Here is a 57671-nt window from a genome sequence, read left to right as displayed (position 1 = left end):
TGAAGTCGAGTCCACGGGTTGGCTGGCGCCCTTGCTGGGCCTGGCCGCCGTGGGCGGCGCGGTGGCGATTGCCAGCCATCACGGCGGTGGCGGTAGCAGTTCCGATGCGGCGAGTGCCGATCAGGGGCTGACCACACCGTCGACGCCGAGCGTACTGTTCAACAACATGCATGGCCTGACCGGCAAGGCTGATGCCGGGGCGACCATTTCCCTGACCCTGGCCGACGGTTCCGTCGTCACGACGGTGGCCGATGATACCGGGCTCTGGCATTTCAATCCCAACCCGCTGGCCGATGGCGAGCAGGGCACGCTGCAAGCAAGCCTGAATGGCGTGCAAAGCGCCGCTATCGGCTCCGGCGTGGCCGATGTCACCGCGCCCGCCGAGCCGGTAGTGACCCAGAACAACCAGGATGTCCTGGCCGGTACTGCGGAGCCGGGCAGCACCATTACCGTCAGTCTTGCCGATGGCAGTACCGTCATTGCAACCGTGGGGGCAGACGGTCAGTGGAGTGTCACCCCGAACCCGCTGACCCCAGGCGTTAGCGGATCGATCGTCGTCACCGATGCCGCTGGTAACTCCAGTGCGAGCGTCGACACTGGAATCATCAATTCCACGCAACCATTACCTCCCACCGTTGACCAGAACAACGCCGATGGCCTGAGTGGCATGGGCGAACCAGGCAGCACCGTAGTGGTTGAACTGCCGGATGGCAGCACTGTGACCACCATTATCGATGCAGACGGCAACTGGGAGATCGTGCCGAATCCAGTACCAGAGGGCGAGCAGGGCTCGGTCACCGTCATCGATCCGGAGGGCAACCCCAGCGAGGCAGTAAACACCGGTACCAGCGACCAGACTCCACCGGCGGCGCCGACCATTGACCAGAACAATGCCAATGGCATCAGCGGCACCGGCGAACCAGGTAGCACCGTAGTGGTTGAACTGCCGGATGGCAGCACTGTGACCACCGTTATCGATGCAGACGGCAACTGGGAGATCGTGCCGAATCCAGTGCCAGAGGGCGAGCAGGGCTCGGTCACCGTTATCGATCCGGCGGGCAACACCAGCGAAGCGGTGAACACCGGTTCCAGTGAAAAGGCGCCACTACCAGCCCCCGTTGATCAAGATCCTCCTGCGGCTCCCACTATCGACCAGAACAATGCCAATGGCATCAGCGGCACCGGCGAGCCGGGCAGCACCGTGGTCGTCGAACTGCCGGATGGCAGCACTGTGACCACCATTATCGATGCAGACGGCAACTGGGAGATCGTGCCGAATCCAGTACCAGAGGGCGAGCAGGGCTCGGTCACTGTTATCGACCCAGCGGGCAACACCAGCGAAGCGGTGAACACTGGTACCAGCGACCAGACTCCACCTGCAGCGCCGACCATTGACCAGAACAATGCCAATGGCATCAGCGGCACCGGCGAACCAGGTAGCACCGTAGTGGTTGAACTGCCAGATGGCAGCACTGTGACCACCATTATCGATGCAGACGGCAACTGGGAGATCGTGCCGAATCCAGTGCCAGAGGGCGAGCAGGGCTCGATCACCGTCATCGATCCGGCGGGCAACACCAGCGAGGCAGTGAGCACCGGTACCAGCGACCAGGCTCCACCTGCAGCGCCGACCATTGACCAGAACAATGCCAATGGCATCAGCGGCACCGGTGAGCCGGGCAGCACCGTGGTCGTCGAACTGCCGGATGGCAGCACTGTGACCACCGTTATCGATGCAGACGGCAACTGGGAGATCGTGCCGAATCCAGTACCAGAGGGCGAGCAGGGCTCGGTCACTGTTACCGACCCAGCAGGCAACACCAGCGAAGCGGTGAACACCGGTACCAGCGACCAGACTCCACCGGCGGCGCCGACTATTGACCAGAACAATGCTTCAGGTATTAGCGGCACTGGCGAACCAGGTAGCACCGTAGTGGTTGAACTGCCAGATGGCAGCACTGTGACCACCGTTATCGATGCAGACGGCAACTGGGAGATCGTGCCGAATCCAGTACCAGAGGGCGAGCAGGGCTCGGTCACTGTTATCGACCCAGCGGGCAACACCAGCGAAGCAGTAAACACCGGTACCAGCGACCAGACTCCACCGGCGGCTCCGACCGTTGACCAGAATAATGGCGCGGGCCTGAGCGGTACTGGTGAAGCCGGCGGGACTGTGACCGTTGAACTGCCAGATGGCAGCACCGTGACCACCGTTATCGATGCAGACGACAACTGGTCGTTCAAGCCGAATCCAGTACCAGAGGGCGAGCAGGGCTCGATCACCGTCACGGATGCGGCTGGCAATATCAGCGAGGCCACGCAGACCGCTCCAAGCGATCAGACTGCGCCGGTCATCGAAGAAGGCTCGCTGGATCTGGTGGATAACGTCGGCACAATTACCGGCACTATCGCCCGTGGCGATGTCACCGATGATGCACAGCCGGAGTTCAAGGGCTCGTTCGCGCCTGGCGATGCGACCCTGGTCAAGATCTATGACAACGGTGTGCTGATCGGCAGCGCTGCCGTGGATGCTTCCGGTAACTGGAGTTTCGTACCGACATTGCCACTGACCGCCGGTGAGCACAGTTTCGTCGCCGAGGCGATGGACGCTGCCGGTAACGTCAGCGACAAGACTGCGGCCTGGGGCTTCACCCTGGCAGGGGACGCTCCGGCGGCACCGGCCATCATTCAAGTGCTGGATGATGTCGGTACTGTCACCGGTGCCTTGCAGAAAGGTGACACCAGCGACGATAACGCCTTGACCATCACCGGTACCGGCGCTGCCGAGACTCTGGTCACTGTGTTCGTCAACGGTGCCGTTGTTGGCTCTGTGGTGGTCGACGCCAGTGGCAACTGGAGCCTGACCACTGCGGATCTGGGCGCGGATGGCGTGAAAAACATCACCGCGCAGGCCTCCGATGCGGCCGGGCAGTTGAGCCCGATGACCGGCGAGTATTCGGTCACTCTGGACACCCAGGCACCGACTCAACCTGTCCGGGTCGTCGCGACCGACGATCAAGGCGCACAAGTAGGCCCGATCGCCCAGAACGGCGTAACCGACGACGCTACCCCGACCTTCAGTGGCAGTGGTGCCGAGAGCGGTGCGCTGGTCAAGCTCTACGACAACGGTGTCGTCATTGGTTCGACCACGGTCGATGCCAGCGGTAACTGGAGTTACACCGCATCCACCGCGTTGGCCGGTGGCACCCATGCCATCACGGCGACCCTCACGGACAAGGCGGGTAATACCAGCGTTGCCAGCGAGGCACTCAGCTTCAGCGTCGAAACCGGTGAAGTGGTGGTCAGCATCGTCAAGGCCATCGACAACGTCGGCAGCATCCAGGGTGATGTCGCCAGCCGTGGCCTGACCGACGACGCCACGCCGACCCTGGTCGGTACTGCGACCGCCGGTGCTCTGGTCACTGTCAGCGAGGCTGGCAAGGTCCTGGGCAGCGTGACGGCCGATGCTTCCGGCAACTGGAGCCTGGAACTGCCGACGCAGACCGAAGGCCTGCACACCTTTACCGCTGTAGCGCGTAATGGCGCCGGTACCGAAGGCTCGGCCGATTTCATGCTGGACATCGACCTGACCGCGCCATCGGCACCCGGGGTATCCGGTGCGTTCGATGACGTGGGCGTGTACCAGGGGCAACTGGCGCAGAACGGTTTCACCGATGACACCACCCCGACCCTGACGGGCAGCGGCAATGCCGGCGACACGATCAAGGTCTACGACAATGGCACCTTGCTGGGCAGTGTGACGGTGTCCGCCGAGGGCGCCTGGAGCTTCACCCCATCGACGCCGCTGGCTCAGGGCGTTCATAGCCTGACCGCCACCCAGTCCGATGCGGCCGGTAATGAAAGCGCGGCCAGCACTGCGGTTTCGTTCACTGTCGATACGACGGCGCCAACCGCCATCGTGCAGATCACGGCCATCGACCAGGACACCGACGTGCCGGGTGATTTCATCACCTCCGACACTTCCCTGACCCTGTTCGGCACGCTGTCCACGGCGCTGGGCGCCAACGAGAAGGTGCAGATCAGCCTCAACGACGGTAGCACCTGGTTCGATGTGGTCGTGAGCGATCTCAACTGGCGTTATGACGATGCCCGGGTGCTGACCGATGGCCTGCACAACTATCAGGTACGGGTCATTGATGCGGCTGGCAACGTCGGCTCGCAAGCCTCGCAAGCGGTGGTCATCGATACCGGTATCGGCATCGGCCTGAACATCACCGACATCACTCCGGATTCGGGTGTGTTGGGTGACTTCATCACCAGCGCCGCCAGCATTGCCGTCAAGGGTACGCTGAGCCAGGAATTGCCAAGCGGTGCACGGGTACAAGTGTCCAGCGACGGCGGTCTGACCTGGGCCAATGCAGCCACCACAGGTACCAGCTGGATTTTCGAAGATCCGACCGTACACGGCGATTCCGTTGTGGTTTATCAGGCGCGTGTGGTTGCAGCCGGCGGCGAGGTGGTCGATAGCGCCAGCCAGGAAGTCACTTTCGACACCACGGCGCCTGCGGCTTCGGCTCTGATCGAATCGATCACCGAAGACCGCGGTGCGAGTCCGAGCGACTTCATCACCAACGATAATCGCCTAGTGATCAACGGTTCCCTGAGCGATGCCGCCGAGGCTACCGATCGTGTCGAAGTCAGCCTCAACGGTGGCAACACCTGGGAAATGGCTGCTTTCGAAGACGGAAAGTGGAGCTTGGACATGACTGCTCGCGAGTTGGCCGATGGCACATACATCGTCCAGGCGCGTGTAGTGGATGCGGCGGGTAACCGTGGCACCATCAGCAGTCAGGTTCTGGTGATCGATACTGTCGGCCTGGGCGCCAACGGCATGACCTCGAGCTTCACCGTCGCCACCGACACCGCTGTCGGTATCAGCAACGGTCACAGCACCGCCGAAACGGCGACCAACAGCGACATGATCACCCGTGATACCACAGTCACTGTATCTGGCACGCTGAACACCTCGCTGCAAACGGCGCAGCATCTGCAGATCTCGTTCGACGACGGTCAGAGCTGGGTCACCGTGTTGTCCTCCAGCGGTTCGCTGTGGACCTACACGCTGCCTGAGTTCGCCCAAAGCCAGACGCTGAACGTGAAGATGCAGCTGGTCGACACCGCCGGTAACGTCGCCACGGGCACCAGTTTCAACGACTACACCGTGGTCGTGGACCTGGATGCACCGGAACCCGTCACTGTCGCTCCGGTCGTGGCTGCGGCTGTGACCACTGGTGCCTCGTTGTCGTTCGCTAGCGATGTCCATGGTCGCGTCGAGTCTGGCGCGCTTATTGCGCTGGTCGAAGACAGCAATAACGACGGTGTCTATAGCGAAGGCCTCGACAAGATCCTGGGCTACGCAACGGCGGATGCCCAGGGCGACTGGCGCATTGATGCCTCGTTGAGTAAGGGCAACCATTCGATCGGCTTCGTGGTCTGGGATGCGGCGGGTAACCGCTCCAATCTCAGCGATCTGGTTCAGGTAACCGCCAGCGATGCCACAACTGCCGGTAGCCGAGTGCTGCAGACGACCTGGGGCGGTACCGCCAGCGGTTCGCAGTATGGTTTGAACGCCGCCGCCGTGACGGTCAACGAAGACGGTACCTGGTCGTTCTTCCAGAGTTCGATGTCGCAGAGCAACGGGGCAGCGGCTAACGCCGGTTATGTCTACAGTGCTGACGACAATCAAAACTACACGGCCACGTACCTGGCAGAACCGACCGGGGTCAGCAATCACGACTTTGGCGGGGTCATCAGCCAGGCTGTCTTTGCGGACTACAACCGTGATGGCTTGCAGGACGTGATCAGCCAGACCAGCAGCAGTACCCGCAATACCGCCCTATGGACCAAAAACAGCGATGGTACCTATACGGGCACATCGCTGGCCCTTGGTTGGGGGGGCGTCCTGGGGGTGGGTGCCAATGGTACTGAAACCCACGTTGGCGGTGTCGTTGCGTACGATGCTCAAGGTGACGGCTACCTGGACTTCGCATTCGCCGGCTCCAACGACAGTGCCTACGTCAAGGTCACCAACGACAAGGGGACGCTGAGCTACACGATGGAAAATGGCGGCACCAATTTCGCCCATGAAATCAGCGCGGTCGACGTCAACAACAACGGTACGGTGGAGCTGGCCGGTCACTCTGGCTACGACTGGACCAAGGGTTTGTCGGTCCAGCTGAGCAACGCGGACGGCAGCATCGCCTCCACCTATAACCAGGGTGGGGTGTTCCGTCGGGACAGCTCGGTCGACCACAGTAACCTGCCGATCTCCATGACTTGGGCGGACTTCAACGGTGACGGTTATCTGGACCTGTTCATCAGCCGCAGCCTGGGTGACGACCGTAAAACCGATACTGACGAAAGCCGTATCTACCTCAACCTTGGCAACGATGCCAACGGTAACTGGTTGGGGATGAGCCAGAACGAGCAGTCGTTGAAGTTTGGCGACAGCATGGACGGCGGTGCTTCGTTCGCCGTGGACTGGAACCACGACGGGCAGATGGACGTTATCGAGGTGCCACGTCGCAATGCGACTGATAGCGCTGCCCAGACAGGTTCGCCTACGGTGTACCTGAACGAGGGCAACAACGTCTGGAACGGTACCGGGCAGTCCCTCAGTGGTATCACGACCTACGACAACATCACCGGTGCAACGGCAGTGGACTATGACTGGGACGGCGCTGTCGACCTGATCATGTACCGTGCCGGCAGCACCAGTGCCGGCCTGGATGCGGATACCGCCACCTCGATCCTGATCAGGAACGAAAACGTGGTGGCCGACGGCACCAGCCTGCATGTCCGTATCCTGGACAAGAATGGTCTGAACGTGTTCTACGGCAACACTGTCAAGCTGTACAACTCGGCAGGGGACCTGGTGGCGACGCAGATCATCAACCCGCAGTCCTCGGCATCGAGCAACAGCCAGGGCCTGGTGAACTTCTACGGCCTGGATGCCAGCGAGACGTACTCGGTGCAGCTGTTGCGCACCGAAAACAGCACCATCAACCATGTGGGGGCCTCGACCTATCAGCAGAACTATGTCAACGGCACGGTGAACCTGAACTGGGGCGGGCTGACGACCGGTGCAGCGCACGATGCTTATGTGCTGACGGCGGAGTCGACCGCGGCGGTCAACGACACCATCGGCGAGTCGGGGATGGTCGGGACCGGCTACAACGACACCTTCTTCGGTACCGAAGGCAACGACACCATCAACGGCGGTGGGGGCTGGAACACCGCCATGGACGGCACCCAGACCTGGAGCGCGACCCAGGGCATGGACGTGGTCGACTACAGTCGTGCCACCCTGGCCATGCAGATCAACCTGGAGTCGGGTGTGGCGATCGGCATGGGGACCGACACCCTGATCAGCATCGAAGGCATCATCGGCAGTGCGTACGCTGACAGCATCACCGACAGTTCGGCCAACAACCGGATCGAAGGCGGCGCCGGCAACGATGTGATCTACCTCAGCAATGGCGGTAATGACACGCTGCTGTACAAGGTGTTGGACGCCAGCAATGCCACCGGTGGCAATGGCAGCGATAAGGTCTACAGCTTCCACGTAGGCAATGTGCTGAGCGACGGCAATGCCGATGTTATCGATGTCAGCGAACTGCTGGGCTACAAAGGCACGGCGGGGCTGTATCAGGACCAGGGCGTGACCAAGCTGGACAGTGCCTCTACCGGGTTGGAGGACTACCTGAAGGTGCAGGTCGTGGGTAACGACACGGTCATCAGCGTTGACCGTGACGGTACTGGGGCCGAGTTCGGCTTCAGCTCCATCGCCACGCTGGTCGATGTCAAGACCGACCTGTTGACCCTGCTGCAAAACCACCAACTGGTGGTGTGATGTAAAGACCCTTTCCCGGCCGACGGATCGGCCGGGAAAGGTTTGGCATGAGAAAAACGCAGACAATCGTCTGCGTTTTTTTGTTTTCGCCCATCCAGAAACCTGACCTGCGGCAACGGCGCCGATCGCAAGCCTGGCCCGGGTTTTCCGTAACGGACATTGCGCCTTATCAGGTTGCTTGCGCTTTAGGGTTTACCCTACAGATCCCGCCGTGTGGGGTTCTTACCATGGAGACCTTGCTTCATGGAGGTCTACCACAATGCGTTACAAATATTGGAAAGCAGGCCTGATCACTGTTGTATCGTCGATCGCCTTGCTGGGCTTTTCCGAACAGGTGATTGCCGATACATCACCTCGTCCCCAGGCGCAGAAGCACATCGTCTGCAATCCGCAATGTGCACAGGTAAGCGCTTCTCCAGCGCCAGCCTCGCGGCCGGCTCAATCGGTACCTGCGCAGCCTGTATACAAGCAGCCGGGCACCACGGGTAAACGTAGTCCGTTCTCCTATGACCGTTTGCCGGCAATGGACGGCAAGGCCGAACGCGCGCCGTTCGCCTCGGCAAACCAGGCACCGGTGCAAGCGGATGATTTATGGCAAGTCGTCTCGCTGGCGGTCAGTCATTACCCATCGATTCGTGACGCGGCGTCGGTTCTCGAGGAGCAACGTGAAGGCATCGACGTTGCACGCGCCGGTTATCTGCCAAAAGTGGACGTGGGCATCAGTTCCGGTCGGCAGAGTTTCGGCAGCAACGGTCAGGCCCTGTCGCTCACTGCCAGCCAGATGCTGTATGACTTCGGCAAGGTTGGTGGGGCTGTCACCGAGGCCGAATCCAACGTCGTGCTGCAACAAGTGAAATGGCAGGGCGAGATCGACGACATTGCCCTGCAGGCCGCCGAGGCGGTGATCGAGGTTCGTCGCTACGAAGCGCTGGTCAATGCCGCGCAATCGCAAAAAGACCAACTGAAAAAACTGCAGCAACTGGCCGCGCGCCGGGTCAGCGAAGGGGCTAGCACCCAGGCCGACCTGATCCAGGCGCAATCGCGGGTCGAGGCGGCCGAAGCGTCGCTGCTCGCCAGCCAGACTCAACTGAGCCAGCAACGCAGCAAGCTGCGCACCCTGATTGGCCAGGAGCCGCTCAACAAGATTGCGGTGCCCGAGAATCGTTTGGTCCAGGCCCTGGCAACCATTGATCCCAATGTGGAAATGACCATTGGGGTGCAGCAGGCCGAAGCCGAATGGAGTGTCGCCCAGGCGCAAGTCAGCCAGGCCCGAGCCAACGCCAAGCCGACCGTATCCCTGGATGCGGGCGTCGATAAGTACCTGGGAAATGTCCCCACAGGTCGGGACGAGTACGCCTACACCCTGACTGTCAGCGTCAAGCACAGTCTGTTTGACGGCGGTGCGCCGTCGGCGCGGATTCGCGGGGCGGGCCAGGCAGCTCGTGCTGCCGAAGAGCGCATCCATACCCGCAAGCTCGAAGCCCAGAACTCCTGGTTCCGCTTGCAAGAACAAATGGCCGGGCTGTCGAGCCGGATCAAGGTGCTGGGTAACCGCTACAAAAGCATGGTCGATACCCGTGCGCTGTACGAACAGCAGTACCTGGCGCTGGGTACGCGGTCCTTGCTCGATCTGTTGAACGCCGAACAGGAAATCTTCCAGGCCCAGACCGACCAGGAAAACTCCCGGCACGACCTTTGGCTGGCCCAGGTGAACTACATCAATGCCACCGGCCATATGCGCAACGTATTCGCCCTGATGGGAGCCTCATCATGACCACTATCCCCAAAGCCGATTCCTCGACCGTTGTGACGGATGTGGCAAATCCCTGGTTGGACGCCATGCTGCAAGTGGCCCGGCATTACCGGCTGGAGACCTCGGCAGAGCGCGTGCGTGTCATGCTCGACTGGCAAGCCGGCCATCCGGCCGATGTACAGCTCAAGCAAATGGCCCGCGACATGGGCATGTCGCTGTGCTTCGAAAAGCTCGACAAAGGCATCCTGGACCCCTGGCGCCTGCCGGTGGTGGCTGAGTTCGACAACGGGCAGGTCGGCGTCATTGAAAGTGTCGATAACGGCCAGTTCGCCGGCGTGCGTTTGAGCGGCGAGCAGGGCGTGCTGCAGGCCTTGCCGGTAGCCGAAGTCTGCGCGCGAGTGCAACGGGTTCTGCTGTTGCGTCCTGAAGTGTCGGCGCCGGATGCCCGGGTCGACGACTACATCAAACCTTATGAAGCCAACTGGTTCTGGAAACTGGCGCTGCACGACTGGCGGCGGTACTCCGATGTGATGCTGGCCTCGCTGATCGCCAACGTCCTGGCCCTGGCCGCCATGCTGTTTTCGATGCAGATCTACGACAGGGTGATTCCGGCCCAGTCCGAGCCGACCCTGTGGGTGCTGTTCGGCGGGGTGGTCATAGCGATCGTTTTCGAGTTCTGCATGCGCTTGTCGCGCACCCACCTGACCGACAAGATCGGCAAGCGCGCCGACCTGCGGATTTCCGATCGGGTCTTCGGTCATGCGCTGCGCATCCGTACCCAGGACCAGTCGAAATCCACTGGCTCCTTCATCTCGCAGATCCGCGAGCTGGAGCAGGTGCGTGAGTTGATCACGTCCACCACCGTGAATGCCTTGGCGGACCTGCCGTTCTTCTTCCTGTTCCTCGGTGTGCTGTGGTACGTCGGTGGGATGATGGCCCTGGTGCCGCTGGCGATCCTGCCGTTGCTGATCATTCCCGGCCTGCTGGCCCAGCGCTGGTTGGCCAAATATTCCAAGGAAGGCATGCGCGAAGCGTCGTTGCGCAATGCGATCCTGATCGAGGCGGTCCAAGGCAACGAAGACATCAAGCTACTGCGCGCCGAGCAGCGCTTCCAGACCCAGTGGAACCACCTCAATCAGGTGTCGGCCGACATCAGCATGCGCCAGCGCTTCATCACCGGTGCCTTGATGACTTGGACCCAGGAGCTGCAATCGCTGGTCTATGTGCTGGTGATTCTGGTGGGCTGCTTCATGGTCATCAGTGGCGACCTGACCACGGGTGCCTTGATCGGTACCTCGATTCTGTCGTCGCGGATGATTGCGCCCCTGGCTCAGCTGTCCGGTGTCATGTCGCGCTGGCAGCAGGCCAAGGTCGCGCGTGAAGGCCTGGATGAATTGATGAAGCGCCCGGTCGACCAGCCCCAGCACAGCAAGATGCTGCACCGTCCGGTGATCCAGGGCGACTACCGCTTGGAGGGCGTGAAGTTCCGCTACGAGCAGGAGCAGAAGCAGCCAGCGCTGGAGATCCCGGGCTTGACGATCAAGGCTGGCGAGAAAGTGGCGATCCTGGGCCGCAACGGCGCAGGCAAGTCGACCCTGCTGCATCTGTTGTCCGGCTTGCAAGCCCCCCAGGAAGGAAATGTGCTGCTGGACTCATTGAACCTGTCGATGATCGACCCCTATGACGTGCGCCGTGATGTGGGCTTTCTCAGCCAGCAGGCATCGCTGTTCTTCGGCTCGCTGCGGGACAACATCATCATGGGTAAACCCATGGCCACTGACGACGAGATCATTCAGGCACTGACCTTGAGTGGCGCGCTGTCCCTGGTGCAGTCGTTGCCCGATGGCCTGGATCACCTGATCCGTGAAGGCGGCAAGGGCCTGTCCGGCGGCCAGCGGCAAATGCTCTTGCTGGCTCGTACGCTGATCCGCAACCCCCGCGTGCTGCTGCTGGACGAGCCGACCGCCTGGCTCGACGAACTCAGCGAACAGCACCTGATTGAGAAGCTGCTGCCGTGGCTCGAAGGCCGCACGCTGATCGTCGCCACGCACCGGCCGGCTGTCCTGAAGTGGGTGGACCGGATCATCGCGGTCGACAAGGGCCGGGTCGTTCTGGACGACACCAAACACATCGTCATCAGCCAGATGAGCAAGCCGCGCGCATCCGCTGCCTGATCGCCGAACGGGAGAAATCATGAACATCAAATTACCTGCATCCGATCGCTTGAACCCGATCAATTTCAGCCTGACCCGTCCGGACCTGTTCGAAGCCCACAGCCGGCTTCCGCGGGCGTCCTGGTTCATCTGGCTGACCTTCGCCGGCCTTGCCTTGCTGTTGGCCTGGGCGTACTGCTTTACGCTCGACGAGGTCTCCAGTGGTACCGGGAAAGTGATTCCCAGCTCACGAGAACAGGTCATTCAATCCCTCGAAGGCGGGATTGTGGCGCAGCTCAACGTCAAGGAAGGCGACATGGTTCAGGCCGGGCAAGTGCTTGCGCAACTGGACCGCACACGTTCCGAGTCGTCGGTGGACGAAAGTTCCTCCCGGGCTCGTGCCGCCCTGGCAACGGCCACCCGCTTGCGTGCGGAAGTCGAGGGGAGCGACCTGGCGTTTCCCGACTATGTCATGGAAGACCCGGCCCTGGTGCGTTCGGAAACGGCGCTGTTCAAGTCGCGTAAAGACAGCCTGGCCAAGAGCCTGGCGGGCATTCAGGAAGCCCTGACCCTGGTCAGGCGTGAGCTGGTGATGACCGAGCGCCTGGCCAAGATGGGCGCGGCCAGCAACGTCGAAGTCCTGCGCCTCAAGCGCCAGGCCAACGAACTGGAAATGAAGGCCAACGATACGCGTACCCAATACCTGGTGCGTTCGCGTGAAGAACTGGCCAAGGCCAACGGCGAAGTCGAGGCCCAGCAATCGGTGACCCGCGGGCGTGCCGACATGCTGTCGCGCCTGACTGTAGTGTCGCCGGTGCGCGGCGTGGTGAAAGACATCGAGGTCAACACCGTGGGGGGGGTCGTCCCGCCAAATGGCCGGCTGATGGTGATCGTGCCGATCGAGGATCAATTGCTGGTGGAGGCGCGGATCTCGCCGCGGGACGTCGCCTTCCTGCATCCGGGCCAGCGGGCCACGGTGAAGATCAGCGCCTATGACTACGCCATTTACGGTGGCCTGGAAGGTGAAGTGGTGACCATCTCGCCAGACACCATCCAGGACGATGTCAAACGCGATGTCTATTACTACCGGGTCTTTGTCCGCACCCAAAGCGACTCGCTGTTCAACAAAAGTGGCGAAGCCTTCCCTATCTTTCCCGGGATGATCTCCACCGTGGACATCCACACCGGCGGCAAAACGGTCTGGGAATACCTGGTCAAACCGCTCAACAGGGCTCGCGAAGCCTTGCGCGAACGCTAAGCATCACTTTCCACAGGACACCATTTGCACGCTGGGTTGGCCTTCGGGGCGGCCCAGCGAGGACTTTGTCATGGCTAGAAAAGCTCGAAAACCCAGCATTCCGGCAATCCGCAATTCGGCGCAGTTACTGGTCGAAACCGCTGGCAAGCGCGCCAAGGCTCTGCATCAGCAGGGGCGCTACGAAGAGGCGCTCAATGTATGCCAGCAGGCAATCCGCATGACTCCTGGGCTGACGCAAGCCTGGACTGACGCAGCGGTCAACTGCTTGAAGCTTGAACGCTGGCAGCAGGCAGTGGGTTATGCCGAACAGGCTCTGGCGCGTGGAGGCCGCAGTTTTGCCTTGTTCGACGCCTTGTCCCATGCTCATGGCGCTTTGCGGCAATGGGAGGACGTCAGGAAGTACGGCTTGATGGCCCTGCAACTGCGGGATCAAGGTTTCGGTGTGGCGCCAGCGGCGCCCCATGCGGCACCGGTAATGCCGCCTTTGCCTTCCACACAAACCCGGGATAAGAACGTCATCGCGTTCTCGTTATTCGGCGCCGACTCCAAGTATTGCGAAACGGCAGTGCTCAACGTGATTGAGCAACCGAAGATCTATCCGCACTGGACGTGCCGCTTTTACATCGACGACAGCGTGCCACCAAGCGTGGTCGAAAGACTGCTCGCGGCGGGAGCGCAAGTCATACAGGTCGATGAACAGGCCCACGGCTGGCCCGGCCCGATGTGGCGGTTTCTCGCGTTGCAGGACCTGCACCTGCACCGAGTGCTGTTCCGGGACGCTGACTCGGTGGTTTCAACCCGGGAGGCCGAGGCGGTCGAGGAGTGGTTGCACAGTGATTGCAGGTTCCACTGCATGCGTGATTGCGCCACCCATACCGAGCTGATGCTGGCGGGGCTGTGGGGCGTGGTGGCCGGTGCTCTACCGCCATTGGAGCAGTTGACGCAATCGTTCTTCAGCGCTGGTGTCGAGTCGCAGCACTTCGCGGATCAGTATTTCCTGCGCCAGTACGTCTGGCCTTATGCACGGCAGAGCCTCCTGCAGCATGATTCGATGTTCGGTTTCATGCAGGCGCGGACCTTCCCCGGCGGCCCCATGCCGGCCGATTTTCATGTCGGCTATGCCGAAGGTTCACCACTGTTCAAGGCCCGGGCGGAATGGGCTGATGGCACCCCGGTGCAATGGACATTGCTGCTCAAACAAGCGGAGCAAGAGGTCGTGGTCTGTCGCTATCCTGGGGTGGTAAAGGCGGGGCTGGTGACGGCGCATATCCCGGCGCGGTTTGCCAGGATGATCAGCCGTGTGGAAGCAGAGATCAGGTTGAAAATGCTCTAGGGGGCCTAGAAAATCAGTGGGTCGTGGATCAGGGGGATGTAGAGCTACTCTATGTTCGATAGCGATGCAGGTACGTATGTGTTTGGTCATGCGATAAAGGCAGAACCGTTCGTATTCAGTCTCTGGCCAGTGAGCTTTTCCTCGACAAAAGCAATGTGAGCCTGCCTCCGCTTCCAGTCCGTTTGACCTCGTGATCTTCGATGAGGCCTCTCAGGTTCCTGTTTGGGGCGCCATTGGCGTAATGGCGCGAGATGGTGATGGTTGTCTTCTCGAATCAGCGCTACTACCAGTCTAAGCTGGTGACCTTCTCATCGCCGTTTACGGCTGGTAAAGCGGTAAGGCTTTTCCCCGTCGCGGGTGTCTATGACAAAGACAAGTCGAGGATAAACTTGATTGAAGCACGAGTTTTGGTTGCCGATCTAGTCGCTTGTCTTCAGTCACCAGCATTCCGTGAAGGCAGGAAAATATCAGGATTGTAATATTTAACAGTGAGCGCCGAAACATATGCAGAGGTCTGCCGGTATAGACCCTCGACAAGGGGGGAGATGGGGAGCCTTGTGTCTTGACCATTCTCCTGCAATCGACTTCTCTTGTGGCTTGGCGTGGTGCTTTATCCAGGCATAAGTGCATGTTCGGATGGTTGAAGGAGTATCGCCATATCGTTCAGCATTTCGACAGGCTGGCGAAAAGTTATGCGGCGATGCTCTCATGGGCTTGTGCCATGCGGTCTCTACGACATTACTTCTCCTACAGTGCCTAGAGGTGTATGTTGGACTAATGTTTGGCTCTTGGCTTGGACAGAGGAGTGAAGGGAGCAGTAAGTTTTAGTGAATGGGGCGAAAGTGATATACGACAGAGAGTATGTTATGAGTCGGAAATTTGATATAGCAGTGCTGAAGACCTTTCATGCTGTGGCGCGCTTCGGCAGGTTCAAGGAAGCAGCTAGGTATGTTAATCGCAGCGCTTCAGCTGTTACCGTTCAGATTCGCAAGCTTGAAGAGCAGGTTGGGTACCGGCTATTTCATCGCAACAATAATGTCGTTGAGCTGACTCCGTTTGGGCGCAGATTACTCGGGTATACGACCGATTTTTTGGTTGCCCATGACAGACTAATAACATCCTTGTCTCCACAGTTTCTTCTGCCGAAATTGAGACTGGGTGTGCCAGATACCTACGTGGCAAAACTTATGAGTGATTTGCTTCCAGCTTTCACTCTAAATAATCCTATGTTGGAATTGGAGGTCGAAGCTCGCTCAAGTGGAGAGTTGTTTGATCTCTTCTCGCAGCAGATGCTTGATATCACCCTGTTGGTTGCTTCTCAATGTCCGCAAAATGGGGAGTTTCTCTGCACAACATCACCCCGCTGGATCGCTTCGAGAACATTCAAATACGACCCAGACCAGCCACTACCTATTTCTGTCCATCTTCATGGTTGTCCATACCGTGAGGCGACGATTCGAGCACTCAAGACGGCAGGAATAAAGTTTCGAATATTTTTGGAAAGCTCTAGTCCTACTGCCGTTGAGGCTTCGGTTATGAGCGGGTTGGCCATCGGGGTTATGGAGGATGGTTTAATCGGCAAACAGGTCGCCAAGAGTGTTCAAGGGATTGAGTTGCCCGATTTAGCTGAACATTCCATCTGTTTATTAACGAGTACTGCGAACCCGGCAGCGGTGTGCTTACGCAAGGCTATTTATGAGCATTTTACCAAAATAGGCTTTTGCTTGGCATAGTACAGTTAGGTTGGGTATCTATACCGTTCGGGGTTGTTAGCAGACCCATCGCCGTTCTGGTGAAAGTCGCCAGAGTGGCAAACTTTCTGTGTTAGTCACTAAGTATTCTAATTTCTTGTTTCGGGTCAGTGTGTGGGCCATGCTTGCGCGCGCGGTTTACCCTGTCCAGGGCGGCAAGCGCTCTCTGCGAATATAATTTTGCGTCAATGTCATTGGTGGACCGAATGTTAGTCTTTTCTGGCTCTGCTGGGAATAATTGATTTGAGTGAATTTTTTTGTACAGGTTGTTAATAGGTTTTATGTTGTTTCGTTTTTTTAAATCAATGATTTAGTTTTAGGTTGTTTTTTTGGGTTGTTGGATTACGGATTCGGTTTTTTTCAATTTGGTTTGGTGGGTTGTCCAAGGTTTTGCTGCTACCTTGCATCGAGTTTAGTTGTGCTGCCATTTGGGGGGTGTTTGTCTGCTGTGCTCGAGGGCTCTATATGAATACTCGTAGAGCTGTTATGGATTTGTTTTTCATGGAGCTACCACCATGCAATCAGTTCAGGTGAGGGGGAGCGGGAGAGTATCAACGTCTGTGGAGTGTTTATCGTCTCTTTGGGGAAGGAGGCGATCATTCTTAATGTTTGAAGTGAGTAAGTTAAAATCCATAAATTTGAGTCAAAACAGTCTGGTACGGGGGACTGGAGATGCTGATCTCACCCCTTTGAAGTTGAGCGTTCGAAAATCTATCTCTGGTTCCTGCATCAATAAAAAAGTCAACGAGGTCACAGTCGTTTCTACTGTCCTGAATAGAGTGAGGAGGATGTTCCTTACAGCTGCTTTTTGGCTATCCAGGCAAACAACTAAGTGTGAGGGGCGGTCATGAGCATTCCTTGCAGCGAACAACCTCGTGTTCTGCCTCGTCTTTCCCTGGCAGAGCAATTAATGTCGCGTGCTGATACCTTCCCAGATCTGCTGGCTTTTGCTTCGCTGGATCAATCGAAGGGCATATCGCTGACAAATGCGGACCTTTGCGAGCGTGCAGCGGCTATTGCTTATCGTCTGGCGCAAAGAACCTCACCCGGTGACCGGGTATTGCTGGCTTATGACAATCCCCTTGAGTTTATTCCGGCATTTTTTGGTTGTTGTTTCTCCGGCACGATTGCCGTACCCGTTGCTCCTCGAACCAATGGCGAAACTGTAGCGGCCATTGTTCAAGATTGTGGCGGGACACTTGCGTTAACTGCTCAAGGACGTGAGGGACCTCCGGGGATTGACTGGCTGCAAACGGACAACAATGATCGGCGCTCTCCTTTTATGCGCCTGGCGGCCGACAATAATCCAGCGCTGCTCCAGTACACCTCGGGCTCCACACGAACACCGCGAGGCGTTGCTGTAACTCAGGCGAGCCTACGGACGACGATCGAAGATCTCGATCGCGCAGCTCTGCACGATGCCCAGAGTGTGATGGTGAGCTGGCTGCCGTACTTTCATGATATGGGCTTGGTGTACGGTATTCTTACGCCCTTGTATTGCGGTTTCACCGCTTACTTGATGCCTCCGGAGAGTTTCATTGCGCAGCCGTTGTCATGGTTGCGAGCGATGGCATCGGTGCGTGGTACTCATACGGCAGCGCCCAATTTTGCCTACGCCTTGTGTGCAGATCGGGCGGCTGATCTGGCACCTGGAACCGACCTTTCTTCAATGCGATTTGCGCTCAATGGCGCAGAGCCGGTTCGGTGCGACAGCGTGCGCCGATTCGTAACAGCTTTTGCTCCCTTTGGAATGCCTGCTTCCGTGGTCATACCTGGGTATGGGTTGGCGGAGGCGACCTTGAAAGTGGCATCGGGACGTTGCGGCGAAGGCACACGCAGTCGCTGTTTCGAGCCCGCCGCGCTGGCCGCTGGACGGGTTGTTCCCTGTCACCAGGGCATTGAGCTGGCGTCATGCGGTACCAGCTCGGTAGGAACAAGCATTGTGATTGTCGATCCCGCCACGCTTGTTCCTTGCAAACCTGATGTGGTTGGCGAAATTTGGGTTGCTGGGCAAAGTGTTGCAGATGGCTATTGGTCCCGTGAGAGCGAAACACGGGAAATATTCCAAGCTTGCCTGGCTACCGGAGGAGGGCCATGGCTTCGTACGGGCGATCTTGGTTTTCTTCAGCAAGACGAGCTCTTTGTCGTGGGGCGACTGAAGGATCTGATCATTGTCGGCGGCCGTAATATCTACTGCCACGACCTTGAGGATTCGGTCTCGGAGTGCCACCCCGATATTCGTAAAGGCCGCGTATTTGCAGTAGCCATAGAAGGGGAGGACGGTGAAGCGGTTCTCATCGGTGCAGAGGTGCGTAGCAGCTGTAAAGAGGGTGATACACGAGACATCCTCTCGCGTATTCGCACGGAGCTGAAGGTCAGGCATGACATAGGCGCGCTACGTATCGTTCTGCTTCGGCGGGGGAGTATCCTGCGCACATCAAGTGGTAAAACCCGTCGTGCTGCAACACGTGATGCCCTGTTTCGCGGTGAGTTGCAGGTCGTTGCTGACTCCCATCGTCAATCCGTCGAAGCTGACGACGATATCCTTCTAGAGATTGCTCGCTTCGTGCCGGGCGCTGTGGGCGAGCGCACCAGCAGGCTTATTGATGCTGGGCTCGACTCGCTTTCAGCTGCTCGGCTAGCCGCGGCGATTTACTCGCGTTACGGTGTAAGGCTCAAGTTCGAGACGTTGTATACGGCATCGGCCGATAGTCTGTGCAGGGACATTGCCAATGCGCAAAGTGCTGCAGTCGCAGAGCCTTTGGCTTCGCACGCTATAGATTGCGCGCAGCCGTTTGAGTTGTCCGAAATGCAGCAAGCCTATTGGATCGGCCAACAGAGTGGTGTTCCCCTCGGCAGTGTTCAACCACACATTCGTGTTGATTTTGAAGTTGATCACTCCCAGGTCTCCTCTCTGAGCCTGAGGTTGGCTGCGCTGGTGACAGCCCATCCGGCTTTGCGGATGTCCGTGCAAGAGGATGGCTGTGCGGTCATCGATCCGCGCGGGTACGCCCCCGTCATTGCTCATCGAGACTTGCGGGGTCTCGGACAGCAAGCCATAAGCGCCGGATTGAGCGCGGCGCGCGAGGAGCTCGCCCAGGACAATCGTCATCCTCTGAGCGTCTGTTTCACGCGCCTTACGGATGCCAAGACGGTGTTGCATTTGCGTCTGGGGTTGCTTGCTGGCGACCTGCGGAGCTTGTTGCTCCTTGTTCGGGAGTTGGTTGACGGTCCTTCCTTGGTATCGGGTTTCAGGAGGGTGGGGACGGCTACCTCCTGCGTGCCGTTTGAATGTCGCGAAGCCTGGCTGAAGAAGGTGGAGTCAATCGCGCCTGCGCCTGATTTACCGCAGGCGATGGCTGCCACGGATATTGATGCCCCTCGCTTTGTAATGTGCCGACAGGAGCTGTCGGAAGAGCTGACAACAGCCTTGGCATTGAATGCACAGGCGCTTGGGGTCACGCTCTCGTCAATCTGTATGGCTGCCTTTGTTGACGTCTTGCGTTTATGGTCTGCATCGCCAGCTCTCACCATCAATGTGACTTGCAGTACACGATCAGGACAGGCCGAGCAGGCCATTGGCGACTTCACGAGCAGTACCCTGTTGTCTTTGCGCGAACCCCATGACTCCTTCGCCGACTTTGCCCAGGCGATCCAGCAACAGATATGGCGTGACCTGGACGAGCCCTGGTCCACAGGTGTTTCGATGCTCCGTGAACTCAGTCGCCGCAATGGTGCGCCGGTTCTGATGCCTATAGTCGTGACCAGTCTTCTGTCGGGCGATCAGGCTGACGACCTTTCGGTTCTTGACTCGATCGGGCCTATGGTCGACGTCTCCAATCCGACCCCGCAAGTATCGCTGCACAACATCCTGGCGCGACGCGATGGACGTTTGCTGATGATGTGGGAGTATGTGGAGCAGTTATTCCCTGCCGGGTTGATCGAGACGATGTTTGCATCGTTTGTGGAGGTGCTCACGACGATCGCCACCAGGCCCTCTGCGGTCGAATATCCGGTACTCGCCAAGATTCCAGTCAGTCAGCAAGCACGGCACCTGAAGGCGAATTCGACGAGCTGCGACAGGTCCCCGCGTCGATTGGCTACGCCGTTTATAACCCACGCAACTGAAAGCCCGGACGCGATCGCGGTAGTCTTCGGTGATCTACTCACCACCTACGGTGACTTGCGGCAAGATGCCGAGGACATTGCGGCCAGGTTGCAACGCAAAGGCGTCAGGCGCGGGGATGTGATTGCAGCCATTGTCGAACCTGGTCCAAGGGCTGTGGCAGCATTGATTGGGATCGGCATCGCTGGAGCGGTCTATCTCCCCATTGAGCCGTCCTGGCCGCTGACGAGAATTGAAGAGCTCCTGTACGAATCCAAGGCCGGGTATGCGGTGCTGACACACAGCATGAACCTGTCGATACCGACGCTGCAGCTTGATCAGCAACCGGGTCGGCTCCGGCCTGAACCGGTGGATGGGGACTCGAGCGATGTCGCGTATGTGATTTTCACCTCGGGCTCGACGGGGCGTCCCAAAGGTGTGGTTATCACCCATGAGGCTGCGGCGAACACCATAGATGATATCAACGAGCGCTTCTCGGTCGGCCCGAGGGATCGAGCACTGTGCGTCTCATCACTGGCGTTTGACCTTTCCGTCTACGATATTTTCGGATTGCTCGCGGTAGGTGGTGCCGTAGTGTTTCCCGAGCGATCCCGCGATCCGGACGCAATTGCGCAAGCATTGACGACTGCTGGAGTAACGATTTGGAACTCGGTACCTGCAGTCCTTGAGCTCTTGCTTGATGTCGCTGCGCCTCATTCGTCCAGTTTGCGACTCGTCTTGCTCAGTGGCGATTGGATTGCACCAGCTCTTACGGCACGTATCCGTCAGGTGTTTACGGGAGCCCAGCCCATCAGCCTTGGTGGCGCAACAGAGGTCTCAATCTGGTCAGTCATTCACCCCATCGTTCCTAGCGACGCGGTACTGCTCTCAATTCCATACGGGACACCGCTCTCAAATCAACAATGTTTTGTGCGTGCCCCTGACGGACGTGAGCGCCCTGACGGCGTGGCCGGGGAATTGCTACTGGGTGGAAGAGGCTTGGCCCTGGCTTATTGCGGTAACGATGCAGAAACCAACCGGCGCTTTTTCACCGATAAGGATGGCAATCGCCTCTATCGGACTGGTGATCTCGCACGATGGATGTCGACTGGCGAACTTGAACTGCTTGGGCGTATGGACAATCAAGTCAAGGTTCAGGGTTATCGCATCGAACTGGGTGAGATTGAAGCTGTCGCGATGAAGGCAGGTGGTATTTCACGGGCTGTGGCCTCGGTCGTTCGACGCAGCGGGGCGACGGTAATCCAGCTCCATGTGCTTGCGTCGCAGGAAGTGCCCGGCGAGGTAGTGACCTCAGTGCGTGCTGCTCTTGCTCTCCATCTACCAACCTATATGCAACCGCACCATGTGGGGGTACTCGACGTTCTGCCCTTGACCGCGAACGGTAAGGTGGACCGCTCACGGCTGCCCGCGCCACCTGAGCCGAAGCCGGTACGGCCGGTGCGTGGCGATGTTTTGCTCGAAACGATGATGATGCAGGCCTATGTCGAAGTGGTGGGTATTGGCATTGACCCTCAACAGCGATTCTTCGATGCGGGGGCGACTTCACTGCACATTGTGCGTTTGCGCGCACTGCTGGAGTCTCGTGGGATAGCGGTTCCGTCGCTGGCTGATTTCTTCTCGCTTGCGACTATTCGATCAGTTGCCACTTCCTCCTTAGCGACGAGTACCGGTGCCAACTCCAATCAGAACGATATTGCTTACATACGCGCTTACAAGCAACGCGTGCGGGCGCGCAGGGGAGAGTTGTAATGGACAAGGATATACCTGTTGACGCCGTAGCAATCATTGGCGCTGGCTGCCGGGTTCCTGGGGCAACCACGTTGGAACAGTTCTGGTCAGTTATAGCCGGCGGTCAGGTGACGATTGAGCGCTTCACCGCAGACGCAGCACGACGCGAAGGTGTGCCCGAGGCGGTATTGTCCCAACCCGGTTTTATCGGGGCGGGAGGCACGATTGAAAATATTGATATGTTCGATGCCGCGTTGTTTGGGATTGCCCCTTCTCAAGCAGCATTTATGGACCCTCAACAACGGGTTTTTCTTGAATGCGTCCATGACGCACTAGAGCATGCTGGGCACGGTGCGGCTCGAGGCCCACGCATCGGAATCTGGGCAGGTTCTGCGAGCCTTGATTATTTGACCGACCATGTCTTGGGCCAACTGGATCGCTCAGCACCGAACCGCTACCTGCAACAATGGGTAGGCGTTGACAAGGATTACCTGGCTGCACAAGTGGCTTACCGCATGGATTTTGGCGGCCCGGCAATCACGGTACAGACCGCCTGTTCCACTTCACTGGTTGCTGTCGTACTCGCCGTCCAGGGATTGTTGAGTTACCAGTGCGACATTGCCGTGGCGGGAGGTGCCAGCATTGGGTTACCACAACGGCAGGGGTATGTGCATGAGGACGGCAGTATTCTTGCCGCAGATGGCGCATGTCGCCCCTTTACTACACAAAGTAGCGGCACCGTGTTTGGTAACGGTGCCGGTGCAGTGATCTTGCGGCGGCTGGAAGATGCGCTTGACGACGGGGATTCTATTCTGGCTGTGATTCGCGGTGCAGCCATCAATAATGACGGGGCTGCCAAAGTAGGTTTTACCGCGCCTGGAGGCCGGGGGCAGGGCGATGTAATCCGGACAGCTCTTGCGCTCGGTGAAGTTGACGGTGCCTCGATTGAGTATGTTGAGACTCATGGTACAGGGACTGCCATTGGGGATGCGGTGGAGCTTTCGGCGTTGACGAGTGCATTAGGGGACCGACAGCTTGGTGGTCCGCGTTGTGCTATTGGCTCGGTCAAGGCGAATGTTGGACATATGAATGCAGCAGCAGGCGTGTGTGGTTTGATCAAAGTCGCACTCGCCGTTCAGCATGCCCAGATTCCTCCGACCGTGGGGGCCGCGCATGCGATCGACGAGTTACGTGGAGGATCCCCCTATTACCTGCCAACTGATCTGACTCCCTGGAGTACCCCGGGTCGGCGGGCGGGAGTCAGTTCGTTCGGTATTGGCGGTACCAATGCCCACGTGATCCTGGAAGCATCACCTCGTCGTCTGGCGCAGGTACGGAGCACTGTACCGCTGCTGCTGGTTTCGGCACGTGAGGACGCTCTACGCGAGTTGTGCGCAAACTATGCGGCGTTCCTGGAGGCGGACCCAGATCTCTCTATCGAAGATGTGTGTTTTACGGCAGCCATCGGCAGGCTAACTAGGGAGCGACGTGTAGCTTTTCGCTCTGAGCAGCGTGGTCAACTGATCAGCTCGCTGAAGGCGTTTGCCGACGGTAAACAAGATGAGAATGCATTTTTTAACGAAGAGCAGGAGCGTCGGCCTGAGGTCACGTTCGCCTTTGGTGACACAGATAATCTGGGTGCGGTTATCGACGGCGTTTTAGTCTGGCAGACGCGCGGTGTTGTGCCCTCGATTGTTTGCGGTACCGGAGCCGGCCTATTTGCCGCGGCTTTCGCGGCTGGAGCCTTGAGCGCTGATGATGCGCGCAACTGTAATGCGCAAAATGTTGTGGCACCGTCACTGCTTTGGATCAGTGCATTCTCGGGCATGGCAATTGATAGCGTGGAGGCCGTGCATAAGGAGCTTGCACAACTGGCGCATAGTCGGGGGGACGGTGCCTCGGCTGTGGCGGCAGCGGGTGCGACGTTGGTGCTCGAGTTTGGCGACAACGCGCTAGGTGCTGACGTAGCCGGTGTCGCCTCATTTGCCCAGGAGTCGCTCAATGCGATTGCAGGACTCTGGACTGGCGGTATAGATCTGGACTTGACGAAAATCTACAGCGGCGCAAATCGTGTGTCGCTTCCAACCTATCCGTTCCAGCGCAAGCGTTTCTGGATCGACCCTGCGCCACGCTACGCCGATAGCGGCACTTCAACTTTTCTTGGGCGGCGCACAGAGGCGCCGATGCTGCGTTCCAGCTTTTTTGATGCCCAATGGAGCGTGGCGACCCTGCCATTTCTCTGTGATCACATGATTTACGGCAAGGTCATCGTCTCCGGTGCGGCGCTGGCGGTGATGATCGCTGAAGGGGTGCGCGAGGTGAGTAAAGCGCACGAATTCGCTCTACACGATCTACGTTTTCCTGCTGCCCTGGTGATTCCGCAGGGGATGGGGCGTCGGGTGCAACTGCAACTTGTACGTGATGATGACGGTTTTGACGCGACAGTATTGACTCAAGAACCATTTGAAATCCATGCCACGGCCAGGGTCGAAACGACCACAACTGTCAGTGTCGTGCCATCGCAGACGGTACAGGGAGAAGAAACCCCAACCGTCTTGCTGGACTCGTGGTTACGCGACCACAGCGTGGTGATGGGCCCTTCGTTCAGTCGGCTATCGGACATTGTTATAGGTCATAACGATGCCGTCTGTTCGATGCGGACCGATGCTGGCGACGACGGGTGGCTGCTCCATCCGGGGATCCTCGATTCGGCCCTGCAACTGCTGGCGGTTGCCGCCCGGCCGGAGGGGAATAAGGCGTTTGTTCCCACCCGTATTGCTCGGTTGACCATACGTGCCCATACCGCATCGCAGCTCCGTTGTTATGCTGCAGCCGATCGTGGCCTCGCTACGCTGTTTGACGACCACGGCGTTTTGGCCGAGATGGTGGGCCTGGAATCACGCGAGGTCAGTCGGAACGAACTGCTGCGTATCGAGCCGCTGCGCGATGGCTACTCCATCGAATGGCGGAGCCAGTCGCTCGACCGCCCGTTCGAATTACCACAGACCGTCGTCGTTCTTCGGGATGCGGGTAGGGTTGCCGAGGAGCTGGCGGATATCCTGCTGGCTGAGGGTAAGCGTCCCCTTGTGGCCGACAGCCCCTCCGATATCTCGTTCGAGACAACCGACTTTATTATCGATTGTCGTGGGGCAGATGCACGAGCGACGGGACCCGATCTGAGTCTGTATGAGGGCGCTTTGGACCTGCTCGGCAGAGTCGCGAGAAATGACCGCCCGTGCTGTGTAGCAATCGTCCTGCCAGTGAATGTACCCAGTGGGGCGCCGCTCCAGGCGCTTGCTCGGGTGGCGGCTATGGAAACCCCTTATCTTCGGACATTGGCGGTACGCGCCAACGATGCGCGAACCATTCGTCGTGGTCTCGACTTTTTTGATCGAGAAACAGAAGTCATGGTCGATGGGGAGGGCGTTTCGGCGCCGCGTTTTCATAGGTTTGATCTTCCACGGCGCACTGAAGCCAGTTTTTCGGGGGATGAAACGTGGCTCATTACCGGTGGCCTTGGTGAACTGGGGTTGCGTGTTGCGAGCTGGCTCAGCGCGCTCGGGGTTCGGTCGCTGGTGCTCACTGGCCGTCACCCACCTGATGCTGATGCTCAGGAAACACTGGCTGCATTTGAGCATGAAGGTATCGACGTTCAAGTGATTCAGGCTGACTTGGCAAACGACGCAGACATTGAGGCGCTGTTGCACAAGATAGATACGACGATGCCGGCTTTGCGCGGAATTTGTCATTTGGCAGGCGTGGTCGAGGACCGGCTCATGGGCGATGTCACACCCGCATCGCTGAAAGCGACCTTTGCCGGTAAAGCTCAGGGGGCATGGTTGCTGCACGAGCGGACACTGCGCTATCCACTCAAACACTTCATTCTATTCTCATCTGCCGCTGCGGCGTTTGGTGCACCAGGGCAGGCGACTTACGCGATGGCTAACGCCTACCTGGATGAGCTTGCGGTCTATCGTCGGTCACAGGGGATGCCGGCGCTGTCGATCGCATGGGGCCCATGGCAAGACATTGGTATGGCTGCTCGTACTGCTGTCACCGCGAAACGCCGATTGAGCCAGTTGGGGATCGGCCAGATAGAGGAGGAGTGCGGTCGTGCGACGTTCGAGAACATCCTATTCGCCGATCTGCCAGCGCATGCCGTCCTGCTTGCGGTAGATTGGCAACGTCTGGTCGGACAGTGGCCTCCCCAGGTTCCATTCAGCCGCTTTGACGACATTGTCAGCGACATTCCCGGCTCTGCGAGAACGTCCTCGGTCAATGAGCTGCTCCCACTGTCTGCCGATGAACGACGGCATCGGCTGTTCCAGCTCATCGCCGAGGATGTGTCGGCCGTCACGGGGACAGACCTGGCGACGCTCGATCCCGAACGTTCGTTGTTTGAGTACGATCTCGACTCGTTGCTCATTACGGACCTGCGTTTAAAGCTCGAAAGGCGATTCGGACGTCCGGTTGCAGCGACTGTTATTTTCTCTAATCCCACGGTAGCTGCGCTGGCTGACCATATGGCGCAGACGGTCTTTGGCGAGGCGGCCATTGACGCACTGCGTAGTGCAGCCGATCAGGCTCATCTGCCCGTGTCTGCGTCCGCTTTGCCTGAGACTTCAATACCTGAACATCTCTCACAGGAAGATGTGGTCGAAATGCTTTCGGCGAAGCTCGAAGAGCTGCGCGGAGGGAGCATGTGATGAGTACGAACAATCCCACTAGGCTGATGCACGATGCGCTGATAGAGATTGAACGGCTCCAGCGAAAACTGGGTGGACTGGAGCAACAGTTGAACGAACCCGTTGCGGTGCTCGGCATGGGGTGTCGATTTTCCGGTGCAGACTCGCCAGAGGAATTGTGGCAACTGCTACTTGCCGGTACGGACGGCGTTCGAGCGGTCCCGGCTGACCGGTGGGATAGCGAGCGCTACTTCGACGCCGATCCGGATTCGGCAGGCCATATCTATTGCCGCACGGGCAGTTTTCTAGACGATATCGCGTCCTTTGATCCTGGGTTTTTCGGTATTTCGGCGCGAGAGGCGACGATGCTTGATCCGCAACAGCGAATCCTGCTGGAAGTTGTATGGGAAGCGGTGGAGCGATCCGGTATTCCTGCCTCGGCACTGAAGGGCAGCGCCACCGGCGTATTTGTCGGTGTTATGCATCAAGATTATGCCCACCGAATTCGCAACGCCGCTGATGTGGACTTGTACAGCGCTTCGGGTAACGCAGCCAGCGTGCTGGCCGGACGTATATCCCATGTGCTTGGGCTGCACGGGCCGTCGATCACCCTTGACACAGCCTGTTCATCTTCACTGGTTGCTGTTCATCTCGCTTGCGCTGCATTACGCGCCGGCGAATGCGACATCGCTATTGTCGGTGGTGTGAATGTCGTCCTTTCGCCAGTTTCCACAGCGGCAGAGTGTCGTGCTCATATGTTATCGGCCAGTGGCCGGTGCCGCCCCTTCGACGACTCCGCAGATGGCTTCGTCCGTGGCGAAGGATGTGGTGTCGTTGTGCTGCAACGGCTGAGTGATGCGACAGCGGCCGGTCGCTCGATCGACGCCTTGATCGCGGGGTCTGCCGTCAACCATGACGGTCGGAGCGCCGGGTTGACGGTACCGAATGAACACGCCCAGCGTGAACTGATACGAGCGGCATTGCGGGCCGCCAACATCGACGCTCAACAGGTGCAATATGTTGAAGCCCATGGGACGGGTACATCACTGGGCGATCCGATCGAAGCTGCGGCCCTGGCATCGGTTTTTGCCAACCGTGCGAAAGGTTCGCCTGTGCTACTTGGTTCGATAAAAAGCAATTTGGGGCATCTGGAGGGGGCCGCGGGGATTGCTGGATTGATCAAAGCTATTCTTTGCGTACGTCACGGCGTAGTGCCTGCGACGCTTCACGTCCTGCAGCCCAATCGTGGTGTTGACTGGCGCTCAGTGCCGCTTCGGCTTGCCCGGCAGAATGAGCAGATGAGTGGAGCCCTGCGCGTGGCAGGTGTCAGCTCCTTTGGTTTCAGTGGGACCAATGCCCATGCGCTCGTCGTGGCGGCACCGGTCTCCCAAGCTGTACGGGGGGAGGTTCGCTTTCCACAGTTATTGACAGTTTCGGCTAAATCAGCGGCATCGCTTCTCATGAATGCGGTTCGTTTTGCCGAGCACCTCTCTGGGATCAGCGAAACCGAACTCGAAGATGTCTGCTTCTCGTCCCGCGTGGCGCGGACACATTTTTCCCACCGCCTGGCAGTCGTTGCATCGAGTGCGCAGGAGATGGCCAATGAGCTGCGCCGATTTGCCCTGGGAGAACAGACGACAGTGGTGTCCGGTCTGACCCGTGCAATGTCACCTGCAAGGGATGTCGCTGGGGAAGCATTGCCCGAAACGCTGGAGGCCATTGCTCAAGGTTACGTTCTTGGCGCGCCAGTTGATTTGACCAGACTTGCGCCTGAGCGATGCCGCATAGTGTCATTGCCGACCTATGCATTCGACCGGCAAAAATATTGGCTGGACGAGCAGTCCGGAGCAACGCAAGCACCGCCGCTCTATCGGATAGCCTGGAAGCCGATACCGTTGGTTGCATCTGCGCTGCGTTCAGGCAGACGGATCATTGCTGGAAATGATCCGCAGCTGTGCGGTGAAATCGCCGCAGCACTGGAAGCAGCGGGCGAGCAATGCACCGTAGTGGGTGCGGAGGTCGAGACAATCCTGGGGGCAGGAAATGCCAACCTGGGTGTGATGCTTGTAGTCGCGGGCAGCCTGGCAACCACCGAACCGCTGGAGGCAATCACACAATACGGTGCCCTTATCATCGAGTTGGCTCAAGCACTCGCGCTGAACCCATCCTTGGGCCCCGTGGTGGTGGTCACACGAGGGGCGACCTTTACCGGGCCGGCGGAGGAAGTTGACCCTGTCGTCTCGGCCATCAACGCAGCGGTGCGTGTTGCACGCCGTGAGCAGGGGGCGCTTTGGGGCAGGTCGGTTGACATCGATGGATCGCAACAGTCACTTGCAACGCTTGCGGCCATGCTGGGTACAGTTGAAGACGGCGAAGAGGAGGTCGCTATTCGCGCGGCTGTCATCCTCGTACCTCGACTGCGCCGTACCGGGACCTGTGAGGTGATGCCTGACATTGCGGCTGATGGTGTGTATGTCATCACCGGTGGTACAGGCGCCCTCGGCCTGGCTTCCGCGTGTTGGCTGGCGAGCCGTGGGGCGCGCCATCTTTTGTTAATCAGCCGTCGGGGCGAACAGGAACAAGACGTGCGCGCGAGCTGCGATCAACTGCGCAGCGACGGTGTTGATGTGCGTGTGGCCTGTGCCGATGTAGCGGACGAGGTATCACTGCGTAGTGCGTTGGCACTGGCAGACCGCCCCGTTCGTGGCGTTATCCATTGTGCCGGTGTGATTGACGACTCCTCCCTGGTCACCATGACGTCGGCAACATTCGCCGGGGTGTTGCGCGCCAAGGTGGGAGGGGCCGACCTGCTTGACCGGCTGACAGTTAACCAGCCCGTCGATCTGTTTCTTCTTTTCTCGTCGATCTCGGTCGCACTTGGGCGCCATGGCCAGGCGGCCTACGCGGCGGCAAATGCCTACCTCGACGCACTTTCGCAACAACGTTGCCTGCATGGACGTCCCGCCTTGTCAGTCGGCTGGGGACTGTGGGCGGCAGGCATGGGGACTACTGACCCCAAAGTACTGGAGCGAATGCGTGCGAGCGGCCTGCAGGCATTGACCGAAACCGAGGCTTTTGGAGCGCTGGAAAAAGCATTCAATGTCGATGCACACCTCATCATCGCGGCGATTGATACCCAGCGGATAGCTTCACAGCCGAACCTTCCGCGACTGCTTGAGGGGATGGTTGGCGGTCACCCTCCGATGCGAAGACCCGTATTTGATTTCGAGCAACTTCGTGGGCACAGCGCTGATGCTCGCCGAGCATTGATCGCCGAGTACCTAGGGGGGGAGCTGCAGTTTATCTTGTCCAGTGATGTCGAGTTGTCGCACGACATGTCGCTGATTGAACTGGGGATGGACTCCCTTACCGGCTCGGAACTGCGTAACGCCATAGAACGATCGACTGGCGTTTATGTACCTATGCAGCACTTCATCGATGGGTCGCCGTTGAACACCGTGGTTGAAGTGATTGTGGGCCAACTTGAGCGCCGGCTCGTGACTACCCAGTCGGTGAGCCCAGGTACTAGCACAGAGAAAATTACCCTATGACTATCGCACAACACTTGGCGGATTCGGACGTTACCCGGTGTCGTTGTGGTGACGGGCTTGAGGTGGAGGGGCCTGCAGGTAGTCTGGGCCATGATTTGCTTGAGCGCCTGCGGCAATCGAAACAAGCACTGTTGCACATGCAGGGGTTTCGGGAGCTGGTGGCGGGTGGAAGGGACCAGATGAGCGCGCTCATGGCTCAGCTTGACATGCCGGGGGTGGATGATGAATGACCGAGTCGCGGCATTTCTAGCGGTTGAGGCGGCGCTGGCTGCGCCGGAGGCGGCACTGGCGAGTGGTGATTTTGCTACGGTCGAGCAGTTGATGAGTGACATCCGTGGGGCAAACCGGGCGAGGGGGCTTTGGCTTCCCCAGCTCTCTCGAGTCAATGGCGGCTCGGGGCTCGACCTGCTCGAACTGGTCGAAGTCGGGGAAGTGCTTGGCAGGTCGCCACTGGGTCACTATGCGGTTAACTATCAGGCACCTGATGCCGGTAATATCGACATCCTTCTCGAGTACGCCACGTCTGAGCAGAAAAGACGCTGGCTTGATCCTTTACTGCAGGGCAAGGTCCGCAGTTGCTTTGCGGCGACTGAGCCGGACAGGGCCGGCTCGAACCCTTCTGCTCTGGCGACCAAGGCTGTTTTCAAGGAGGGTGCATGGCACCTCACTGGCCGCAAGTGGTTCGCCTCGGGTGCAGACCGTGCGGCATTTGCGATCGTGCTCGCCGTTACCGATGAGACTGCGCCGCTGCACGCGCGAACTAGCACCTTTATCGTACCGACTGATGCACCCGGGTATCGGCATGTTCGCAATATTCGCGTGATGGGCGATGAGGGGTGTGGCTGGGCCAGCCATGGTGAAATCGAGCTGGACGACTGTCGAGTGGAGACGGACGCGTTGTTGGGCGAGCTTGGGGCTGGATTCGTCGTCCTGCAGGCCCGCCTTGCCACGGGGCGGCTACATCATTGCGCGCGCTGGATCGGTGTTTGCGAGCGCGCGTTCGCAATTATGTGTCGACGGGCCAGCCGCCGCGAACTCGCACCGGGGGAGTTTTTGTCGTCGCGCCAGACGGTGCAGAACTGGATTGCTGAAAGCCGTGCTTCGATCGACGCGGCCCGGCTCCTTGTCGCTCAGGCCGCGTCGCGCTTGCAGAAGCGCCATGAGCGAGCCCAAGTTGACATATCAATAGCGAAATTTTTTGTCGCCGGAGTGACCCAGAACGTCCTTGATCACGCCCTGCAGATCCAAGGTGCACTAGGTGTCAGCGGTGACACGATCGTAAACGTCCTCTGGCGCCATGAGCGCGCAGGACGCATTTATGACGGGCCTGATGAAGTACACAAGGCGTTGGTCGCGCGGCATGCGCTGGCCGTGTTTCGTGGTGAGCCTCGATGAGCCTCCGGGTCGCGCACAGAACGATGATCGCCCTGGGTAACCCCGGCGCAGCCGCTCTGGCGACTCGCATCGGAGCAGGTCGATCCAGTGAGACATACTTGGTGCAGGCGAACGATCGCGACCTCATCACTTATGTTTTGCCGTCTGGCAGTGGGCGGGAAGCACACCGTCGTTTCGCAGTATTGGAGCGGATTGCTGAACACTATCGTCTAGCGCCAAAGCCGCTTGCTGTGATGGACGTCTCCGATGAAGGTCTGTCATTACTGGTGATGGAGCGGCTCCCAGGGATTTTGCCGACGACCTGCGTTTCGCTTACGCCTGACACTGTTCGTCGTCTCTGCGTTGGGTTTATTTCTGCGCTGGCGTCATTGCATGCCATTGAGATTGCTCCTGTTGATAGGCCTCCGGAGTATCTGCGTCGCAGCATTGGCGATTGGGAGCGGCGCTGGTGCGAAGAAGAGGCCGCAGGTGCTCACGATGACTTCAATGCGGTGGTGCGGTGGTTGACGGATAACCTGCCGGACCAGGTCGCTTCAGCTTTTGTGCACAATGATTTTAAGCTGGACAACATTCTGGTCGATCCCGGCGACCCTGCACGGGTGGTCGGGGTCGTTGACTGGGAGTTGGCCACCATTGGCCATCCTCTTGCCGATCTAGGGATCGCTTTGGCCTATTGGATTGAACGCGGCGACTCTTCGTTGCTGCGTCTCGATGCGCCGGGGCCAAGTTGTGCTTTGGGGGCACCGACCCGTCAGGAACTGGTAGAGCTGTATGCTGCGGCCAGCGGTCGCGAGGTACCCAATGCCTCGTATTGGTATGTCTACGGATTACTGCGGCTGGCTGTTATCACCCAGCAACTGGTGTTGCGTCATAAAGACGGTGGCCCACCCGTTCCCCGTGGCCAGCTCATCGTACGATCGCTCTTGGCTCATGCATTGAACACTTGTGGGAGCGGACGACTATGAAAGCCAATATTCAGGACATTCACGCCCGCGCACCCTTGCAGCACGGAAAGCCCAGGCCTATGCGCTCGCCTCAAAATCGGGAAGAACACCTCGTGCTTTCTCTTGCGCGTGATCTTTTCGGTGAGCACGCCACCCTTGATGACAACTTCATTGATCTGGGAGGGCATTCGTTGCTCGCCGTGCACTTCATTCAACGCATTGCCCTTGAGACGGGGGTGCAACTGCCCATTACGCAGTTCTTGCAGGATGACTGCCTCGGCTCACTGGCGAAGGCTTTGGGAGAAAGCCAGGCCGGTGTTGTGGACGTCCTTCACCCCAGAATCTTATTTATCCCGGGCAATCCTGGAAGCGCCCTCAATGCTTCTCGGTTGGCCGCGCACCTGGTGGATTGGCGTTTGCACGGTCTTGAGGCGCCAAGGTTCGATGGCTCACAGCCGTCGGTTGCAACGGTCGAGGCGTTTGCCGAGCAGCACCTTGCAGACCTTCCAGCGAACGATAACCCCACAGTGATCATCGGGCACTCCTTTGGCGGATGGGTGGCTTTCGAGATGGGGCTACGTTTACAGGCGCGTGGCCATGAGGCCGTAGTGATTCTGCTAGATACCGTCTCCCCCTATCGATTGCTTTCCCGATGCGATGTCTCTGACGAGGGGCTGCTGGCGGAAGTCGAGCATCTCTATGCGCCTGCCGAGCAAGCCAGGTTCCCAATGATGCTGCTTCGAGCTACCGAGACTCGGCCGGGCACCAGGGATAAAACCGCCCCCGACTATGGTTGGGGCGAACTCTGCCAGCAGCTCCATGTAGACACGATCGAGAGCGACCATCTTTCGATAATGGCCGACCCCGCAACTGAAGTATTGGCTCACAGGATTGAGGGGTGGCTGCATCAGCTAAATCGCTGAGGGACGCATTTTCTGGCCCTTATCCGCTGGAGTTTACGATTTCAGCTGTGAGTCTCCTAACAACACAGGACGTATTGCCCCATGAGTACTGAACTTTCTTTAGTGGATTTCGATTTCATTGTGATCGGTGGCAGCTACGCCGGGCAGTCGGCGGCAATGCAACTGGCCAGGGCTCGCCGGCGTGTACTGGTGATGGACGCCGGCGTGCGCCGCAACCGTTTTTCCCGGACGCTACACGGTTTGCCTGGGCAGGAGGGGCGCTCACCCGATGTCATTGCGCAGGAGGGGCGGGCGCAAATCATCGCTTATCCGAATGTGCAGTGGTTGGAGGAGGAGGCCACAAACGCGGAGCGCACCGAGTCCGGATTTGTCGTTCGCGGTCAGTCGGGGCAACGTTTTTTTGCTCCGAACGTGGTGTTAGCCACAGGTGTGGAGGATGACTTGCCGCCTGTGGACGGATTGGCCCAGCGCTGGGGTCGTAGCGTATTCCATTGCCCTTATTGCCATGGCTACGAATTGAATCAGGGCTACATCGGCGTGCTCGCGGTCGACGAAGTCGCCTATCAATACGCATTGATGCTGCTTGACTGGGGGACAGTAATCCTCCTGACCGACGGCAGGTTCGAACCCGATGAGGCTCAACGTGAGGCCTTGGCAGAACATGGGGTGTTGATTGAGTCGCAACGGGTGTTACGCATTGTTGATACAGCGACTGTCGAGTTGGGTGATGGGCGAAAAATTGTCTTGGACGGTTTGTTCTGTGCCAGTCACATCCGTATGGCGAGCCCGCTTGCCGTACAACTGGGCTGCGCCTTCGAAGAGGGGCCAATGGGCCCCTACATTTGCACCAGCGAAACCATGGAAACTTCGGTCCCTGGAGTGTTTGCCTGCGGTGACATGGTTCGCTTGGGCGGAACCGTCCCCCTGGCCGTGGGTTCAGGTGCCCAGGCAGGACTTGCCGCGCACCGGGCGTCAGCACAACGTTGACGCAGTGTGTTAACGGCTCAGTACCCCTGTTTAAAGTAGCGGCATAAGGAGCGTCGTCGTGAGTTGGCAAAACTGGAGTATCTCCTGGCTATTACGGCTGAAGGCAAAACCCTTGATTGCCAAGCCCGGATTGTCGGTTCAGGACATGCGTACCCACAGCGACAAAGGGGCTCGCGTTGCACACCCCCCGAAGGGCTGGCGCATACGCGAGAACACTGAGGCATGCCAACCGTTGCGCGGCGAGTGGGTCGAGCCGCAGGACCCGGCTCAACGTGACAGGCTCCACCGTGTCGTCATGTACCTGCATGGTGGTGGTTACTGCTTTTGCTCTCCGAAGACCCATCGTCGGATTGCGTACGCATTGGCTAGCGGTGGTGAGGCGCGTACCTTTTCGTTGGCTTACCGGCTAGCTCCGGAGCATCCATTCCCCGCCGCAGTCGACGATGCCCTGGCCGCCTACCGGCAGCTACTTGCCGAAGGTGTCTGCCCTGCGCGCATGGTCATTTGTGGTGACTCCGCGGGTGGGGGCCTGGCCCTGGCAATGCTGTTGTCATTGCGTGATTCGGATGAACCGATGCCAGCAGGTGCGGTGCTGTTTTCGCCATGGACAGACCTGGCTGCAACGGGAGCCTCATTGGCGACGAACAACCAGAGCGACGTGATGCTGACAGGCGCAGCCGTAGCAAGGTTTTCCCGGCATTACCTGAACGATACGCCTGCGGACCATCCCATTGCTTCGCCACTCTATGCACAGTTTTCTGGTTTGCCGCCCTTGTTCATTCAAGCCAGTGACACCGAGGTGCTGCTGGATGACGCGGTGCGGGTTGCCGAAAAAGCCCGTCTGGCTCAGGTTACGGTGAATTTCAAAGTCTGGCCCCGTCTCCCGCATGCCTGGCCGACGATGACCCCTTTCTTGCCGGAGGCGAAGGCGGCAGTCAAGGAGGCAGTTGAATTCATCCGGAGCGTGACGGTGTGAGGTTGTGTGGTGACGCAGTCATTGAAGCAACGCTGCGGCATCGACCTCAATTGCTTCATGAGTCACAGAGGGACGAGGTTGGACAGGTCGTAGACCTCTCGACCTGTTGTGCGGTGTATCACAACCTTTATTGTTCAAGGGTAAGCAATGATGACGATGATGCAATCTACCTATCACGCGCTGTTGCTGGTCACAACGCCTAGTGTGGCGGCAGATGGACAACAGACTCGAAACACGATTCGTGTAATCGCTGCGATTGCATCGTGCTGCCGAGGTCACACGCAATGACCATCGGACCGCTTGGCTCTAACCACTGGGTCGTACCTGGCACATCGCCTGGCAACGCTAGAGTGAGATTGTTCTGCCTGCCTTACGCAGGGGGCAGCGCAGCTATCTTTCGCGACTGGCCTGCACGATTGGCATCGGATATCGAGGTGCTTCCCTTGCACCTGCCTGGGCGAGGGCAGCGCATGCATGAAGCATTGCTACATGACCTGGGTGAGATCACCAATCAGGTGGCGGAGGCCATCGCGCCGTTGCTTGAGAAGCCTTATGTCCTGTTCGGTCACAGCATGGGAGCCTGCCTAGCCTTTGAGGTTGCGCGCCGCCTACGTACCAGTGGCCTGCCGGAGCCGGCTTGTTTGATCGTGTCTGGCCACGGTGCACCGCATTTGCCAGCCAGTCGCTCGTTACTACACGGGCTTCCCGATGACGAGTTCATCGATGAGGTGATGCGTTTGAACGGCACACCACCTGAAATACTGAAACACCCTGAAGTGGTCGAGCTGATCCTGCCAATCCTGCGTGCCGACTTTGAGGCGGTGGAAACCTACAGTATGACCCCACAGCCACCTCTTACCTGTCGGATTGTTGCGCTGGGAGGTGACAACGATCCCGATATGGATAACGACGCGGTGGCGTCGTGGGGCATCCATACCACGAACAGTTTTTATTATCAGATGCTTCCAGGCGATCACTTTTTCCTGCATGGCAGCGCTGAACAGATGTTTGCCTTGATCAACAAGGAACTGCGGTCTGTGTTGCTCTAGTCCCGAACCGGTCAACAGGGTATTGCCATTGATTCGCCGGGCTGAATGGATCATGCAAGGTATCAGCCTCACAAGAGCCGCTCGTTCAACACGAGATGTGTCTGGAACGCCGGTCCGTTGTCATCGATTGCTTGAAGCAATACGGAGCGAGACCGATTAATGCAGTCAAGGAGGAGTAATGATCACAACGTTTATGTTTCCGGGCCAGGGCTCGCAGGCGAAAGGGATGGGCGGAGGGTTGTTTGATCGATTCAAGGATCTGAGTACCCAGGCCGACCGTGTGTTGGGCTATTCGATTAAAGAGCTGTGTCTAGGTGATCCAGGAGGAAGGCTGAGTCACACGCAATTTACACAGCCTGCGCTGTACGTGGTTAACGCACTCACCTATTACGCCAGGCTCGAGGATGACGCCACGCCAGCGGACTTTGTGGTGGGGCACAGTCTCGGTGAGTTCAATGCACTGCTCGCGGCCGGCTGCTTTGATTTCGAGACGGGACTTCAGCTCGTGAAAAAAAGAGGTGAGTTGATGGGCCAGATATCCGGTGGAGCGATGGCTGCCATCTTGAACGCCAACAAGAACGAGATTGAACTCACGCTTGCCCGCAGCGGACTCAATGACGTTGGTATCGCCAATTACAACACGCCCTCACAGTTCGTCATCTCTGGTCCCGTCGGGCAAGTCGAGGCAAGCGAGGCACTGTTCCAGAAATCCCCGATGCGTTACCTGCGACTCAACACCAGTGGTGCTTTCCATTCGGAATTAATGCAGCCAGCGGCAGATGTTTTTGCAGCGTTTCTGAACGCATTCGAGTTTGTGAATCCGACAATCCCAGTGGTTGCCAATTTCTCCGCACGCCCCTACGAGAACAAACGGATTGCCGATGGGCTTGCCAAGCAAATTGCCAGCCCCGTGCGCTGGTGTGGAAGTGTGGAGTATCTACTTGAACTTGCCGCTGGGAGCGGCCAAGAGATCTCGTTCGAGGAGCTCGGGCACGGAGAAGTACTCACGCGCCTCGTTCATACCATCCGTGGGCAGACACCAGTTGCTAACAAACGGGTGGCGTCCGATGCCGATGCGCCGGATAAGCGTTGCGAGCTGAGTCTATCGACTGTTCAGAAGGTTCATCGCGCCTTAGATAGGCAGACTTCAAGCGCGCTTGAAAAGGTGGAGGCATGGAACCTCAACTGCCCGGTCGGAACGAAGGTGAAGTCATTCTTGATCGATTATCCCTCTTTGGAAACATGTACCGAAGCCATGGTTCTGTTCGGGCATAGACCGGTGGTTTATATGAAAGGGTACAACGGCTACTTCGATATAGACGAAGTGACGCTTGTCTGACGTTGCCCTTCAAGGCCTGGCCCTGGCCTGTTCGGTCGTCAACCACGATGGTCGCAGCTCAGGCCTGATGGTGCCGAACGAACTGACTCGCTTACTGCTGCGGAATTGCGAAATACCGTCGAGCGCACTACCGGTGCTTCTGTACCGATGGATCTGTTTGTCGATGGATCGTCGCTCGATAGGGTGATCGACATAGTTTTTACGCAGGTGGAGCGCCACCTTATCGCTCCACACACATCCGCTACCGATACCCAGATGGAGATATCAACCTATGAATATCGAGCGGCTCATGACCGATCTTGTCGACGCCGGAGCCACGCTGTGCCGTAACGGCGACATGCTTCAGGTGAAAGCGCCTCCAGGTGCACTCAATAGCGAACTTGTTGAACGGCTCCGTCAGGCAAAAGAAACATTGTTGCAGATGCTCGATGACAACACACCGCATGCGGTGCCGCTGCCCTCACCGGGTGAGGGCGGGAACACATGTGCCCTGTCTCCGGGCCAGGCAAGCCTGGTGCTTGCCACCCGCCTGGGCGATCCGGCGATGTATAACGAACAGGCGGCGATCGAACTGGCGGGTCCTGTTAACGCGCAAGTCATTGAAGGTGCGTTTGCCATGCTCGCGCGTAAGCACGACATTCTGCGTACGGTATTCGTCGACGGCGATCCTATGCAGCAAACCGTATTGCCAACTCCCGTTGTCCAGTTCGCGGTGACGGCGGTCGATAACGACAATTCGTTGCGTGCGTTGGCCGCAGACATTGCGAAACTACCGTTTGCACCACAGCAGCCATTGTGGCGCGTCGATTTGTTCTCTACGTTCGAACGGCCGGCTGTACTGGTATTGACTATCCACCATGCCATCTTTGACCGCTGGTCGATGGGTGTACTCATCCGAGACCTCAACACCTATCTTGATGCGCCAGTCCCGGAGGAGGCTCCATTACCCCACCTCAACTATCGTGACTTCGCCGCCTGGCAGCGCCGTTGGATGAATACGTCTGACTACACCTCGCAGTTGGACTCCTGGGTGGAGATGCTGGCTGACATCGACGAAGTGCCGACGATTCGTAGCGACTACACGCGCCCTGCGGTGCGCAGCAGACACGGCGGCACCGAGCGTATCGCCATTCCGGCTGATTGCATCACTGCAGCGTCCACGTTCGCCCGCGAGCGCAACACCACATTATTCACGACGCTGTTCAGCGTCTTCGCGTTACTGCTACAGCGTTACACCGGAGAGGCAAGAACGCTGACACTGACGCCAGCAGCCAACCGACCATTCCAGGCGGCCGAGGATATCGCCGGCTATTTCGTCAATTTGGTCCCACTTGTCGCTGATGTGCGCGACAACGACAATTTCACCTCTTTCGTCGAACGCATGCGCGGAGTAACGGCGCGTTCGTTCGCGCATCAAGGCGTACCGATTGAGTCTATTGCTGAGCGCCTGCGTTCGCGCGGCGGCCCACCGCTGAGCCAACTGGCACAAACGGTGTTCGCATTTCAGAACGTTCAGTTGCCGACTGTGCATATAGCGGGAGGCCGTGCGAAACCCTTCGATCTGGACAGCCCTTTTGCGCGTTTCGACCTGTATTTATCGATCGAGAACGACGAGCGTGGGACATTTGCAGTCTGGCAATACAGTACCGACCTTTTCGACGCGAGCACTATCTGCCGCCTCGGTGTTCACTATGTGGCCTTACTGAGCGCGGCGCTGGCCTCTCCCGAAACAGATGTGCGCATGCTGCCTGTGCTTTCCGACACGGAGCAGGCGCAACTGCTGTACGGCTTCAACGCTACCCAGAGCGATTTCCCGCAGGACGCGTTGATCCATCAACTGTTCGAGGCCCAGGCGCAACGCAGTCCCACCGCGACCGCGCTGGTATTCGGACAGCAGACCCTGAGCTATGGTGAGCTCAATCGTCGCGCCAACCGCCTGGCCCATCACCTGATCGCCCTGGGGGTGCGTCCCGACGACCGGGTGGCCCTGTGCGTCGAGCGCAGCCCGGAAATGGTCGTGGGCCTGCTCGCTATCCTCAAGGCTGGCGGGGCCTATGTGCCGCTGGATCCGGACTACCCGGCCGAACGACGGGCATACATGCTGGCCGATGCGGCGCCGGTGGCGCTGTTAACCCAGCGCTCGTTGATCGATGAGTCGGGCCCCACATTGCCTACGGTGCTGCTTGATGTTCAAAACCCGGCTATCGAGGAGCTGGCGGACAGCAACCCCGATGCTGGGGCGATGGGGCTGACTGCGCGCCACCTGGCGTATGTGATCTACACCTCGGGCTCCACCGGGCAACCCAAGGGCGTTATGGTTGAGCACCTCAATGTCAACCGCCTGGTGATTAACAATACCTATGCCGACATTGGCCCAAACGACTGCGTTGCACATTGTGCGAATATTGCCTTCGACGCTTCAACGTGGGAAATCTGGTCTGCACTCCTCAACGGCGGCCGCCTTTATCTGATCAGCCAATCCGTGTTGCTTGACCCCCAGCGCTTCCGTGACGCGCTAATCCACGGGCAGGTGACTGCCCTCTGGTTGACTGCCGGTCTGTTTAACCAATACGTCGATGGGCTCATCCCTGTATTCGGGCAGCTGCGCTACCTCCTGGTGGGCGGGGACGTGCTCGACGCAAGAAAGATCGGGCAGTTGCTGGCTGCTGAAAGCCAGCCTGAGCATCTGCTCAATGGCTATGGCCCGACAGAAACCACCACCTTTGCCGCCACGCACGCCATCACCGCCCCGCTCGATGTGACGCGCTCCATCCCCATTGGTCGCCCGATTGCCAACACCCGCATTTACATCCTGGATAGCCACGGCCAGCCGGCACCGCTCGGCGTGGCTGGTGAGCTTCATATTGCCGGCGCCGGGGTTGCGCGCGGTTATCTCAACCGTCCGGAGCTGACCGCCGAACGCTTTATTAACGACCCGTTCTGCGCTGACCCGCACGCCCGCATGTACAAGACTGGTGACCTCGGCCGCTGGCTACCTGACGGCACCATCGAGTACCTCGGTCGCAACGACTTCCAGGTCAAGCTGCGCGGATTCCGTATCGAGCTGGGGGAAATTGAAGCGGCACTGGCGCGCTGCGAGGGCGTACGCGACGCCGTGGTTATTCCCCGCGAGGACGTACCGGGCGACAAGCGTCTGGTGGCTTATGTACTGCCGCAAACCGGTGTTGAGATTGCTCCCGCCGAACTGCGCCAGCAGCTTGCCCGGCAACTGGCCGAGTACATGTTGCCCGGCGCCTTCGTGACGCTGGATACCTTCCCGCTCACCCCCAATGGCAAACTCGACCGCCAGGCGCTGCCGGTACCGGATCTGACAGCGCTGGCAACTCGTGGTTATCAGGCGCCGGTGGGCGAGATGGAAACCACCCTGGCGCAGATCTGGCAAGACCTGCTGGGGCTGGCGCGCGTCGGCCGCTACGACAACTTCTTCGAGCTCGGCGGCCATTCCCTGCTCGGCGTCAGCCTGATCGAACGGCTGCGCGAGCTCGGCTTGACGCTGGCGGTCCGTACGGTGTTTGCCTCGCCGGCCCTCGCTGATATGGCCCAGGCCATCAGCGCCCACCAGGACCATGCTTCCGCGTTCGTGGTCCCCGACAACCTTATCCCCATGGGCTGCAGCGCCATCACCCCGGACATGCTGCCGCTGGTGACCCTGACGCAGGACGAGATCGACGTTATCGTCGGCGCAGTCCCCGGTGGCGCGGCCAATGTGCAGGACATCTATCCGCTGGCGCCGTTGCAGGAAGGCATTCTGTTCCATCATCTGCTGCAACAGCGCGGCGACGCCTATCTGCTGCGCAGCCTGATGGCCTTCGACAGCCGTGCGCGTCTTGATGCCTTCCTCTGCGCCCTGCAACAGGTCATCAACCGTCACGACATCCTGCGCACCGCCGCCTGCTGGCAGGGCTTGGCGCAGCCGGTGCAGGTGGTCTGGCGACAGGCGCACCTGCACGTCGAGACCTTCTACCCCATACAGCCCGGCGATGTGCCTGCGCAACTGGCGGCGCACACCGACCCGCGTCGGCGGCGCCTCGAGCTGAACCGCGCGCCGCTGTTCGCCCTGGACATCGCCCAGGATCCGACGCAAGACGAATGGCTGCTGGCGCTGAGCTTCCACCACCTGGTGGGCGACCATCTGACGCTGGAGCAGATCGTGAGCGAAGTGACCGAGGTCCTGCAGGGGCGCGGCGAGGCGTTGCCGGCGGCATTGCCTTACCGCAACTTCATCGCTCAGACCCGGAGCGTGCCGGACGCGGTGCACGAGACTTACTTCCGCGAGCGGCTGGCTGATGTTGACGAGCCGACCGCTCCCTTCGGCAGGCTCGAGGTCCAGGGCGACGGCCAGGCAGTGACCGAAGCCCAGCTGCCGCTACCGGCCGAGTTGGCACAGGCGATCCGTAGCCAGGCGCGCCGGCTCGGGGTCAGCCCGGGGGTGCTGTTCCATGTCGCCTGGGCACAGGTGCTGGCCCAGACCAGCGGCCGTGACGACGTGGTCTTTGGCACGGTATTGCTGGGTCGTCTGCAGGGTTATGCCGGCGCCGAGCGGGCGATGGGGTTGTTCATCAACACCCTGCCGCTGCGCATTGCCCTTGCCGGGCGTGGCGTACAGGATGTGGTGCTGGCCACTTACCGTGAGCTGATGGCGCTGCTCGAACACGAACAGGCCCCCCTGGCGCTGGCCCAGCGCTGCAGCGGTGTGGCCCTGCCGCTGCCATTGTTCAGCGCCTTGCTCAACTACCGCCACAGTGTCGCCGGCGGTTCGGATATGAACTGGGAAGGTATCCGCCTGTTGAGCTCGGAGGAGCGCACCAACTACCCGTTTACCGTCTCGGTGGACGATCTGGGGGAGGGCTTCAGCCTGACGGCTCAAACGGTGGAGGGCGTCGATCCGGCACGGATGGCTGCCTACCTGGCCACCGCGATCACGGGACTGGTTGATGCCTTGGCTAACGAGCCAGAACGGGCCGCCCTGAGCCTGCCAGTCGTACCGCCAGAAGAACGTCAGCAACTGCTGTACGGCTTCAACGCTACCCAGAGCGATTTCCCGCAGGACGCGTTGATCCATCAACTGTTCGAGGCCCAGGCGCAACGCAATCCCACCGCGACCGCGCTGGTATTCGAGCAGCAGACCCTGAGCTATGGTGAGCTCAATCGTCGCGCCAACCGCCTGGCCCATCACCTGATCGCCCTGGGGGTGCGTCCCGACGACCGGGTGGCCCTGTGCGTCGAGCGCAGCCCGGAAATGGTCGTGGGCCTGCTCGCTATCCTCAAGGCTGGCGGGGCCTATGTGCCGCTGGATCCGGACTACCCGGCCGAACGACGGGCATACATGCTGGCCGATGCGGCGCCGGTGGCGCTGTTAACCCAGCGCTCGTTGATCGATGAGTCGGGCCCCACATTGCCTACGGTGCTGCTTGATGTTCAAAACCCGGCTATCGAGGAGCTGGCGGACAGCAACCCCGATGCTGGGGCGATGGGGCTGACTGCGCGCCACCTGGCGTATGTGATCTACACCTCGGGCTCCACCGGGCAGCCCAAGGGCGTTATGGTTGAGCATCTCAATGTCAACCGTCTGGTGATTAACAATACTTATGCCGACATTGGCCCAAACGACTGCGTTGCACATTGTGCGAATATTGCCTTCGACGCTTCAACGTGGGAAATCTGGTCTGCACTCCTCAACGGCGGCCGCCTTTATCTGATCAGCCAATCCGTGTTGCTTGACCCCCAGCGCTTCCGTGACGCGCTAATCCACGGGCAGGTGACTGCCCTCTGGTTGACTGCCGGTCTGTTTAACCAATACGTCGATGGGCTCATCCCTGTATTCGGGCAGCTGCGCTACCTCCTGGTGGGCGGGGACGTGCTCGACGCAAGAAAGATCGGGCAGTTGCTGGCTGCTGAAAGCCAGCCTGAGCATCTGCTCAATGGCTATGGCCCGACAGAAACCACCACCTTTGCCGCCACGCACGCCATCACCGCCCCGCTCGATGTGACGCGCTCCATCCCCATTGGTCGCCCGATTGCCAACACCCGCATTTACATCCTGGATAGCCACGGCCAGCCGGCACCGCTCGGCGTGGCTGGTGAGCTTCATATTGCCGGCGCCGGGGTTGCGCGCGGTTATCTCAACCGTCCGGAGCTGACCGCCGAACGCTTTATTAACGACCCGTTCTGCGCTGACCCGCACGCCCGCATGTACAAGACTGGTGACCTCGGCCGCTGGCTACCTGACGGCACCATCGAGTACCTCGGTCGCAACGACTTCCAGGTCAAGCTGCGCGGATTCCGTATCGAGCTGGGGGAAATTGAAGCGGCACTGGCGCGCTGCGAGGGCGTACGCGACGCCGTGGTTATTCCCCGCGAGGACGTACCGGGCGACAAGCGTCTGGTGGCTTATGTACTGCCGCAAACCGGTGTTGAGATTGCTCCCGCCGAACTGCGCCAGCAGCTTGCCCGGCAACTGGCCGAGTACATGTTGCCCGGCGCCTTCGTGACGCTGGATACCTTCCCGCTCACCCCCAATGGCAAACTCGACCGCCAGGCGCTGCCGGTACCGGATCTGACAGCGCTGGCAACTCGTGGTTATCAGGCGCCGGTGGGCGAGATGGAAACCACCCTGGCGCAGATCTGGCAAGACCTGCTGGGGCTGGCGCGCGTCGGCCGCTACGACAACTTCTTCGAGCTCGGCGGCCATTCCCTGCTCGGCGTCAGCCTGATCGAACGGCTGCGCGAGCTCGGCTTGACGCTGGCGGTCCGTACGGTGTTTGCCTCGCCGGCCCTCGCTGATATGGCCCAGGCCATCAGCGCCCACCAGGACCATGCTTCCGCGTTCGTGGTCCCCGACAACCTTATCCCCATGGGCTGCAGCGCCATCACCCCGGACATGCTGCCGCTGGTGACCCTGACGCAGGACGAGATCGACGTTATCGTCGGCGCAGTCCCCGGTGGCGCGGCCAATGTGCAGGACATCTATCCGCTGGCGCCGTTGCAGGAAGGCATTCTGTTCCATCATCTGCTGCAACAGCGCGGCGACGCCTATCTGCTGCGCAGCCTGATGGCCTTCGACAGCCGTGCGCGTCTTGATGCCTTCCTCTGCGCCCTGCAACAGGTCATCAACCGTCACGACATCCTGCGCACCGCCGCCTGCTGGCAGGGCTTGGCGCAGCCGGTGCAGGTGGTCTGGCGACAGGCGCACCTGCACGTCGAGACCTTCTACCCCATACAGCCCGGCGATGTGCCTGCGCAACTGGCGGCGCACACCGACCCGCGTCGGCGGCGCCTCGAGCTGAACCGCGCGCCGCTGTTCGCCCTGGACATCGCCCAGGATCCGACGCAAGACGAATGGCTGCTGGCGCTGAGCTTCCACCACCTGGTGGGCGACCATCTGACGCTGGAGCAGATCGTGAGCGAAGTGACCGAGGTCCTGCAGGGGCGCGGCGAGGCGTTGCCGGCGGCATTGCCTTACCGCAACTTCATCGCTCAGACCCGGAGCGTGCCGGACGCGGTGCACGAGACTTACTTCCGCGAGCGGCTGGCTGATGTTGACGAGCCGACCGCTCCCTTCGGCAGGCTCGAGGTCCAGGGCGACGGCCAGGCAGTGACCGAAGCCCAGCTGCCGCTACCGGCCGAGTTGGCACAGGCGATCCGTAGCCAGGCGCGCCGGCTCGGGGTCAGCCCGGGGGTGCTGTTCCATGTCGCCTGGGCACAGGTGCTGGCCCAGACCAGCGGCCGTGACGACGTGGTCTTTGGCACGGTATTGCTGGGTCGTCTGCAGGGTTATGCCGGCGCCGAGCGGGCGATGGGGTTGTTCATCAACACCCTGCCGCTGCGCATTGCCCTTGCCGGGCGTGGCGTACAGGATGTGGTGCTGGCCACTTACCGTGAGCTGATGGCGCTGCTCGAACACGAACAGGCCCCCCTGGCGCTGGCCCAGCGCTGCAGCGGTGTGGCCCTGCCGCTGCCATTGTTCAGCGCCTTGCTCAACTACCGCCACAGTGTCGCCGGCGGTTCGGATATGAACTGGGAAGGTATCCGCCTGCTGAGCTCGGAGGAGCGCACCAACTACCCGTTTACCGTCTCGGTGGACGATCTGGGGGAGGGCTTCAGCCTGACGGCTCAAACGGTGGAGGGCGTCGATCCGGCACGGATGGCTGCCTACCTGGCCACCGCGATCACGGGACTGGTTGATGCCCTGGCTAACGAGCCAGAACGGGCCGCCCTGAGCCTGTCGGTTCTGCCGCCAGAAGAGGCGCAGCGTCTAATCTACGACTGGAACGCTACGCCGCCGGCCGGTGACGGTTATCTACTGCACACCGGTATAGAGCGTCACGCGACACTCTCCCCACTCGCGCCTGCGATCATCGGCGTTGAGGGCAGTATGAATTATGGCGAGCTGGCCGCAGAAACACGCCGCATCGCTGGCGCGATCGCAGCGGCAGACGCGCATCGCGTGCCGGTTGCGGTACTGCTGCCGCGCTCGGTGTGTGCAATCGCCGCTTACTCGGGCGTGATGTTAGCGGGTTGCGCCTATGTACCTGTCGATCCGGCAATGCCACCGGAACGCATGCGTGATCTGCTGGTTATTGTCGATTATGTGCTAACCACTCGCGAACTGGCAGCTTCGATCGACGGCGTTTGCGCACGAGTGATTCTTATCGACCAAACTGCCGACGCCATGCTGCCAGCGGTTGTGCCCGACGATCTCGCCTATGTGATGTTCACCTCCGGTTCCACTGGCAAGCCAAAGGGTGTGATGGTCAGTCATCGCGCGGCCTCACTGACCATCGAGGCCATTCTCCGGCTTTACAGGATAGGCCCTTCCGACCGGTTGTTATGTGTATCGTCAGCGGGATTCGATCTGTCGGTATTTGATTTCTTCGGCGCATTCGCGGCCGGTGCTGCAGTCGTGCTTGCGCCTGAATCCGCGGACGTCGAGCCGTGCGTCTGGCTAGATATGATGGAGCGTGAACAGGCAACGGTCTGGGAGTCTGTTCCGGCGGTGATGGAGCTACTGCTGCTCGAATGCCAACAAAGTGGACGGAAATTACCACCGTCACTGAAACTGGTGATGCTGAGCGGCGACCGCGTTCCGATCAACCTGCCCACGCGTATCCGCGAGGCTTCAACTTCCGATCTTCATGTGATCGCTCTCGGTGGTGCGACTGAGGCAGCGATCTGGTCGTGCTACTACGACACAAGCCACCTTAAGCCTGACGCCATCTTCGTACCCTATGGCCGGCATCTTCCAGGCCAGCGCCTCTACGTGCTGTCATCCTCGTTGCAAGCATTGCCTATCGGTGTGCCTGGCGATCTTTGGATCGCCGGTACTGGCGTCGCTCGTGGCTACCTTGCTCAGCCAGACCTGACTGCTTACCGCTTCCTTGACGATCCATACAAGCCTGGCGAACAGATGTACCGCACCGGTGACAGCGCGCGCGTACTCACCGATGGTAACCTTGAATTCCTGGGGCGAGTGGACGATCAGGTCAAGATTGGCGGTTTCCGCATCGAGTTGGGGGAGATAGAAGCTGCGCTGGCGGCGGCACCCGGTGTCGAACGCGGTGTAGTGATGATTGCCGAGCACTGTGAACGCCAGACGATCGCAGCCTATGTTGTGCCCCTCGCTGACAGGGTATTGAACATTCCCGCAATCCGCGAAGCGCTGGCACTTCGGCTACCGCCCTACATGCTGCCTGCATCAATTATGTCGCTTGACCGTGTGCCTTTAACTTCAAACGGAAAAGTTGACCGCAAGGCATTGCCGGCACCGGATTTGTCGGCGCTGGTCACCCGCCATTATGAAGCCCCGGTGGGCGAGACAGAGACCACCCTGGCGCAGATCTGGCAAGACCTGCTGGGGCTGGCGCGTGTCGGCCGCTACGACAACTTCTTCGAACTCGGCGGCCATTCCCTGCTCGGCGTCAGCCTGATCGAACGGCTGCGCGAGCTCGGCTTGACGCTGGCGGTCCGTACGGTGTTTTCTTCGCCGGCCCTCGCTGATATGGCCCAGGCCATCAGCGCCCACCAGGACCATGCTTCCGCGTTCGTGGTCCCCGACAACCTTATCCCCGTGGGCTGCAGCGCCATCACCCCGGACATGCTGCCGCTGGTGACCCTGACAGAGGACGAGATCGACGTTATCGTCGGCGCAGTCCCCGGTGGCGCGGCCAATGTGCAGGACATCTATCCGCTGGCGCCGTTGCAGGAAGGCATTCTGTTCCATCATCTGCTGCAACAGCGCGGCGACGCCTATCTGCTGCGCAGCCTGATGGCCTTCGACAGCCGTGCGCGTCTTGATGCCTTCCTCTGCGCCCTGCAACAGGTCATCAACCGTCACGACATCCTGCGTACCGCCGCCTGCTGGCAGGGCTTGGCGCAGCCGGTGCAGGTGGTCTGGCGACAGGCGCACCTGCACATCGAGACCTTCTACCCCATACAGCCCGGCGATGTGCCTGCGCAACTGGCGGCGCACACCGACCCGCGTCGGCGGCGCCTCGAGCTGAACCGCGCGCCGCTGTTCGCCCTGGACATCGCCCAGGATCCGACGCAAGACGAATGGCTGCTGGCGCTGAGCTTCCACCACCTGGTGGGCGACCATCTGACGCTGGAGCAGATCGTGAGCGAAGTGACCGAGGTCCTGCAGGGGCGCGGCGAGGCGTTGCCGGCGGCATTGCCTTACCGCAACTTCATCGCTCAGACCCGGAGCGTGCCGGACGCGGTGCACGAGACTTACTTCCGCGAGCGGCTGGCTGATGTTGACGAGCCGACCGCTCCCTTCGGCAGGCTCGAGGTCCAGGGCGACGGCCAGGCAGTGACCGAAGCCCAGCTGCCGCTGCCGGCCGAGTTGGCACAGGCGATCCGTAGCCAGGCGCGCCGGCTCGGGGTCAGCCCGGGGGTGCTGTTCCATGTCGCCTGGGCGCAGGTGCTGGCCCAGACCAGCGGCCGTGACGACGTGGTCTTTGGCACGGTATTGCTGGGTCGTCTGCAGGGTTATGCCGGCGCCGAGCGGGCGATGGGGTTGTTCATCAACACCCTGCCGCTGCGCATTGCCCTTGCCGGGCGTGGCGTACAGGATGTGGTGCTGGCCACTTACCGTGAGCTGATGGCGCTGCTCGAACACGAACAGGCCCCCCTGGCGCTGGCCCAGCGCTGCAGCGGCGTGGCCCTGCCGCTGCCATTGTTCAGCGCCTTGCTCAACTACCGCCACAGTGTCGCCGGCGGTTCGGATATGAACTGGGAAGGCATCCGCCTGTTGAGCTCGGAGGAGCGCACCAACTACCCGTTTACCGTCTCGGTGGACGATCTGGGGGAGGGCTTCAGCCTGACGGCTCAAACGGTGGAGGGCGTCGATCCGGCACGGATGGCTGCCTACCTGGCCACCGCGATCACGGGACTGGTTGATGCCTTGGCTAACGAGCCAGAACGGGCCGCCCTGAGCCTGCCAGTCGTACCGCCAGAAGAACGTCAGCAACTGCTGTACGGCTTCAACGCTACCCAGAGCGATTTCCCGCAGGACGCGTTGATCCATCAACTGTTCGAGGCCCAGGCGCAACGCAATCCCACCGCGACCGCGCTGGTATTCGAGCAGCAGACCCTGAGCTATGGTGAGCTCAATCGTCGCGCCAACCGCCTGGCCCATCACCTGATCGCCCTGGGGGTACGTCCCGACGACCGGGTGGCCCTGTGCGTCGAGCGCAGCCCGGAAATGGTCGTGGGCCTGCTCGCTATCCTCAAGGCTGGCGGGGCCTATGTGCCGCTGGATCCGGACTACCCGGCCGAACGACGGGCATACATGCTGGCCGATGCGGCGCCGGTGGCGCTGTTAACCCAGCGCTCGTTGATCGATGAGTCGGGCCCCACATTGCCTACGGTGCTGCTTGATGTTCAAAACCCGGCTATCGAGGAGCTGGCGGACAGCAACCCCGATGCTGGGGCGATGGGGCTGACTGCGCGCCACCTGGCGTATGTGATCTACACCTCGGGCTCCACCGGGCAGCCCAAGGGCGTTATGGTTGAGCATCGGAATGTGACTCGTCTGTTAGCCGCCACGCAAGTAGATTTCCAGTTTGATGATAACGATGTGTTGACCCTATTCCATTCTTTCGCATTCGATTTCTCAGTGTGGGAGCTGTGGGCAGCCCTATCCTATGGGGGGAGACTCGTTATCGTGTCAACGGCATGTGCCCGTTCACCGCTGGATTTCTATGCGCTGCTGTGTCGAGAACAGGTGACAGTGCTAAATCAAACGCCTAGTGCTTTCCGCCAGTTGATTCCTGCACAAGATGCGACACCGCATGCGCTACGCTGCATTATCTTCGGTGGGGAAGCGTTGGAATTTCCTATATTGGCTCCTTGGGTTGCGCGCAATGCAACCCAGCAGACACGTCTGGTCAATATGTATGGCATAACCGAGATAACCATCCATGCTACCTATCGAGAACTGACAGACGCCGACATCGCCGCAGGACACGGCAGTCTGATCGGTAAACCGCTGCCTGACCTGCGCGCATACCTACTCGACCAGCACGGACAACCTACACCACTCGGCGTGGCCGGTGAGCTTCATATTGCCGGCGCTGGGGTTGCGCGCGGTTATCTCAACCGTCCGGAGCTGACCGCCGAACGCTTTATTGACGACCCGTTCTGCGCTGACCCGCACGCCCGCATGTACAAGACTGGTGACCTCGGCCGCTGGCTACCTGACGGCACCATCGAGTACCTCGGTCGCAACGACTTCCAGGTCAAGCTGCGCGGCTTCCGTATCGAGCTGGGGGAAATTGAAGCAGCACTGGCGCGCTGCGAGGGCGTACGCGACGCCGTGGTTATTCCCCGCGAGGACGTACCGGGCGACAAGCGTCTGGTGGCTTATGTACTGCCGCAAACCGGTGTTGAGATTGCTCCCGCCGAACTGCGTCAGCAGCTTGCTCGGCAACTGGCCGAGTACATGTTGCCCAGCGCCTTCGTGACGCTGGAGGCTTTCCCGCTCACCCCCAATGGCAAACTTGACCGCCAGGCGCTGCCGGCACCGGATCTGACAGCGGTGGCAACTCGCGGTTATCAGGCGCCGGCGGGCGAGATGGAAACCACCCTGGCACAGATCTGGCAGGATCTACTGGGGCTGGCGCGTGTCGGCCGTAACGACCACTTCTTCGAACTAGGAGGCGATTCGCTGCTGATGTTGAGGGTCTGTTCGCGTGCGGGTCAGGTATTTGGGCTTGATCAGGGCATGGCTGCGCGCCTTCTGATGGCGATGACGATTGGCGAACAGGCCCGGCTCGTCAACGCCAGCGATGAGGACGTTATTACTCAAGTGGGGGCCCTGTTTGCACTGTCTACGCCATCCGACGCGCCACCGCTGTTCTTCGCACCTGGTGCCGGCGGGCATGTGCCGTATCTGCACGCCCTTGCCGGCGAGTTGGCCGGCACGTTTAGGGTCTGGGGGATGCATCTGACGGGAGCTGATGAAGTAACTGACGATACGACACGCGTTGAAGCGATTGCCAGCGAACTGATCGTCGATATCCGCCGTGTCCAGCCTCATGGCCCATACCGACTGGGCGGTCACTCTTTCGGTGGCCTGATTGCCTTCGAGATCGCGCGACGACTAGCTAGCCAAGATGAGCAGGTCACGCTGCTCGCAGTGGTCGATAGCATTCCGCCGGGCCAAACGGAGCAGCAAACAACAATGAAGCGGAGTTGGCCAAACAGCCGCTGGGCCGCAGAGATCGGCAACAGTTTTGCACAACTTACCGGGGCTGATCTGGCGTTCGAAGAAAGCGAATTCCACCGGCTTGACGACGTGCGGCAAGTTGAACTTCTGCACACTCGTCTGGTTGCTGCTGGCGCCGTGCCGGAAGAGTTGGAACTTTCCGAGTTCGCAAACCGCGTGCGCGCATTCATCGCCCATTCACTTGCCGATTACCATCTTACGACGCTTTACCCAGGCCCAATGAGTCTCATTGTTGCCAACGACGACAAAGACGGTATTGACAGAGACGAACTCATTAATGGATGGCGTAAGGCTGTTGCGGGCGATATAGCGGTGATCCGTCTACCAGGAGACCACATTGGCATCATGCGCTATCCGTTTGTACGCAGACTTACGGAGGTGCTGCGCAATCTGCAACAGCAGCCCACTGGGGACAATGCCATTCGTGTCGTTTCAGCGCAAAAAGATCAGGGAGAATGATCATGAACACAAAGCAGGAACCTTTGCTTCCATTGAGGACAGTCTGGAAAAATCAGGCGCGACGCTGGCGATGGGCGACCTTGTCGCTGCGGCCACTGGCTATGTGATTGATCCTGCTGCGGCAGTAAGTGCGTTCAAGCGTCTCGATGCCGCGGACCACTCCATCAAGGGACTGATGACCTGGTCGATCAACTGGGATGATGGCGTTAGCCGCGAGAGTGTTTGCTACAACTAGGCGTTCTACAATCGTTACGCGCCGTTGATCCAGGGTGAGCCTGGTGGTGAGCTGCTGACAGCCCCCGTAAATCTGACTTCTGGGGACGAGACCGAAACCAGTGTGAGATTGAGTCGGGGGCATTAAGCGGTCTTCGTCCTATAGATACCTATACGTTGTACCCACCGATCCGGAGTTCCTCGAGTGACAAGTGAATCACCGGTATCGAAGGGAGGAGTGCAACTGCACCTCCATGGCGTTATGGGGGAGCTTGAAGATCTCGATCACACTGTCGTTTGCCACGCGATAGAGCACGATATGGCGTGGGTATTTGACTGCTCCATGGGGTCGTCTGGCTCGCTGATGTGAGCATAAGCGTCTTAGCGTCGGGCGGGCCTCGCACCCGCCCGGCGCGGGCTTAAAGAATGCTCAGCGGGTATTCGACGATCAGGCGAAACTCCTCCAGGTCCGACTCGAAGCTGCTGGAGCGTATGGTCGCCTGGCGGATGCGCAGCGACAGGTCCTTGAGGCTGCCGCTCTGCACCACGTACTTGGCTTCGATATCACGCTCCCAGCGGCGCTGGTCGGTCAGCGGATTGCCGTCCGCGTCGCGGCGCATGTACACCTCGTTGGCATTGCTGTAATTGGCGTTGCTGCCTTTGCCGTAGCGGGTCATGAACGACAGGCCGGGGATGCCCAGGGGCTGCATGTCGAGGTCGTAGCGGACCATCCACGAGCGTTCCTTCGGCGAGTTGAAGTCGTTGTACTGGATCGAGTTGTCGAGAAAGATCGAATCCGACTGGCGCAGGTAATCGAAGTCGTCGTCGCCGTTGTTGCGTTGGTGCGACAGCGACAGGGTGTGGGCGCCGTAAGTGGCGCCGACCTTGGCGCTCCAGATGTTGTTGTTCAATTCGCCGAGCAGTTTCTTGCCCTCGTCCACCGCCTTGTAATAGTTGAACCCGGCGAACAGCGAGAGCTGGTCCGAGATCGGCCAGGTGGCCGCGGTGCCGAAGTAGTACTGGTCCCAGGCGTCCTTCAGGCGGCTGCTGTAGAGGCTGAAGCTGAGGTGCTTGTTCAGGCTGTAGTCGCCGCCGAAGTAGGCGACCCAGGGCGAGTCGACCTTGCCGGCATAGAAGGTGGCAAAGCCATCGCGCAGGCTACTGCTGTCGGGCTGGCTCATGCTGTGCAGGCGTCCGCCCTGCAGGCTCAGGCCGTCGATGCTGGTGTTCTCGAAGATGGCTCCGCGAAAGCTTTCCGGCAGTAAGCGCGAGTCGCCGTAGTGCACCACCGGGGTTTTCGGGAAGACGTCGCCGACCTTGATCACCGTATCGAGCAGGCGCATTTTCGCCGCGCCGCCGATCTTGCTGTAGTTGCCAACGGGCGTGTTGTCGCTGTCTTCCGGCAATACGCCGAAGGATCCGCCACCACCGCTGCGGCCGCGGCCGGAGTCGAGCTTGAGGCCGTACATGGCAAAGGCATCGAGGCCGAAACCGACGCTGCCCTGGGTGAAGCCGGATTCGAACTTGCCGATCAATCCCTGGGTCCAGGCTTCCGAATAGCTGTTGCCGGAGGGGCTGGACTGGCCCTTGCGATCGTCGCGATTGAAGTAAAAGTTGCGGGCCAGCACGTCGAGGCTGCTGCCTTCGATAAAACCTTCGGGCTGCTCCTGCGCCGCGTTCACGGCCAATGGGCCGAGCCCCAGTACCGCGGAAAACACGGACAGGGACCAACGGGTTTGAATGCGCATGTTGTTTGCTCCTGGATATGGGCAGCTATCAGCTGATGTCGCCTGAGGCGTTCTTGTTAGTTGTACTCGCGAACCGTCTGGTTAACGGCTGGAGTCAAGGCCGATAGTTGCAAACAACAGATAACGCTGAGATGACCCGGTTATTACAAATCAGTAAGGTTGAAGGTTGGAATTTGTTTTTCGTGGCGGCTGGAAGTCTTGTTTTGTATGGGTTTTGCACTTGGGAAAGAGGCGACTTGAGGTTCATTACATATAAGTAATTTGCACGTGATCTTCCTGACAGCGGCGGCTGATTATCCTCGGCATAACTAACCGGAACGAGGAAGCAGTCATGAAGTTATTTAAATTGAGTATGGCCGCCCTGGTACTTTCCCTGTCGTCCCTGGCCATGGCCGAAGGCGGCGGCGACCGCACTTTCGAGCGTGCCATGCAGGCGAACGAGCGGGCCATGGCGGCCTATGCGGCGAAACAGGGCAAGGAGGCGCCGGTCGTCAAGAACTACACCTACGAGACGGAGCTGGACATCAAGAAGGTGGTCAACGTCACCCCGCCGATCAAGTCCTGCAATGTCGTGCCTTCGCGCATGACCTATGAGGACTCGGCGGGCAAGCTCATCACCATCGAGTACAAGGTGCTCGGGGAATGCCGTACCAACGGCAGCTGAATGTGCAGCCTATGTGCGATGAATCGCGAGCATTGGAGACTGCATTGATTGACCGGCATGTGGCCGAGTATTTCCTGACCAGTGCTCGCTGTGCGTGTTTCAAGCAGGCTGCACGCAGCCTGAATATCAGTCCGACGGTGTTGCGCAGGCAGCTGCGACAGCTGGAGGAACGCCTCGGCGGTCCACTGTTCGTCTACCGGCAAAACATCCTGAGCCTGACCCTCAAGGGGCAGAGGCTGCAGGCGTCGTTGTCGGCGCAGCTCGATGAGTCCTTGCCCAAGGCCAGCCGCGCGCCTGTGCCCGTGGTGCGCCTGGCAGTGGCAGACGCCTTGCTGCATGACCTGGTCCTGCGTGATCTGCTGGCATTCCTGCGGCGTAACGCTGCTGTGCGCCTGGACCTGGATGTTTCTTCCAGCCCCTGCGATCCGGGGCGTCCGGTCGACATCATGCTCTGGCTCGCCGAGCCGGGAAGCCCGCGACCCGACCCCGGGTTCGCGACCACCACGCCCGTCGTCCTGGCCCGGATCGGCTATCAGGCCTGCGTCGCCAAGCGTTATTCGCGAGAGGCGGCATTACCCAGCCAGGCCAGGCATCTGGATGATTACCTGCTGGTACAGGTCCGTGAGTACCAGAGCGTGGCGGCACTCGAACCCTGGAACCGGATGGTCCGCCAGCGACCCGCGGGAGTGGCGCAGGTGCCCAGCCATGAGCTGGCCCTGGAACTGATCAGGCGCGGTGCCTGTGTCGGTGTACTGCCTGCCTACATCACCGCCCTCGATAACAACCTGGTCGCGCTCCCCGAGCTGTTCCAACAGAAGATGGAGCGCAGCGCCTGGCTGAGCACCCATGCGCAGTCGGCCAAGCGGGGGGAAGTCCAGGCGCTCGTGGCGCTGATTCGCCAGACATTCAACGATCGGCAGGAGTGGTTTTGAGTCGACCTGGGAGAGCATTTTTCGGCGACGATGCCAGGGGGGCGCTTTCAGTGCCTGTTCGAACTTTTTTAAAAGTGCAATGTTTCTGACATATCGGTGCCGGGTAACGGCAAGGCGTTTTTTTTGTGAGATGCAGGTGTTTCCAAGGGGGCGAGGAAGAACAATATTGCGTCTGCTTAGTTGTCATTGAAATATCTTTTTAATAAACAAAAAGTGTCATGTGAGATTCCCAGGATCGCCCAGGGTCAACCTGATTCAGTTATTGAATTTGTTTGTTACAGGTTGCCGCCACACTAAAAGCCAAATCGGGAGTCTCGAATGTTTATTAAAAAGCTCTATATGGGGTTGGGGAACAGTATTGCCTGGAGTCTGATCGGCGCATCGCTGTCAGCGACGGTCCAGGCCGGCACCGTGACCACTGATGGGGCCGACATTGTACTGAAGACCAAGGGCGGTCTGGAGCTGGCAACCACTGACAAGGAGTTCAGTTTCAAGTTAGGCGGTCGGGTACAGATGGACTACGGGACCTTTGACGGTTACTACACCAAGAACGGTAACACCGCCGATGCCGCGTACTTTCGTCGAGCCTACCTGGAGTGGGGCGGCACGCTCTACCGGGACTGGAAGTATCAGGTCAACTACGATTTTTCCCGTAACGTGGGCAACGACAGCACGGGTTACTTCGATGAGGGCAACCTGACTTATACCGGCTTCAATCCGCTGAACCTGAAAGTGGGGCGCTTCTACACCGACTTCGGCATGGAAAGGGCCAACAGTTCCAAGTGGGTCACTGCCATGGAACGCAATTTGTCCTATGACCTGGCGGAGTGGGTCAACGACAACAACGGCATGGGGCTACAGGCTAACGCTGTGGTGGGGGGCATGGCCTATCTGTCCGGCAGTGTGTACAGCGAGAACAACAACGACACCGATGGCGACAGCGTCAAGCGTTACAATCTGCGGGGCGTGTTCGCGCCGCTGCATGAGTCCGGCAATGTGCTGCACCTCGGTGCCCAGTTCGCTTATCGCGACCTCAAGGACAGCGCCGTCGATACCCGTATCCGTTCGCGCATGGGCATGCGCGGGGTGGAGACCAACGGCGGCAACAACGCCGGTAGCAATGGCAATCGCGCGGTATTTGGTGGCACTACGGCGCAGCAGGGTTTGTGGGCGGACGACTCGGTCTGGGGCGTCGAGGGCGCCTGGGCCATGGACGCTTTTTCCGTCCAGGGCGAATATCTGCGCCGGACGCTCAAGGCCGACGCGGCGCAAAGCGACATCAAGGCCTCGGGTTATTACGCGCAACTGGCCTATACCCTGACCGGGGAGCCGCGGATCTACAGGCTGGACGGTGCCCGGTTCGATACGATCAAGCCGCAGAACAAACAGTGGGGCGCCTGGGAGCTGTTCTACCGCTACGACTCGATCAAGGTCGAGGATGACAATGTGGTCGTCAGCACCGCCACCCGCCAGGTCGGCGATACCGAGGGCAAGGCCCATACCCTAGGGGTCAACTGGTACGCCAACGAGGCGTTGAAACTCAGCGCCAACTACGTCAAGGCACGTACCGACAACATCAGCAATGCCGTGGGTGATGACACCGGCAGCGGTATGGTCATGCGTGCGCAATACCAGTTCTAGAGCCCTGGCCTGTCACCTTTGCTGAAAGGCAACGCCTTCGCGGGATTTCTCGCGAGGGCGTTGCCCGAATCGGCAAAAGATTCGAGCGTCGTCCTGACGCTTGTCTGATACATGCAATGCAGCCCGCCCAAAACCAGACATCCAGGATCTGCATTCAGGATGCATAGGCGTGGCCTTACCTATAAGTAATATTCGCGGCAGCTTTCTGAAAGGCATCGCTGGTTACTCTCTAGCCAAGATTCTGCAAGTGCCAGGAGAAAACCATGAAAGTATTAAAAGTATCTTTCGCCGTTTCTATCTTGACCCTGTCTTCTTTGGTCATGGCCGAAGGAGGCAGTGACCGCGTTTATGGCCGGATGATGCAAGAGAACCAACGGGCGATGGAGCAATACGCCTTGAAGAATGGCAAGGCCAATCCTGAAATCGTTCATTACAAATATGGA

Annotated in this window: 24 protein-coding genes and 1 pseudogene (2 of these 25 cut by a window edge); 24 read left to right on the top strand and 1 reads right to left on the bottom strand. The window is 59.6% G+C overall.

Annotation, left to right across the window (positions count from 1 at the left end):
• The 20 genes and pseudogenes from C4K38_RS19085 to C4K38_RS32470 all read left to right on the top strand — a co-directional run.
• Positions 1-7873 carry the 3' portion of an Ig-like domain-containing protein gene (locus C4K38_RS19085; protein WP_338000792.1) on the top strand. The gene continues 356 nt to the left of window position 1, outside the view, so 7873 of the gene's 8229 nt are visible here — the last part of the coding sequence; its start codon lies off the left edge, out of view; its stop codon occupies positions 7871-7873.
• Between the two features lie 259 nt (positions 7874-8132).
• On the top strand, positions 8133-9647 hold the full coding sequence (locus tag C4K38_RS19080) for a TolC family outer membrane protein (protein ID WP_053278621.1): 1515 nt from the start codon (positions 8133-8135) through the stop codon (positions 9645-9647).
• Positions 9644-11800, top strand: a complete 2157-nt coding sequence (locus C4K38_RS19075) for a type I secretion system permease/ATPase (protein ID WP_053278622.1) — start codon at positions 9644-9646, stop codon at positions 11798-11800. Before C4K38_RS19080 ends, C4K38_RS19075 begins: the two co-directional genes overlap by 4 nt.
• A 19-nt stretch (positions 11801-11819) precedes the next feature.
• Positions 11820-13037, top strand: coding sequence for a beta-barrel domain-containing protein (locus C4K38_RS19070; RefSeq protein ID WP_081001478.1), 1218 nt, complete (start codon positions 11820-11822; stop codon positions 13035-13037).
• A gap of 70 nt (positions 13038-13107) precedes the next feature.
• Positions 13108-14370, top strand: a complete 1263-nt coding sequence (locus tag C4K38_RS19065) for a tetratricopeptide repeat protein (RefSeq protein ID WP_053278623.1) — start codon at positions 13108-13110, stop codon at positions 14368-14370.
• 628 nt (positions 14371-14998) lie between these two features.
• Positions 14999-15130: pseudogene (locus C4K38_RS32605) on the top strand (IS5/IS1182 family transposase); the annotation flags it as partial.
• Between the two features lie 106 nt (positions 15131-15236).
• Positions 15237-16103, top strand: a complete 867-nt coding sequence (locus C4K38_RS19050; RefSeq protein WP_081001479.1) for a LysR family transcriptional regulator — start codon at positions 15237-15239, stop codon at positions 16101-16103.
• Positions 16104-16968: 865 nt separating this feature from the next.
• Complete coding sequence (locus tag C4K38_RS19045; RefSeq protein WP_197678031.1) at positions 16969-21996, top strand: non-ribosomal peptide synthetase; 5028 nt, start codon at positions 16969-16971, stop codon at positions 21994-21996.
• Positions 21996-26681: an SDR family NAD(P)-dependent oxidoreductase gene (locus C4K38_RS19040; RefSeq protein ID WP_053278624.1), complete on the top strand. Its 4686-nt coding sequence runs from the start codon at positions 21996-21998 to the stop codon at positions 26679-26681. Before C4K38_RS19045 ends, C4K38_RS19040 begins: the two co-directional genes overlap by 1 nt.
• Positions 26681-30211, top strand: a complete 3531-nt coding sequence (locus tag C4K38_RS19035) for a type I polyketide synthase (RefSeq protein WP_053278625.1) — start codon at positions 26681-26683, stop codon at positions 30209-30211. The genes C4K38_RS19040 and C4K38_RS19035 overlap by 1 nt, the downstream gene beginning before the upstream one ends.
• Positions 30212-30433: 222 nt before the next feature.
• On the top strand, positions 30434-31606 hold the full coding sequence (locus C4K38_RS19030; RefSeq protein ID WP_053278635.1) for an acyl-CoA dehydrogenase family protein: 1173 nt from the start codon (positions 30434-30436) through the stop codon (positions 31604-31606).
• A 101-nt stretch (positions 31607-31707) separates the two neighbouring features.
• Positions 31708-32571 carry a phosphotransferase family protein gene (locus tag C4K38_RS19025; protein WP_231998616.1) on the top strand — a complete coding sequence of 288 codons (864 nt, stop codon included), beginning with the start codon at positions 31708-31710 and terminating at the stop codon, positions 32569-32571.
• On the top strand, positions 32568-33473 hold the full coding sequence (locus C4K38_RS19020) for an alpha/beta fold hydrolase (protein WP_053278628.1): 906 nt from the start codon (positions 32568-32570) through the stop codon (positions 33471-33473). The genes C4K38_RS19025 and C4K38_RS19020 overlap by 4 nt, the downstream gene beginning before the upstream one ends.
• 81 nt (positions 33474-33554) lie before the next feature.
• Positions 33555-34460, top strand: a complete 906-nt coding sequence (locus tag C4K38_RS19015; RefSeq protein WP_081001481.1) for an NAD(P)/FAD-dependent oxidoreductase — start codon at positions 33555-33557, stop codon at positions 34458-34460.
• Between the two features lie 58 nt (positions 34461-34518).
• Positions 34519-35436: an alpha/beta hydrolase gene (locus tag C4K38_RS19010; RefSeq protein ID WP_053278629.1), complete on the top strand. Its 918-nt coding sequence runs from the start codon at positions 34519-34521 to the stop codon at positions 35434-35436.
• A 284-nt stretch (positions 35437-35720) separates the two neighbouring features.
• Entirely contained in the window at positions 35721-36485 is a 765-nt protein-coding gene (locus C4K38_RS19005; RefSeq protein WP_081001482.1) for a thioesterase II family protein, read from the top strand.
• Positions 36486-36663: 178 nt separating this feature from the next.
• Positions 36664-37824 (top strand): ACP S-malonyltransferase, encoded by a 1161-nt coding sequence (fabD, locus tag C4K38_RS19000; protein ID WP_053278630.1) that lies wholly within the window; start codon positions 36664-36666, stop codon positions 37822-37824.
• Between the two features lie 105 nt (positions 37825-37929).
• Positions 37930-38154, top strand: coding sequence for a hypothetical protein (locus tag C4K38_RS32940; protein ID WP_414860585.1), 225 nt, complete (start codon positions 37930-37932; stop codon positions 38152-38154).
• Positions 38096-52030 carry a non-ribosomal peptide synthetase gene (locus C4K38_RS18995; RefSeq protein WP_081364225.1) on the top strand — a complete coding sequence of 4645 codons (13935 nt, stop codon included), beginning with the start codon at positions 38096-38098 and terminating at the stop codon, positions 52028-52030. The genes C4K38_RS32940 and C4K38_RS18995 overlap by 59 nt, the downstream gene beginning before the upstream one ends.
• Positions 51996-52265, top strand: coding sequence for a hypothetical protein (locus tag C4K38_RS32470; protein WP_197678034.1), 270 nt, complete (start codon positions 51996-51998; stop codon positions 52263-52265). The genes C4K38_RS18995 and C4K38_RS32470 overlap by 35 nt, the downstream gene beginning before the upstream one ends.
• 397 nt (positions 52266-52662) lie before the next feature.
• Here C4K38_RS32470 and C4K38_RS18985 read toward each other — a convergent pair whose 3' ends face one another.
• Complete coding sequence (locus C4K38_RS18985; protein ID WP_053279739.1) at positions 52663-53991, bottom strand: OprD family porin; 1329 nt, start codon at positions 53989-53991, stop codon at positions 52663-52665.
• A gap of 331 nt (positions 53992-54322) precedes the next feature.
• Here C4K38_RS18985 and C4K38_RS18980 point away from each other — a divergent pair, with 331 nt between their 5' ends.
• The 4 genes from C4K38_RS18980 to C4K38_RS18965 form a co-directional block, all read left to right on the top strand.
• Entirely contained in the window at positions 54323-54655 is a 333-nt protein-coding gene (locus C4K38_RS18980) for a DUF2790 domain-containing protein (protein WP_025810157.1), read from the top strand.
• A 44-nt stretch (positions 54656-54699) separates the two neighbouring features.
• Positions 54700-55587: a LysR family transcriptional regulator gene (locus tag C4K38_RS18975; RefSeq protein WP_164485767.1), complete on the top strand. Its 888-nt coding sequence runs from the start codon at positions 54700-54702 to the stop codon at positions 55585-55587.
• 318 nt (positions 55588-55905) lie between these two features.
• The gene (locus C4K38_RS18970; protein ID WP_124345302.1) at positions 55906-57228 is read left to right on the top strand and encodes an OprO/OprP family phosphate-selective porin; all 1323 of its coding nucleotides are present in this window, start codon (positions 55906-55908) and stop codon (positions 57226-57228) included.
• Positions 57229-57491: 263 nt separating this feature from the next.
• Positions 57492-57671: the 5' portion of a DUF2790 domain-containing protein gene (locus tag C4K38_RS18965; RefSeq protein WP_053279738.1), read on the top strand. The gene runs 153 nt beyond the window's last position; the window shows 180 of its 333 coding nt (coding positions 1-180); its start codon is at positions 57492-57494; the stop codon falls past the right edge of the window.

It is taken from the genome of Pseudomonas chlororaphis subsp. piscium, assembly GCF_003850345.1.
GTDB lineage: Bacteria > Pseudomonadota > Gammaproteobacteria > Pseudomonadales > Pseudomonadaceae > Aquipseudomonas > Aquipseudomonas piscium.
This window is presented reverse-complemented; position numbering and strand designations above follow the sequence as displayed.

Coding starts and splice junctions, on each gene's coding strand:
- C4K38_RS19080 (WP_053278621.1), top strand. CDS start 8,133: ATGCGTTACAAATATTGGAAAGCAGGCCTGATCACTGTTGTATCGTCG.
- C4K38_RS19075 (WP_053278622.1), top strand. CDS start 9,644: ATGACCACTATCCCCAAAGCCGATTCCTCGACCGTTGTGACGGATGTG.
- C4K38_RS19070 (WP_081001478.1), top strand. CDS start 11,820: ATGAACATCAAATTACCTGCATCCGATCGCTTGAACCCGATCAATTTC.
- C4K38_RS19065 (WP_053278623.1), top strand. CDS start 13,108: ATGGCTAGAAAAGCTCGAAAACCCAGCATTCCGGCAATCCGCAATTCG.
- C4K38_RS19050 (WP_081001479.1), top strand. CDS start 15,237: ATGAGTCGGAAATTTGATATAGCAGTGCTGAAGACCTTTCATGCTGTG.
- C4K38_RS19045 (WP_197678031.1), top strand. CDS start 16,969: ATGAGCATTCCTTGCAGCGAACAACCTCGTGTTCTGCCTCGTCTTTCC.
- C4K38_RS19040 (WP_053278624.1), top strand. CDS start 21,996: ATGGACAAGGATATACCTGTTGACGCCGTAGCAATCATTGGCGCTGGC.
- C4K38_RS19035 (WP_053278625.1), top strand. CDS start 26,681: ATGAGTACGAACAATCCCACTAGGCTGATGCACGATGCGCTGATAGAG.
- C4K38_RS19030 (WP_053278635.1), top strand. CDS start 30,434: ATGAATGACCGAGTCGCGGCATTTCTAGCGGTTGAGGCGGCGCTGGCT.
- C4K38_RS19020 (WP_053278628.1), top strand. CDS start 32,568: ATGAAAGCCAATATTCAGGACATTCACGCCCGCGCACCCTTGCAGCAC.
- C4K38_RS19015 (WP_081001481.1), top strand. CDS start 33,555: ATGAGTACTGAACTTTCTTTAGTGGATTTCGATTTCATTGTGATCGGT.
- C4K38_RS19005 (WP_081001482.1), top strand. CDS start 35,721: ATGACCATCGGACCGCTTGGCTCTAACCACTGGGTCGTACCTGGCACA.
- fabD (WP_053278630.1), top strand. CDS start 36,664: ATGATCACAACGTTTATGTTTCCGGGCCAGGGCTCGCAGGCGAAAGGG.
- C4K38_RS18995 (WP_081364225.1), top strand. CDS start 38,096: ATGAATATCGAGCGGCTCATGACCGATCTTGTCGACGCCGGAGCCACG.
- C4K38_RS18985 (WP_053279739.1), bottom strand. CDS start 53,991: ATGCGCATTCAAACCCGTTGGTCCCTGTCCGTGTTTTCCGCGGTACTG.
- C4K38_RS18980 (WP_025810157.1), top strand. CDS start 54,323: ATGAAGTTATTTAAATTGAGTATGGCCGCCCTGGTACTTTCCCTGTCG.
- C4K38_RS18970 (WP_124345302.1), top strand. CDS start 55,906: ATGTTTATTAAAAAGCTCTATATGGGGTTGGGGAACAGTATTGCCTGG.